The sequence below is a fragment of the Bacteroidota bacterium genome, assembly GCA_016183775.1.
Classification (GTDB): Bacteria; Bacteroidota; Bacteroidia; order JABDFU01; family JABDFU01; genus JABDFU01.
In genome coordinates this window covers 1-57,671 of the sequence record JACPDY010000001.1, presented here as the reverse complement: position 1 = coordinate 57,671, position 57,671 = coordinate 1, and the positions used below count along the sequence as shown (strand labels likewise).

Sequence of the window (57,671 nt, the reverse complement as noted above, 5' to 3'; positions counted from 1 at the left end):
AATGACAATTAATTCATCTGTAACACCTGATGTCGCTGCTTCTTTAACAACAGGTACTAATCCGACCTGTGCAGGCACTTCGCTAACATTTACCGCTGCGCCAACCAATGGCGGAACCACACCTGCTTACCAGTGGAAAATAAATGGAGTTAATGCGGGCACCAATAGCGCAACATTTACAACAAGTACGTTGACCAATGGACAGGTTGTTACCTGTGTGCTCACATCGAATGCTGCTTGCGCGAGCCCGGTAACAGCCACAAGTACAGGTGTTACAATGACCATCAACGCGATCCCTGCCACACCGGTGATCTCGCAGGCGGGAAGTGTGTTGACATCAAGTTCCGCTACCGGAAATCAATGGTATTTAAATGGAAATTCTATACCGGGGGCTACCAACCAAACGCATACTGTGGCGCAGAACGGAAGTTATACGGTTGTTGTGACTACAAATGGCTGCTCTTCCGCACCATCATCACCCGTAATAATGTCAACTGTAGGGATTGATTCCTTTTCTGACATACCTCTTCTGAACATTTATCCAAACCCTACAGATGGTAATTTTGCGATATACGTTCATGCTACGGCTCTATCAAACTATACCATTGAAATAAAAAACATGCTTGGACAATTAGTTTACTGCGAATTATTACCTGACTTCAGCGGCATTTATTCCAAACAAATAAATATTGCAACATCCGGCAGTGGGATTTATCAGGTTAGATTAAAAAATACAAAAAATGAAATCGTAAAAAAGGTTATAATATATTAGCCAGATATAAATGGATTTAACCATTTGTATATAATATCAGTCATGCAAGAAAACCATAACTTTATTCGTAAAACAACAAATGTGCAAATGAAAAAAGAAAAAAAATTAAATGGAAGAAAAGTTAAGCCCCGGACTTCATCGAAAACATTATCCGCCTTTAAGAAATCAAAAATGAAAGTGCCGGAAGATATTTATAACCGGCCACATTCAATGATGTACGAAGATTTGTTTAGGATGTGGTAAAATATACTATGAAATTTACGAAGTAAAATCAAAAGGGCATGAACCATAGATTTTTAAATATTTCCTGCAAATATGGAATATTAATGCTCTCCACTATTATGACAGATATGAATGGCAAACCTGTACCATTTGTTCTTTTCCAGGTCGGAGCACCGGGCGTGAATCTTTTTATTACTGAAAAGGGACTTACGTATTGCTTTATGGAAGAAGTAAAAGATGCTTCGACGGCGCTCAGCATGGAAAACGAACGCGAAGAAAAAACGGGATTACCCGTACCTACGGAGGAGGAAGGCGAATTTAAACCATTTAACTGGAGCCGCATTGACATGGGCCTTGCAGGAGCTTCTATTAAAAAATCGAATATTATAACCGAAGGCAGATCAAATTCTTTTAACCAGTACTACCTGGGTCACCTGCCTGCCGGCAAGGCAGGTTGTCCAGATGGGGTATTGGATGTGCATAGTTATACAAAAATTACTATTAAAGAAATCTATCCCGGTATTGACTGGGTATTTTACAACAGCGGCGAAAAAGGATTTAAATATGATTTTGCTGTACATCCCGGGGCTGATCCCGGTAGTATTAAATTACTTTACCGGTCCGGCAAGCGCCTTCATTTTGACCAAGAAGGCAATATACAAATACAAACACCATACGGCACATTAACCGAAAACGCGCCGATAAGTTACATTAAAGAAACCGGTGAGAACATCAGAACTAAATTTGTAAAAACAAAAGTAACTACTTGCCGCCCCACACAGGTTGATGAAGGGTACGAAACACAAGTTGTATTTAATTTAGAACACGGAACCCGGAACCTTGAACCCGGAACCCTAATCATCGACCCTCAACTTGTTTGGTCAACATTTTACGATGGCGCAAGTTCTCCCAGTTGGACCAGTCAGGATGGAGGTTTCATGGATATTGCTACTGATGCAGCTGGCAATCTATTTATTTGTGGTTATACAGGTGGCAACGTGACTCAGAATACTTTTCCTACAATAAATCCCGGAAACGGCGCTTATTTTCAGGGAGTGTACGGAGGGGGGGCTTTTTTCGCATATTTAGATGCAGTGATTTTAAAATTTAATCCATCAGGTGTTTGCCTTTGGTCAACTTATTATGGTGGCGGCGAAAAAGATCTCGCCAATTCCATAACTGTTGACAATGCCGGAAATGTTTTTGTAACGGGGTATACGGGATCCGGATATGACCCCATTTATAATTCATCAACAGCGAATTTTCCCACTCAAAATCCAGGTGCGGGAGCATACTTCCAGGGGGCATTTGCAGGAGGTTCCGGGACTATGAATGGTTCCGACGTCTTTATTCTGAAATTCAATAATGCCGGAGTTCGTCTGTGGGCCACCTATTACGGAGGTGGTGGAGATGACCGAGGAAATTCTATAATTACGGATAATGCGGGAAATGTGTTTGTGACAGGGTACACAATCTCTCATTATAATACCCCTCCCCAAACTACTTTCCCAACTCAAAACGCCTTGGGAGGAGCATACTTCCAGGGAGCAAACGCAGCCAATGGAACAGATGCGTTTATTCTGAAATTCACAAATTCGGGAATAAGGCAATGGGCAACCTTTTATGGCGGTTCTGCGGAAGATACCGGCAACTCCATAGCTGTGGATGGAATTGGAAATGTATTTGTAACAGGAAAAACAGGTGCAACTAAAACGCCATCAAATAATTTCCCCACCAATCCGGGCCCGGCAGGGGCATACTTTCAGGCTTATGGCGGGGGCCCATTCTCAACTGTTTGCATGTGTTATGGATTGTATGGTGGAGACGCTTTTATTTTAAAATTCAGCAGCAGTGGCGTTCAGCTTTGGGCAACTTTTTATGGCGGTTCTGATTCTGATGTTGGCAATTCCATAGCCACCGATTGCAGCGGTAATGTTTTTGTAACAGGTTCAACTAAATCAACCGATCTACCTACCCTTAATACCGGCGGAAATTCCTACTATAAATCAATATTAAGTGGCAGCAACGATGCGTTTATCCTTAAATTCGACAACGCCGGAAAAAGGCTTTGGGCAACTTATTATGGGGGTGCTATGAATGAATACGATGATGGTGTTGTACCGGCTATACCAACCTGGAGCAATATACAAACGGATGAATGCGGGCATCTCTTTGTGTCGTTTGAAACAGGGTCATCCGACATTCCTGTGCAATTTCTTTCAGGAGCCTATTTTGACGGAACTTTTAACGGGTATAACGATATTTACCTGGCCCGTTTTTCCAATACAGGAGTTTTACAATGGGGTACCTATTTCGGCGGCGATGGGAATGATTTTCGAAGCCCAATAGCGTTAGATGATTTCGGAAATTTGTTCGTTGCCGGAGAGTGGACTATTAATAATATCCCATCAATAAACAATGCTACCTATCCGCTTACAACTCCGGGTGGAGGGGCTTATTATGATAATTCATTCAATGGCGGCAGGGATGACATGTATATTGCCAAACTTGGTTTTGAGCCGGAAATAAATAAGCTGGAAAGCCGGCAGGATAATCCTGTGGGATGCAGCGCCTGCAACGGAAAAGCAAAAGTAACCGCCAAATGCGATATGGCCGGCTTAAGTTATGTATGGAGTACCGGACGAACTGTTTTGAACATCACGGCGGCATCCGATAGTATATCCGGTTTATGCGCGGGTAATTACTGGGTTGAAGTAACTTCCGCCTGCGGGGAAAAAGACACAGCCTGGTTTTCACTTAGCAATGTTAATTGCGGATGCAGTATGTCTGCCTCCATTATTGAAAGCCCCGGTATCAAATGTATAGGCACAACAGGAGGCGCGATAGTAACAGTAAGCAACGGGCCCGGCGGCCCTTATACCTATAATTGGAGTAATGGCACTAACGCCATTACTTCTTCGACCTTAAATCAGGCAACAAACTTGCCAGCCGGAACATATACTGTAAGAGTAATTACCGGTTCCTGTGTCTCCGTATCCTCCGTAACGCTAAGTCAACCACTTCCTGTTATCCCTAAAATTACCCAGCCGGTTTGCGCGGCAAATTTAGGTACAGCCACAGCAAGCGCCACAGGTGGATCCCCTCCTTATTTGTACTCATGGAGTACCGGCTCCACATCACCAGCAGCAACTGGATTAAATCTGGGAACATATACAGTTACCATTACCGACTCCAAAGGATGCACTTCATCTGAACTCACATCAATTAAGGAACCAATGCTTGTGGGTCCTAGCAGCGGAAATATTACCTGTAGCGGGTACAGTTATGCAGGCATAACCACTAATTTTGGCACATCCCCTTATACTTACAGCTGGAGTAATGGCTCTACAGTAGGAGGAAATTGTGGCAACCCCTGCCTGAATAAAAACCTCGCGGCGGGAACATATACAGTTACAGTAACCGATGGTAATGAATGTACAGTTACCCGTTCGGTTACCATTACAGGATCAAGTGCAGCTTCAGCAACTTTTACTGCCCCGCCAGCCTGCATAAATCAGGCCACTTGTTTTACACATACGGGTTCTGCAGGCACACATACGTGGTCCATTGGACCACCTGTGAGTGTAAGCGGCTCAACAACAAATTTTTGTTATACCTTTTTAACCGCAGGTACCTATAGTGTTACCCATACAGTTTCAAACGCAGGATGCACCAATACAGTAACCCAATATATAAATGGAACTAATTGTAATGGCCCAACGGTTACAGCTACCGGCACCTCTGTATGTCCGGGCTCCTGTGCAGCAATAACATCAAGTAGTACAGGCGGCACCGGCCCTTATACCTATTTGTGGAATAACGGCGCAACTACACAAAATATAAACCCCTGCCCTGCTGCAACTACAATATATACTGTAACCGTAACCGACTCCGGCGGAAATACATCTACTACAACCGCAGTAGTCAATGTTAATCCTTCTGTTAGCTTAAGCACAACTGTAACCAACATAAACTGCAACGGTAGCACAAACGGCAGCGCGAATGCAAATCCAAACAATGGTACGCCAGGATTTATTTACACCTGGAGTAATGGCGGAACAACATCTCAGATCTCAAATCTCACATCTCAGATCTACACAGTTACAGTAACAGATAGCAAAGGTTGTACAGCAACATCAACAGCCACTATAACTTCTCCTCCACCCTTGTCAGGACAATTTACAAAAGGAACAGCAAGCTGCAGTGGTTGTGGATGCAAAGAATGGATAATTATTAACGCTGCAGGAGGTACAAATCCATACAGCTACACATGGCCGGATGGATATGTGAACAGGTATAAAAATCAGCTTTGTCCGGGAACATATACAATTAACATTAAGGATAAGAATGGATGCAGTGTGAATGTTAATCTTACAGCACCCTGATTAATAAGACAATGCTATACCCATGAAAAAACTTTTCACATACCTACTTTTTTTTCTCGCAGGCCTTTCATTGTTTGCAGCAAAAACAGAGAACGAAGCTGAACTCAAAAAGCAGGCACAGCAATGGCTGAAAGAACAACCCGTACAATTTACAGAGAACAAAGGACAGATGACAGACATGCAGGGAAAACCTGTACCCTTTGTTTTATACCAGGTAACCGCACCAGGCATGAACCTCTTTGTTACAGAAAAAGGACTTACTTATTGTTTCATGGAAGATATAAAAGACGCTTCGACGGGGCTCAGTGTGACAAAAGATGAGGAAGAAAAAGAACCGGAAGGATTACACCGAGGCAATAATAAAGAAAAAAATAAACAAGGCGAACCGTACGGATCAATAGAAGAAGATGCTTTGACTACGCTCAGTACAGGGGAAGAAGAATTTAAATCATTTAACTGGAGCCGGATTGACATGGACCTGGAGGGTGCCAGCATTAAAAAAGAAAACATTGTTACGGAAGGCAAGTCTTTAATGTTTAACCAATATTTTCTGGGACATTGTCCCAATGGAGTGACAGATGTACACACATACTCCAAAATAATTATTAAAAATGTATATCCAGGCATCGACTGGATATTTTATAACAGCAATAACAAAGGATTTAAATATGATTTTGAAGTACATCCCGGTGCTGTTCCAGCGAACATTAAATTGCTTTACCGCTCAGGAAAAAAACTTCGGTTTGATGAACAGGGAAACATTGAAATAAAAACGCCTTACGGCACATTAACAGAAAACGCGCCGGTTAGTTACATTAAAGAAACAGGGGAGAGCATCAGAACTAAATTTGTAAAAACAAATGTAAACTCTTGCCGACCAACGCAGGTTGATGAAGGGTACGAAACTTCTGTTTCGTTTCATCTCTTATCTCACATCTCATATCTCACATCTACTTTAATCATCGACCCACAGCTTATTTGGAGTACTCTTCTAGATGGCGCAGGTGCTCAAGATGGAGGTATCATGGATGTTGCCACTGATGCAGCCGGCAATCTATTTATTTGTGCTTACACGGCTAGCGGACCGAATGCCGGACAAAATAGTTTCCCCACATTAAACCCCGGCGGCGGAGCCTATTTTGACGGAGTGTATGCGGGAGGATTTCAAGGATTTGACTTAGTTATAATGAAATTTACTTCTGGAAGTGTTCTTCTTTGGTCTACTTTTTATGGAGGAAACGGGTTTGAAATGCCACAGTCTATGGCAACGGACAATATGGGAAATATTTTTGTAACAGGGCGCTCAGAACGGGTTGACAATGTCGCTCCATTCCCCACGTACAATCCCGCTGGTGGTGCATATTTCAGCAATGGTTTTTCTAATAAAACCGATGTTTTTATCCTTAAATTCAGTAATTCCGGAATTCGCCTTTGGGCCACTTTATATGGTGGTGGGAATACTGACTGGGGAAATTCTATCGTAACAGACAACATGGGAAATGTATTTGTAACGGGATGGACAAACTCAATGATGACAGTAGGAAATCCCCCACAATTTCCAACTTATAATCCGGGAGGAGGGGCCTATTTTCAGGTACCAAACAGTTCTGGTATGATGGATTTATTCATTCTAAAATTTAACAACACAGGTATACTCCTATGGGCAACTTGTTATGGCGGAAATGAAGATGAGGCAGGGCATTCAATTGTTGTTGATAATTTTGGAAATGTATTTATAACAGGAGTAAGCGGAGTTTTTGAAAACCCCTCCCTAAATTCATCGTCTTTCCCTATATACACCCCGGCAGGAACATATTCCCAAAGTTATGGAGGAGGATCTAATTACGCCGGTGTATTTAATGGAGATGTTATCATTTTAAAATTCAGTAATAATGGGGTGCGCTTGTGGGCGACTTTTTATGGCGGAAAGGGAAATGATTATGGCTATTCTATTGCCACCGATTGTAGCGGTAATGTTTTTATAACAGGTTCAACCAAATCAACCGATCTGCCTACCCTTAGTCCAGGCGGAAACTCCTACTATAAATCAACATTAAGTGGCTACTCCGATGCATTTATCCTTAAATTCGACAACAACGGAATGCGTCTTTGGGCAACTTATTACGGGGGAAGTTCGGCAGAATACTCACTTGGCCTACTGCCTTCAATTCTTGCGCGGGGGCCCGCAGAACTCTTAACTCATAACAATATACAAACAGATGAATGCGGGCACCTCTTTGTGTCGTTTGAAACAGGGTCATCCGACATTCCTGTGCAATTTCTTTCAGGCGCTTATTTTGACGGCACTTCTAACGGGAGTAATGATATTTACTTAGCTCGTTTTTCCAATACAGGAGTTTTACAATGGGGTACCTATTTTGGCGGCAATGGAAATGATTTTCGAAGTCCGATAACGTTAGACAATGTCGGAAATTTGTTTGTGGGCGGAGAGTGGACTGAATTCAATTCCGCAGCAGTAAGCAACACTACTTATCCGCTTGCAAATGCCGGTGTCGGAACCTATTTCAATAATTCATTCAATGGTGGCAGGGATGATATGTATATTGCCAAACTTGGTTTTAAACCGGAATCTTCCACGACGCTGGAAAGCGAACAACATAATCCTATTGGATGCAATGCTTGTAACGGAAAAGTAAAGGTAACCGCCCAATGCGATATGCCAGGAATAAGCTATATATGGAGTACCGGACGCACAGTTTTAAATACCGCAGTTACCTCCGACAGCATATCCGGCTTGTGTGCGGGTAATTACTGGGTTGAAGTAACTTCCGCCTGCGGAAATAAGGATACGGCCAGGTTTTCTCTCAGCGATATTAATTGCGGATGCAGTATGTCTGCCTCCATTGTTGAAAACCCAAGTATCAAATGTTTCGGCGCAACAGGAGGCGCAATAGTAACAGTCAGCAACGGGCCCGCCGGACCTTATACGTATAGCTGGAGCAATGGCACTAAGGCCATTACTTCATCGGTCTCAAATCAGGCAACAAACTTACAAGCCGGAACATATACTGTAACAGTAAATACGGGTTCCTGTGTCTCAGTATCCACCATTGTACTAAGTCAGCCCACTCCGCTTCTTCCGAAAATTACCCAACCGGTTTGTGCGGCAAATTTGGGTACAGCCACAGCAAGCGCATCAGGTGGATTTCCTCCTTATTTGTACACATGGAGTACCGGCTCCACATCACCAACGGCAACCGGTTTAGGTTTGGGAGCCTATTCTGTTACCATTACCGACTCCAAAGGATGTGCCTCATCTGAACTCACATCAATTTATGAACCAATGTCTGTTAGTACCAGTAGCGAAAACATTGCCTGTACCGGATACAGTTACGCAGGGGTAACTGCTTCAGGTCCCACATTATACTCTTATACTTACAGTTGGAGCAACGGTTCAACAGTAGGAGGAAATTGTGGCAACCCCTGCCTGAATAAAAACCTTGCGGCGGGAACATATACAGTTACAGTAACCGATGGGAATGGCTGTACTGTTACCCGTTCCGTTACCATAACAGGATCAAGCGCGGCTTCTGCAACCTTTACCAGCCCACCTGTTTGTTTAAATCAACCATCCTGTTTTACCCATACCGGTTCTGCAGGCACTCATTCATGGACTATCGAAGCTCCTGTGAATGTTAGCGGAACAACAACAAACTTCTGCACCACTTTTTTAACCGCCGGAACTTACAGCGTTACTCATACTGTAACTAATGCCGGCTGCACAAACGCAGTTACCCAATATATAAATGTTACAAACTGCAATAGCCCAGCTATAACTACCACAGGCGCATCTGTTTGTCCGGGCGTGTGCGCAACAATAACAGCGAGTGCTGTAGGAGGAGCCCCTCCATATACCTACCTATGGAGCAACGGTGTGACCACACAAAACAATACACCGGCACCATGCCCTTTAGTTACTACTACCTACACGGTAACAATAAAAGATACCGGTGGAAATACATCCACTTCAACAGCAGTAGTAACAGTTAACCCTGCAGTAACTGTTAACACAACTGCAACCAACATAAGCTGCAATGGTGGTACAAACGGCAACGCGAATGCAAATCCAACCAGTGGTACGCCCGGGTTTACATACAGCTGGAGTAATTTAGTTTCAGGTTCAACTGTTTCAGGTTTGAGTGCTGGAAATTATACCATCACGTTGACAGACAGCAAAGGTTGCACCGCAACTTCAACTACAGCGATAACTTCTCCTCCTCCCCTTTCAGTATTATTTACCAAAGGCACGGCCAACTGTATTGGTTGTGGTTGTAAAGAATGGATAATGATAAATGCAACAGGGGGTATAGAGCCCTATAGCTACACCTGGCCGGATGGATATGTGAACCGGTATAAAAATCAACTTTGCCCTGGGACATATTCTATAAATGTAAAAGATAAAAATGGCTGCAGTGTTAACGTTAATCTTACAGCACCGTGATTAAGGACAATACTATACCCATGAAAAAAAATTTCACATACCTCTCTTTTTTTCTCACAGGCCTATCCTTGTTTGCGGCAAAAACAGAGAACGAAACTGAACTCAAAAAGCAGGCGCAGCAATGGCTCCACAACCAACCTGTAAAATTCCTGGAAAACAAAGGGCAGATGACTGACATCAACGGCAAGTCGATACCTTTTGTATTGTTTAAAGCCGAAGCCCCTAATATTGACCTATATGTTACCGAAAAAGGATTAACATTTATGTTATTTGAGAAAGAAGAAGCTGAAGGAGAAAGGGAAACGAATAGAGCCGCAAGTGATCTCTTGACCTTAAATACAAACAGAGTCCGCGTGGATATGGATCTTAAGGGAGGAATTATTAAAAGTGAGAAGATAATAAAAGACGGGGCTTCGGCTTATTTTAAACAGTTTTACTCCGGTAATGTTTATGGTGGAGTTACTGTCAGGGAATACGACAAAATAATCATTCAGGATGTTTATCCCGGAGTTGACTGGGTGCTGTATAATACAAATGAATCGGGATTTAAATATGATTTTGTAGTACATCCGGGTGCTGACCGCAATCAAATCCGACTGCTTTATCGTTCAAAAAACAAATTGGAAATTGATGAACAAGGCAATATAAAAATTGAAACTCCTTTAGGACTATTGACAGAAAAAAATCCTGTGAGCTATGTAAAGGAAACGGGGAAGATAATTGCAACACGGTTTAATAAAACAAAAGTTAACAGATGCAGCCCTAACAATACCGACGAAGGGTTTGAAACAGAAATTTCGTATCAAATTGATCCGGGATGTATTAATATGCAGCATCAGACTTTGATCATTGATCCACAGCTTTCATGGGCAACATTTTATGGTTCAAATCAAAATGAGGGAGCTATTGATATTTCAGCAGATGTAAATGGAAATATATATGTTGCGGCTTACACCTTAAGTCCCGGCCTTACTTTACTTGATCAGGGTGGCGGCGCATATTTTCAAAATGTAGGCCCTGTCGGATATAATTATCATGGCCTTATTCTCAAATTTAGCAATAATGGGGTGATGCAATGGGCTACTTATTACGGCGGAAGCTGTCATACAGAGCTATATGGTATTGCCTTTGATGCCACAGGAAATGTATTCGTTGTAGGATGGACTTGTGCAGGAGATTTAAATACACTGGGGCGCATGGTAAATCCAGGCGGCGGTGCATATTTTCAACCCGGCATACGTGGATATGATCCATTGATCCTGAAATTTAATTCCGGCGGAACATTAATATGGAGTACCTCTTATGGGGATACCAATGTCAATGCCCTCGGATGGGAAAAGGCTACTTCGGTTGCAGTAGATAATAGTGGCAATGTATATGTAGTTGGAGGAGCTGATGGCCCTAATTTAAATTTACTAAATGCCGGAACATACTTCCAGGGGAGTGGCGGAGGCAGGGATGCATTTATAGTTAAGTTTTCAAATGCGGGAGTTTTATTATGGGGTACTTATTATGGCGGTACGGGAGGAGACTTGGCGAGTTCTGTTGCTGTTGACAACATGGGTAACATTGTAGTTATTGGAAGGACCAGCTCAACGGATCTGAATGTATTGGGCCGCCTGGTCAATCCCGGAGGTGGCGCGTATTTTCAAAATACCAATGCGGGCCTGGATGATGCATTTATTTTAAAATTCAGTAATAGCGGAGTATTGCTTTGGGCAACTTACTATGGAGGAAACAACAATGAAGTTTCTGCCTTTGGGATAAACTTTAGTATAAGTTTTTCATTAGCTATTGATAGAGCGGGTAACATTTTTGCTTCAGGGGGTACCACTTCAACAAACTTAAATGCATTAGGCCGCCTTGTCAATCCAGGTGGTGGTACATATTTTCAAAACACCAATGCTGGCCAATCTGACGCTTTTATTTTGAAATTCAACAATAGCGGAGTATTGCTTTGGGCAACTTATTATGGCGGCACAGGAATTGAATCAATGTTAGCCAATCAATATTCTGGCTCAACAAATTCCAATATTGCAATAGACAATTGCAATAGGGTATATGTTACTTTTGAAACCTCGTCGACTAATATCCCGGTTAAATCTCTTTCTTGTTCATATAGTGCATCATACAAAGGTGGCTTCAATATGTCAAGCGGAAATACGAGTCCTTTTATGTCATACGATATTTTCATAACGCGCTTCTCTAATTCCGGGGTATTGGATTGGACTACACATTTTGGAGGCAACGGAAGTGACTTTCGCTGTCCATTGGCAACAGACAACAATGGAAATTTATTTATTGCCGGAGAGTGGAGTTCCGTGGGACATGAGTCGGATGCAACTTCGGGAGGAGTTGTAAACAATGCAACTTATCCCACAACTAACCCGGGTGGCGGAGCTTATTTTGATAATTCACATAACGGAGATGATGATGTATATATCGCAAAATTCATTCCGGAAAAACCTGCTTATATACAAAGCCAGGTTAATGTTACTGGTTGTGGCTGTAATGGCAGTGCCACCGTGGTTGTAAATTGCGCTATTCCAAATTACAGTTATGCCTGGAGCAATGGCAGCAGCACGATAAACGCAAGTACCAACAGTAATACTGTTACGGGACTTTGCCCGGGTAATTATTGGACGGAAGTAAAAGATGCTTCATGTATAATTAATCGTGATACTGTTTATTACACTATAACCGGAGCAGGAAGTGTATTAACACTGGTTACTACACCCACTTCCAATACCTGCTCTTTCTCCAACGGAACAGCAACAGTAGGTACAACGGGCGGCACAGCACCGTATACTTATATATGGAGTAACGGGCAAACTACCAGTACATCCAGCGGCCTGGGAGCAGGTTCCTATACAGTAACTGTTACAGACAATGGCGGTTGTGGCGGCTCACAATCAGTAACTATAGTTCCATCGGGCGGAATAACATTAACAACAACTGCAAGTAATACACTTTGCTATGGAAGCATGACCGGAACTGCATCAGCAAACCCTTCAGGAGGTACTACTCCGTATACTTTTTTGTGGAGTAACTCACAAACTACATCTGTAGCAAACAACATTGGAGCGGGGACCTATACAGTAACAGTAACTGATAAAAACGGCTGCACAGCCAAACAAACTGTAACTATCACCCAGCCTCTGCAACTGGTTGCGGGTTTTACAACGCAATGGTCATGCGGGAATAATAGTGGTACTGCAACTGTATACCCTACAAACGGAACACCATCTTACTCCTATTTATGGAGCAATGGCCAGGCATCAGCAACAGCCAACGGATTAAATATCAATCCATATACGGTTACTGTAACAGATGCTAACGGATGTAGTGTTACAGGAACAGTTACTCCGGTATTTCCACTGTCACTTACAGGATCAAGCACAAATATCACTTGTACCACAAGTGGCAGCGCATCAGTAACGGTAAATGGAAATGCAGGAGTACCTTATACCTATAATTGGAGCAATGGCTTTACTACACAAAATGCTTCCGGCCTTGCTACCGGCAACTATACGGTAACAGTAGCGGATGTCAATGGGTGTACTGCGACCAGATCATATTCCATTACAGGCACAAGTCCTGTTTCTGCTGCATTTACAAATTCTCCTGCTTGCCTGGGCGCCGCGGTAACCTTTACCAATATAGGATCAATAGGCACGTATAGCTGGGTAATTTCTCCATTAACACCTGCAAATGTAAGCGGTACAACCGCAAATTTCTCTTATACTTTTTTAACTGCCGGGGTATATAGTGTTACCCATACAGTAACGAATGCAGGCTGCAGCAGCACAATAACACTGAACATTACTATCACCAATTGTAATGGCCCAACAGTTACAGCTACCGGCAGCTCGGTATGTCCGGGTTCCTGCGCAGCAATTACATCAAGTAGCACAGGCGGCACAGGTCCTTATACCTATTTGTGGAACAATGGCGCCACTACACAAAATATAAATCCATGTCCTGTTACAACCACAATTTACACCATAACTGTAACTGACTCCGGGGGTAATACGTCCTCCTCAACAGCAGTAGTTACAGTTAATCCTGCTGTTACTGTAACCATAACACCAACCAACATAACTTGTAATGGTGGTACAAACGGTAGCTCATTCGCAAATCCAGGAGGAGGGACTTCACCCTTTGCTTATAACTGGAGTAATGGATTGGGTTCCGGGTTCCAGGTTTCAGGTTTGAGCGCGGGAAATTATACCGTTACAGTAACTGATAGTAAAGGCTGCAGTGCAATATCAATAGCTACGATACTTTCTCCACCTCCTTTAGCCGGACAATTTACAAAGGGTACGGCAAGCTGTAGTGGTTGTGGCTGTAAAGAATGGATAATGGTAAATGCTGCAGGAGGTACTAACCCATACAGCTACACATGGCCGGATGGCTATGCGAACCGGTATAAAAATCAACTTTGCCCGGGAATATATTCCATAAACGTGAAGGATAAAAACGGATGCAGTGTTAACATCAGCCTGACAGCTCCATAATAATCAGGGATGACATCGCTTGGAAGCGATGTCATCCCTGAAATCATTGCAGTGTGAGTATTAAACTGGCAGCCCTGATCAAAAGATGTAACGAAATTAATAAACCGTTAGAAATTGGGTTTAAGCAAATATTGCGCATAAAAATCAACAATTACTTTCACCGCTTCATCAGCCGAATCAACTACTTTAAACAGATCAAGATCTTCAGCACTGATGTTATGTTCTTCCAGAAGCATGGTGGTTTTAATCCAATCCAATAATCCTGTCCAGTATTTTTTTCCGGCAAGTACAATTGGGAAGTGAGCTATTTTAGTGGTTTGTATCAATGTAAGGGCTTCGAATAATTCATCCAGCGTACCAAAGCCTCCCGGCAACGCGATAAAACCCTGTGAATACATAAGGAAGATAGTTTTGCGCACAAAAAAATAATCGAAATCGATTATTTTATCTTTATCAATAAACGGATTTGAAGACTGTTCAAAAGGCAGAACAATATTTAAACCAACTGATTTTCCGCCGCCGGCTTTTGCACCCCGATTGGCGGCTTCCATAATTCCGGGACCTCCGCCTGTTATAACACCGTATCCTTCGCGTGTAAGTTTAAAAGCGATCTCTTCGGCAAGTTTATAATACTCACTTTCAGGTTTGGTACGCGCGGATCCGAATACGGAAACACAGGGCCCGATCTTTCCCATCTTCTCAAACCCATTAACAAACTCCGACATTATTTTAAATATTTTCCAGGAGTCGGTAGCTTTAACTTCCTGCCAGGTTTTATCGGCAAACGCTTTACGGATCTTTTCTTCGTTTTGATTTATGCTCATGGTATAGTCTATTTATATCAACTTGTTAATTCAGGAAACCATTACAAATTCTTTTTTCAGGTATTGAGCTGTGTAACTCTGTTTATTCTTTATTACTTGCTCAGGAGTTCCTTCACATATAATTGTTCCACCCCCACTCCCACCCTCCGGACCAAGATCAATAATATGATCAGCAACTTTAATAATGTCCATATTGTGTTCGATCACTAAAACTGTATTACCATGATCCGCCAATTTATTCAGCACGTCCAGCAATATACGAATATCTTCAAAATGAAGTCCCGTAGTAGGTTCATCCAGGATATAAAAGGTATTTCCTGTATCACGTTTTGATAATTCTGTGGCCAGTTTTACACGTTGGGCCTCGCCGCCTGATAAGGTTGTACTTTGCTGACCAAGAGTAATATAACCAAGCCCGACTTCTTTCAAAGTTCGTATTTTCTGGATGATCGACGGAATACTTTCAAAAAACTCCACCGCCTGATCAATCGTCATATTAAGTACGTCGCTTATTGACTTCCCTTTATATCGTATTTCAATGGTCTCACGATTATAGCGTTTGCCATTACACGTTTCACAATTCACATATACATCAGGTAAAAAATTCATTTCGATGGTCCGTAAACCAGCGCCCTGGCAGGTTTCACAGCGGCCACCCTTTACATTAAAGGAAAACCGTCCCGGCTTATAGCCACGGATCTTTGCTTCCTGGGTTTCAGCAAACAGATTACGTATATCGGAAAAAATAGTGGTATAGGTTGCCGGATTTGAGCGCGGAGTACGTCCTATTGGAGACTGATCAATATCAATCACTTTATCAAGATACTCCAAACCTCTTATATTCTTGTATGGCAGAACCCTCCTGCTTGAGCGATAGAAATAATTATTTAAAAGCGGATACAATGTTTCATTTATGAGCGATGATTTCCCGCTTCCCGACACACCTGTAACACAAATAAATTTTCCCAGGGGTAATTCAATGGTGACATTTTTTAAATTATGCCCGGTTGCACCTTGCAATAAAAGCGACTTTCCTGAACCCGGTCGCCGCGAAGATGGTATAGCAATAGTCTTTCTTTCAGTAATATACTCAGAAGTAAGGGTATTATATTTAAGTAATTCCTCCGGCGACCCCTGGGCAACAATATGCCCGCCATGGATACCGGCTTTGGGACCAATATCAATAACATGATCAGCGGCAAGGATCATCTCTTTATCGTGCTCAACTACGATAACGGAATTGCCAATGTCGCGTAAATTTTTCAATGCCTGTATCAAACGGTAATTGTCACGTTGATGCAGCCCAATACTGGGTTCATCCAAAATGTATAATACACCAACAAGCTGTGAGCCGATCTGCGTTGCCAGGCGAATCCGCTGTGCTTCACCACCTGACAAACTGCGTGAAGTGCGATTGACGGAAAGATAATCCAAACCAACATCAAGCAAAAAGGAGAGCCGCGAACGTATCTCTTTCAGAATTTCATGAGCTATCTTCCTGTTTTTTTCACTGATACGGTTCTCAATGTTGGCAAACCATTTTTGCAATTCCGAAATACTCATCTCCGATAGCTCAGCAATATTCTTATCAGCCACCTTAAAATAAAGCGCTTCTTTCTTTAAGCGCGCTCCATTACATTTCGGACAAACTACAATATCCATAAAACCCTGCAGCCATTTCTCCATGGAAGGCGACAACTGTTCGTCTTCCTGCTGACGGGTAAGAAAGTTCACAATACCTTCAAAGTTCAGTGAATAGCTTGTAGAATTCCCTTCCGAATAAATTTTTACCTTAAACACCTCCTCCGAGCCAAATAAAATAATGTTGAATGCATCCTCTGTAATATCCTCCACCGGCGTATCAAGTGTAAAACCATATTTATCACCAATAGCTTCCAACTGACGAAATATCCAACTGTTTTTATACATTCCGACAGGAAGTATAGCCCCTTTTCTAATGCTGAGTTTCTTGTTCGGAATTATTTTATTCAGATCAATTTGCGATATAACACCAAGCCCGTTACACTTTGGACAGGCACCATAGGGTGAATTAAAAGAGAACAGGTTGGGTTGAGGTTCATCATACGATATGCCTGATGCAGGGCACATTAAAAACCGGCTGAAATGCTGCGCTTTACCATACTCATTATTGATCTTATTGGAATCGTAAGGCAATATCATTATTATTCCCTTCCCATGCTTCATGGCCAATTGAACCGATTCAGATATCCGTTGACGACCATCGGGTTTGACATCAATCCGGTCAATCACAATATCAATATCATGGATCTTGTACCGATCCAACTGCATCCGCGCTGTCATTTCCATGACTTCACCGTCGACCCGCACACGCAAAAAACCCTGTTTGCGTATTTGTTCAAACAATTCGCGGTAGTGTCCCTTCCGTCCCTTAACAATTGGTGCTAAAACAAGTATTTTTTGCCCGACATATTTTTTCGAAATCAGATTAATGATCTGGTCATCGGAATAACGTATCATTCTTTCGCCGGTAATATATGAATAAGCGTCCGAGGTCCTCGCATAAAGCAATCGCAGGAAATCATATATTTCAGTAATAGTACCAACGGTTGACCGGGGATTTTTATTTACAGTTTTTTGCTCAATGGAAATAACAGGACTTAGTCCCGTAATCTTATCTACATCCGGGCGTTCCATATTACCCAAAAACTGGCGCGCGTAAGAAGCAAATGTTTCGATATACCTGCGCTGCCCTTCGGCATAAATAGTATCAAAGGCCAATGATGATTTTCCGCTTCCGCTTAAGCCGGTAATGACAACTAATTTATTGCGGGGTATGGTTATATCAATATTTTTAAGATTATGCACGCGCGCACCGAAAATCTGCAGTACTTCGTTTTCATTATGGGACGGCGCTTTAGAGTCCATTGTCAGATGCAGAACCTTTTATTGTTGAATCACGAACAGAATCGATTTTCGAAAATATTTCTGCGCTATCTGCCTGTGTTGATGCTAGCCCCTGGTCAGCGAACTCATCCCACTCAAAAATATTGACGCCTTTACCGGGAAGTTCAACCTGATACACTTTTCTTCCTTCATTAATTAATGATGAAGATCTGAGCCAGGGATTAAGCAGTTTAAGTAATTTGTAATTGATCCCCTGGCTCAGGGCAAAATCAGCGAGGTCAGTTACCGATGAATCAACCGCCACATTCCTTGTAGGAATAGGCCGGTAAAGATCCTGTTTGCGAAGCATAAAACCATAAGCCTTTGGACGCGATAAAATATCTTTTACGGCAAGTACACGGAACATATAACGCGCCGTTTCGTCATTTAAATACAGATCATAATAATTATTCACCTTTTGCTTCTCCAGTTGAACGGCAACACCACTAATACCCATATTGTATGAAGCAGCAGCAAGTGTCCAATTGTTAAACTTTTTATATGCTTCCCTGAAGTATTTACAGGCGGCCTCAGTAGATTTCTCCATACTGTAACGTTCATCAACCATATCATTTATCTCAAGACCGTATGTTTTACCTGTCTCTTCCACAATTTGCCAGTAACCTGTTGCCTTAGCGGGAGAAATAATATTAAGGAGACCACTTTCAACAACCGCAATATATTTAAAATCATCGGGGATCCCGTTACGCTTAAGTATTGGTTCAATGATCGGGAACCAGCGGTTTGCACGTTTGAATAACAGAAGTGTTTGTGATTGCCAATAGGTATTGACAAGGAGCTCCCTGTCAAGCGATTCAACGATCGCAAAATCGTTCAGCGGAACTTTTTCACCCGAAAAACTCAAGTCCTTTGGAATATTTATTCCAACTGTTTTAAAATGTGAATTGAAATAATCCTTGCTTCCTGTATCCGAATTACCCGCGCCGGTTGAAAAATTAAACACCTTTACAACTACAAAAAGCAGCAGGAAACAACAAAAAGCGAGAAGTGATCTTTTTGACCGGTTCCAAAATATTTTAACCGCATCTATGATCTTACCTGGTATCAAAGGTTTTAGGTTTTGATATTTTTGAAATATAGAACAGCAGCCCAAAAACGAAAAGAAAATATACTCCGAAAATGGCAATGTGAATATACCCCCAATCAGCTATATAATAGATGATAAAAATCGTGCATAGCATGGAAATAAATGAAAGGCCTGCAAATACAAGAGAAACCTGCGTATCAGAGAGGCCCATATAAGACAGATGATGTGTGGTATGATCTTTCCCGCCGATAAAAGGTGATTGCTTACGCATCAACCGATTGATGACAACAGTTGTAGTATCACAAATGGGAATAATGAACGACAGGATGCTCACAAAGAATTGCTTCGATTGAACCAGGTGGCCGGTTGAATCAGATGAATTCCAGAAATAAAGGATCCCGATAGCAGCGAGAAATACGCCAAGAAACTGGCTGCCGGTATCTCCCATAAATAATTTGGAGGGATACCAGTTATAATACAGGAAACCGATCAGTGCGCCCATAATACCAAAAAGCAGGAGTACGTGGATATTCGTTGAAAAGTCATGATTCATGGCAATGATCAATAGTGCAGCAATAATAATAGTTACAGATACGGTTGCAGTAATGGCGTCCATATTGTCGAGCATATTGATTGAATTCATCATACCCACCACCCAGAATATGGTGAACAGGTAATTCGCCCATACATTCGGAAAAATATGTATGCCTATTCCTGAAATTATTAAGATCAATGCGCACAGAACCTGTGCCAGGAATTTCAATAACGGCTTGGTATTATACGCATCATCGGCTAAACCCATCAGGAATGCGACCGTGCATGATGCTACTATGCCAAGGAACTGATCATTGCCTATGATGGAAACATTTCCGTAAAAAAAAGAAAAGCCGGAAATACTTAAGAGGAATGCAACGTAAAATGAAATTCCGCCAACAGAAGGCTTTGACTGGGTATTCCAGCGGATGATGGTATCCTTTTCGTTCCGTATCCCGAGTGTTTTTGAGAATTTCAACAATAATCCATTCAGCAATATCGAAAATACTGTAATGATCACGAAAAACAATATGTAGGACAATAGCCTGGTATTTTCCATCGAAAAAATAATCCCATCAAGGGCTGCAAAGGTAGTCAAATAGGGGCTTAAAACAAACCCTGATACTCCTTAAAGGATATACCCTGCTGATCCTTTTCAGAAATTAAGGGTTGGTCGATTTCCCAGTCAATACCCAGATCCGGGTCATTCCACACAATACATACCTCGCTTGATTTACTATACAGGTTAGAACATTTATACACAAAAACAGTGTCATCAGCCAATGCGGCAAAACCATGCGCAAAACCCTCCGGGATCCAGATCATAGTTTGGTCGTGTTCATTCAGCTCGACTTTAAAATGCTTTCCGTAAGTTGATGAGTTTTTGCGGATATCCACAGCAATGTCAATTACGGCACCTTTCACAACGCGCACAAGTTTAACCTGTGCAAAGGGCGGAGACTGAAAATGCAAACCCCGCACGACATTTTTTTTTGAATGAGACTGATTGTCCTGAAGAAAAGTAACCGGAGGTAACTTTTCGTCAAAAACAACTTTATTATACGACTCATAAAAACACCCCCTTGTGTCCTCAAAAACCTTAGGTTTTAAGACCAACAATCCTTCAAGCGGAGTTTTAATGATATCCATCTATCCTCGTTTGAACCAATTCAGGAATCGCTTTAAAAAAGACCTGCCGGCCTTTGTATGCTGCTCGTCATAGTAGCCATAGCCATAACCGTAACCATAGCCGTAACCGTAACCGTAACCATAGTTATAGTACCCATAGCGGTTACCCTCAACATCAACACCATTAAGAATAATAGAAAGGCGCTTGATATGATTTTCGTTATATAGCCGATCAAGGTTTTGAATAAAATTTCTTTTTGAATATTCTGCACGAAATATGTATATCGGGTAATCTGCCCGCTGTATCATGGATATGCCATCCGTAACAAGGCCGATCGGAGGGTTATCAATAATGATCATGTCATACAATTCTTTCAGGTAAGTAAGTAATTCATCCATACGTTTACTGAGGATGAGTTCTGACGGATTTGGCGGAATAGGGCCTGCGGTAATGAAATCAAGATTCTCAAGAGAACTGTGCTGGATACATTCAAGAGGGCTGTCTTTTCCGATCAGCATGGTACTCATTCCTTTGATATTTTGCACATTGAACCCAAGGTGGATCTTTGGTTTACGCATATCAAGGTCAAGGATAATAACTTTTTTGCCTGAGTAGGCTATGATACCTGCAAGGTTGATCGCCACAAATGTTTTTCCCTCACCGGAGATCGTGGATGTCACAGCCATGATCTTGGGTCCGGTTTCAGTGGAAATGAATTGCAAATTAGCTCTGACTGAACGAAAAGCTTCAGCAATAAGAGACTTGGGATTCTTATCAACCAGTAACTGGGATACCGGAATATCCTTTTTATACCTGGGAATGATACCCAGTGCGGAGATAGAACTATTTGTTTGTTTGGATATCTGGTGCAAGGAGTTGATATCGTTATGCAGCAGGTAACGGATAAAAACAAGCAATAAACTGCAAAAAAACCCGAGCGAAATAGATATACTAAGCGCGACAGTCCTGTTCGGAGAAACAGGAGCCTTTGGAACTACGGGTTTTTCAAGGAATATATTCTTAGAAACATTACCTTCTTTGGATATGGAGTATTCTGTTTTCTTCTCCAGCAAAAGGATGTAATACTTTTCATTGATATTATATAAGCGCTGAAGTTTAGCATATTCCAGTTCATTTTCGGGAACCGCATAAAAATTAGCCCTCAACTCATCCGACTTGGTCTGAAGATTGCCAACCTTATCCTTTATGCGCTGTTCAAGCGAACGGATTGGTTCTATCAGCAGCTTTTTCTGAATTTCTATCTGGAAATTTATGGTCTTTATCGTTTCACTGTTCGGTGTAACCTCATAAAGCAGCTCCTCCTTCTTCACCAACAACTTCTGGAGGTTATCAACCGGAATGCGAATCGCAAGTTCATACTCAGTACCTGCCAGGATCGACAAAAGGTTATATGCATCAATTGATTGCGACATCTCTACCTTTTTGACCACATTTTCCAGGAGCTCAACCTGTATCTGGTTGGACACAATTTTATCTTCAAGTTCACTAACCCTGGATGCTTTGGCAGTAGCAACAACCTCATTTTCCTGAGAGGGATTTGCCTTTTTAAACTCCTGCAAGGAAGCCTCCGCATCGTGCAGTTTTTTACCCGAAATCTCAAGCTGTGCATCAATGAAACTGAGTATTTTTTCAGCACTTTCACTTTTACGTTCAATATCTGAAAGAATAAATTCATCGGCAATTGATTCAATAATGTCTGTTGCTTTTACCGGATTAGCTCCCTTGTACGCTATTCTAATAGTCTTTGCCGCATCACTCAATAACTTTACTTCCAACTTGGGAAAACACTGGTTTACCACACTCTCCATGGAGTTAATAGTAAAAAAGAAAGATGTTTTCTTTACAATACTTTGCTGATCAGCAATAGAATTATAATCACGGATGGTGACCTTAAAAGAAAAAAACGGCGTAGTCAGCCAAAGGTTCTCTTTAAAAGCAAAACTATGGTTTACTTCATTTGTAGTGAATGATATTTGTCCGGATGTTTTGTCATGGAACTCGATATGTATTTTAACACCCTGGACCGAAGGAACACTATTCGATATTTCAACAGTATAGGGTGTTGATGTATATGATTCCATACTTTTGAAAGTGCCTTCACTGAAATAGCCCACCTGCAATGGAAGTTTGGAAAGGGCCCGCTTCATGAAATCGCGCGAACGCAAAAATTCTATGGCCTGAGGAATAGGATTACTTTCTTCTGCTCCTATAGATTGAAAATTGAGTAACTTATTCGGAGTGTTATCTGATCGCAACTGTAAAATAGTGGAGGATTCATATATAGGCTGTGCATATCGCAAATACAGGAAACAGGAAAATATTGAGATCACCAAAAAAAGCAGTATCCATATAATACTTTTGGTAAGTATATGAACGAACAATCCCAATTCAAATTCGGAGCCTATTTTCTCTAATCGCTCTTTATACTGATCGAGATTTTGCTGCGAACTGGTGACGTCCTGAAACATGTTGGATCAGATAATTTGAATTATTTTCTCAGGTTTATTACTGTGTACACCAAAAGAAAAGAAGATATGATACTGATGATCGGACTGAGTTCAGTAACAATTCCCTGACTGATCCTGATACGTTGCTGAACATAAATAATATCATTTGATTGCAAAACGATATTCCCTTGTTTTAGTCCATCAATCGTAGAAAGATCTATATGATATACTTCGGACGGCTTACCGGGAGTCCTCCTGATCAGTTTTATCTGATACGCTTTTCCGTCGTATGATAATCCCCCGGCCATAGCCAGGCCTTCCAATAATGTAATATTATTATGATCAAGGATGATGACCTTGCTTGTACCGCCGGTGCCCGGGAATATAATTACCCTGCGGCTTGTGACCTTCAACAAAATAAAAGGCCTGATATAGTATAAACTATACTTCTCTTCGAGCATCAGTTGAGCCTCACGTATTGTAAGTCCCTTCAGTGAAATATTTCCAAGCACAGGGAGCTTTGCATTCCCCTCGACGTCAACTGTATAAGGAAGAGTTCCCTGATTTACATTAATAAAGCCCGGAGTATTTGTACTTGTAACATCGGTAAGTTTAAACCCGTCATTTGAAAATACCCTTAATTCAATAACATCATTCGGGGATATCCTATACTCCAGGTTAGCAACAGTATCTTTCATTTGAGAATATTGATAGCCTTTGGGGGTTTTCAGCATCAAACTGGGATTCATGATTCTGCAGCCGGTGAACACAATTGCGACAAGAAGAAAGGGTACTATTTTTTTCATAGCTATAGTGAAATACTAGTATGACATCAGGTTAAATTATTGATGTAGGCTAAAACGGACCCAAAAGTACTCAAAAATTATTAATTTGCTCATTTACAGCCTGTAATAAATTACCTTCAATGGAGTAAAGTATGGTAAAGTGTCTGCATTTCGGAAATAAGCCGGGTATAATGAAATTTTTCTTTTACAAAATTCCAGCCTTTTAAGCTGAATTGTTGACGAAGATTGTCATTTTCGACCAATTTTAACAACTGGTCGCAGTACTTTTCAGGTTCTTCTACGCCGGCAAGAAGCGCTGTCTGACCCTCCAGCACAATATTTTCAATACCACCAACATTGGTTGAAACAATAGGTTTACCTGCTGCCTGAGCTTCAATCAGGCTTACCGGAGTTCCCTCGTTAAATGAGGTTAAACATAAAATATCCAAGCCGGCAAGTGCCCAATCAACATCCATTATCCACGAGGTAAAAGTCAAGGCTGCCTTAGAAGAACTTTGGCTACCTTCAAAATACTTCAGTTTAAGAGTTTTCGCCTGTTCAATAATAGCGGGCTTCTCTTCTCCGTCGCCAATAATGAAAGCTCTTACTTTTTTTGTTGTATTATTTAAAACATATTGAATGGCCTGTAGGAATAATTTATGATTCTTCACAGGAACAAGTCGTCCGATAATTCCAACGGCGATCTCATCATCATCAATATTATACTGTTTTCTGAATGAAGTACGCTTTTGCTCCCCATTCTCCCGAAAACGGTCCAGATCAAAACCCAGAGGAATGACTTTTATTTTTTCAGCAGGTGCAATTTTATGGAGGTTGGCCAATTCATCTTTCTGTTTATCACTAATAGCAATAATAGCTGTGGTACATCTGGCTAACTGACGCTCAATAGCTTTAAAGATGGTTGTTCTGAAAGAACCGAAATAACTATGAAACACATGCCCGTGAAAAGTATGAACCACGACAGGAACATTACACGAAAATGCCGCCAACCTTCCCAGGGTTCCGGCTTTTGCCGCATGAGTATGTACAATATCAGGTTTAAAGTCTTTGATGATTTTTTTCAGCTCTCTGTACGCCACAAAATCATTGAAAGGATTGATCGAACGCTTCATTGAAGGAATGATGACCGGATCAATACCCAGTTTTTTCACAATGTAATCTGAGCTTGCTTCTGATTCATCTTTCATGCCGCCAATTAGCAATGTCTCAAATTCGGGTGCCAGATATTTAGTCAGGTATGCGACATTATATGTCGGGCCTCCAAGATTGAAACGGTTGATGATACGTAATACTTTTGGCATAAGGTTGCGAACTACTTAATGTTATTTCTCAATATTTGCTGGCAATTGCAATAAAATTGAATAACGAATATCGAACAAGGAATTTCGAATAATGAAAAAACAAAAAAGTGCGGGTGAACCCCGAAATTCATTATTCCTTGTTCGATATTCATTATTCAAAATACTTTTTACCTCCCAATATTAAATTTACTTTAACACATATATTTTTTCCACCAATATTGAAAAACGATCAATCCCCAAACCCTTGCTGTTGAATCACCGGGGCTGGAAGAAAAAAGTTGACGAAGCAATAATTTTACACTTACATAATCAAACAAACCTTGTTCGCGTATAAAACCTTCGCTTAAAAGATCGTCTGTTATCATCGATTTAAGATCTGTTCTGAACCATTTTAACAAAGGCACTTCAAAGCCATGTTTTCCTCTTTTGAATATTTCAGCAGGTAATTGTGATCGAAATGCGTCTTTAAGTATACGCTTCCTGCTGTTATTATTTATCTTATAATTTGCCGGCAAACCAAAAGCGAAGTTTACAACATTATAATCCAGGAAAGGAGTACGTACCTCGAGGCTATTCGCCATTGACATCGAATCAACCTTTGTAAGCATATCATTTTGCAGTACCAGGTTCATATCGGTCAGTAAAACAGAATTAAAATCATTATTAATGTTTTTTAACAACCCCCGTTTGCGGTCGTTATACAGATCGTTACTGAATTTTGTTTTAAAAATTTTGCAAACAGTGCTTTCATCCGCATAACCGGCCCAACTCCAGTATCTTTCCTTTTCCGACAATCGTGCACCCATGCTGAACTTCTCAAGCTGCCTCACTTTATTGCCAAGTGACGAGCCACGGGATCCAGGTAAAATACCCCACAAAGGTTTGGTTAAACCTGCAAACGATGCAAGTGATCTGTTATTCCGCATTTTAAATTCTGCAGCATGTTTATTGTAACCGGCAAAGAGTTCGTCCGCCCCATCACCAGAAAGTGCAACGGTAACATGTTTCCGGGTATGCATACTTAAAATATGTACCGCGAGCGCTGATGAATCAGCAAAGGGTTCATCCAGGTAATCAAGTACCTGGTAAAGATTCCCAAAGAGATCATCATTGCTGAGCAAAAAAACAGTGTGATCAGTCTTATGCCTTTTTGCGACAAGTTGTGCATAATGTGTTTCATCAAACAAAGCTTCCTCTTTATAGCCGATCGAAAATGTTTTTAAATGAGTCGTATGCCTCGCCGCCAATACTGCAATGACTGAGGAATCAATACCACCACTTAAAAAGCAGCCCAACGGCACATCCGAGATCAAACGCTTTTGTACGGATTCTTCAAGAAGACCGGCTAATTGTTTTTGAGCGGTATCATAATCAGCTGCTACAGTAATGTTCTCACAATAAGGGATTTTATAATAGCAATTCTTCTGCACTTGTCCGTTCTTTATTGTCATATAATGGCCGGGCTCCAACTTTGAAACACCTGTAAATATTGAATTCGGAGAAGGAATATAATTCAGCTGCAAATAAGTGAAAAGAGAAACAGGATCAAGCTCGCGGGGAATACCATAGGTGAGCAGAGCTTTCATTTCGGAAGCAAAAGCAAAAATATTTTCATTTTGGTAAACCAGCAGCGGCTTTACTCCATACCTGTCGCGCGCAATAAATACACTTTGCTCCTGCTTATCATATATGGCTAATGAAAAAAAGCCATTTATCTTTTCCAGACAAGCTGCTCCATATTCAATGAACGAATAGAGTAATACCTCTGTATCACTTGATGATCGGAGCGGAATACCTTTTTGAAGAAGCTTATCCCTGTATTCTTTATAATTAAAGAATTCTCCGTTATAAATAATTGTATACCTGCCTGAATGATCGGTGAAAGGTTGTGAAGCAGCATTCGTTGTATCAATTATGGAAAGGCGGCGATGACCAAGGGCGACATTACTATGTGTATATATACCTTCCCCATCAGGTCCACGTCGTATCAAGGTATTTACCGACGCATTGATGAGACGCATCTGTTGTTTGCCTTTTTCAGTAAAGGCTATTATACCGGTGATACCGCACATGTGAATTGATAGTAAAAGTAAACAAATTCAACTTGTTGTTGATTCTGTTTGCGGTTTACGGATAAGCAAAAGTCCTGCAAATACTATAAGTCCATTTAACAATAATAGCTCAAAACCGAATTTATAACCATTAAAAAGTTGTTCCGAATGCTCGCTAAGAAAATAACACACTATCGGAGATGCAACACATATATATGGAACCAACTTATCCTTTACAGATGTTTTAACAAACAAACCAAAGGCAAAAAGCCCAAGTAAAGGCCCATAGGTGTAACCCGCAACCGTAAATAACTTTCCGATCACCGCCTCATTATTGATAGCACGGAACAAAACAACAACTGCAAGTAATAGCATAGCGAAAGCCAAATGGACCAGATGTCTTGTTTTCTTTTTTTTCTGTTCATCATCACGCTTCTGAAAATCAAGGAAGTCGATGCAGGCAGAGGTTGTGAGAGATGTAAGCGCTCCGTCAGCGCTCGGATAAGCCGCGGAAATAATACCGATTACAAACACAATACCTGCAAATGTTCCGAAATGCTGCAAAGCCATAGTGGGGAAAATATCATCCGTTTTCGTTGGCAGCGCAATTCCCTTAGCTTCGGCATAAAAATACAAGGTGGCCCCAAGCAATAAAAAGAGCAGGTTAACAAACACCATTATCGCACTGAAACTGAACATATTCTTCTGAGCATCTTTCAGATTTTTGCAGCTCAGGTTTTTCTGCATCATTTCCTGGTCGAGGCCGGTCATAGCAATACAAATAAAAATACCGCTTAAAAATTGTTTAATGAAAAACCGCTTGTCGTGCCAATCGGTAAAAATTACTTTGGAATAATCGCTGGCATTTACACTTCTTAGTACATCTATAAACGGGATGTTCAACTCTTTTACGATAAGTGTGACTGAGATTACCACAGCAAGTAACATAAACGTGGTTTGCAATGTATCAGTCCATACAATTGTTTTTATGCCGCCTTCGTAGGTATACAACAAAATAAGCACGATGAAAGTGCCTACAGTTACAATAAAGGGAACACCCATTGCATCGAAAACAAATGTTTGCAATACATTAATAACAAGAAACATCCTGAAAGATGCGCCAATAGTTCGTGACAGGATAAAAAAGAACGCACCTGTTTTATACGACCAAAAACCGAAACGCTGCTCCAGGAATCCGTAAATAGAAGTGAGGTTAAGTCGGTAGTACATCGGCATCAATACAGTCGCAATGATTATATATCCCACAAAATAACCAAACACTACAACCAGGTAAGAAAACTGTGTCGTGCCTACCCAGCCCGGAACCGACATAAAAGTAACGCCCGATAACGAAGCACCGATCATTCCATAAGCAACCACATACCACCTGGAGGCCTTATTACCGATAAAATAACTTGCATTATTGGCCTTGCGTGTGGTGAGCCAGGTTATAAAAAAGAGCAAGGCGGAGTAAACTGCAACACATCCAATAATGAGGGTTGGGGTCATACTTCAAAGAAAAGATAAAAATGGAGTGTAATATGCAGGGAAATTATTAGTCTATCAACATAGTTTTTCACATATACTCCAACTATTTTGATCAGGAAATCAAATAGCTATTATAGGAGGTAGCTATCAGGATCGGATCAAGGCGCGCTGAGATTAACATTGATACTACATCCATTTTTGTCTTTAATATTTACCGAGTAAGTTCCGGGGCAAAGTTGATTTTTATATCTGTTCACATATCCATCAGGCCATGAATAGCTGTATGGGCTTGTACCTCCTGTGGCGCTAACCAATATCCATTCTTTGCAACCACAACCCGTGCAAGCAGAAGTACCTTTGGCAAATTGACCCGTAATAACGGGGGGTGAAATTATGATTGTTGCAGCAGTTGCTTTGCATCCCTTATTGTCGGTTACCGTTACTGTATAATTTCCCTGAGACAAACCTGAGACAGCTTGAGTGGCTTGGCCATTGCTCCAGTTATAAGTATAAGGTGACGTACCACTCCCGGGATTTGCCAGAACACTGCCATTGGCAGTACCGCTACAGCTGATATTTGTTGGTGTAGCAGTTACACTTACAACCGGGTTAACCGTAACTACAGCTGTTGAAGTAGCTGTTATTCCTCCTGCGTCAGTTATTGTTACCGTATATGTGGTTGTTGAAACAGGACAAGGATTTATGTTCTGAGCAGTAGATCCTGTATTCCAGAGATAGGTGTAAGGAACTGCGCCTCCGGCAGCGCTTGATGTTACAGCTGCACAAGACCCGGAGCAGACGTTTGCAGTTGTTGCTGTAACCGTCATACCGCAAACTCCTGTGACAGTAATAGTTTTAATAATGCTATCCATTGGACACCCAACTATTAATTTTACAGTATACGTTCCTGTCGTGGTATAAATGTGTGAGGGATTCTGTTGAGTAGATGCTCCTCCATCTCCAAAACTCCATTGCCAGGTGGTTGGTAACCATGCGCCTGCTTTCCATATACAATTACCCGCAGACAGATCAGTAAACAGAATTGGTGAATTGCATTGAGTACCGGCAGAATTTGTAAAGTTTGGTGTTATTACCGGCTTGAATTTATACACCACAGGTTTGTCCAATAACCCGGTTGGATCATTATGTACAGGTTGAACCACGCCTGCAGTAACAGGAAAATCAAATGAATGGCTAGCCCCAGCTATATAAACTTCTTGTGAACAGTCGCCGCTATAAAAGAGTCCGGAAGCGTGGTAATCAGCTCTGCCACCGCCAATATATGTTGCATATAGTAAATTACTTCCCGAAGCATTAAATTTTGCTAAGAATTGGTCAGAGCTCCCAGCTAAGGAATTATCATATGCGCAAGGGGTTGTAGGTATATTACAACCTCCCGAACCGTCTCCTACTTCACCCGAAAGGAAAACTTCACCTGACTCTGTTACCCATATCCCATTACCGGCTGACCATGCCCCGTCACCAAAGAAGGTGCCAAATACAACATTTCCTATTGGATTAAACTTAACCATAAAAATGTTGGAGTTTCCCGAAACAACACAAGTGTTGAAAGAAGGATCATAGGAGCCGGCTGTAATAGCCGAAAAATTGTTTGAGTTAGTAAAACCCGAAATTGCAGATTCTCCAATCGAATTTACATGTATGGTCTGTGAATAATCATTATCACTCCCGCCGACATATGTCGAATAGATCAAATCACCTGCACCACTACCGGCAGGATTTAATATAAACATAAAGGCATCCTGCAACCCACCCTGAAATGTATTTTTGTGAGCATTGACAGTTACCGGATAATCTGTAGAACGAGTAATCCCTGTGACAGCCATTTTACCATAATTTTGATGGTATCCTATGCTAAATGGACGGTCCAGCCCTGTACCTCCCAGGTATGACGCATATTTAAGATCAGCATTCCCATTGCCACCCGGATTTAAAACAAAAACTACAGCATCCCCTCCTCCATTGTAAGTCGGATCATAACAACCCGGAGTCATTGGAAAATCAGTTGATAGTGTATAATCTACCACATATACATTTTTAGTACTTTGGTTATACCCGATATCATTAATATTAAATCCGATCGTTTCATCTGCATCAGTTCCTCCAATGTATGTTGAATAGATCAATGTGTTCCCCGCAGTTGCATTTAATTTACAAACTACTGCATCTGTAACCCCGTTAAAACTATTATCATAAGCTCCTGCGGTAGTAGGAAAATTGCTTGATGATGTCATTCCTCTTATGATCACTTCATTTGTGGCTTCATCAACAGCAATACCCACTCCCCACTCGTCTTTAGAACCTCCTATATAAGTTGCCCACACGAGAGCACTTGCATCGGGCTTAAGCTTATAAACTATAATATCACCTAAATAATAATCCTGACCAGTAGGGCAGGCCCCACAAGAAGCCCCATTATAAGTTTGATCATAAACACCTGCGGTAGTTGGGAATGAAAGATTGTAAAAACTTGTTCCATATACATAACCCTTGCTGTCCACTGTTATATCTCTCGAGTAACCAAAACCTACATTAGTTGTGGTACTTCCAAGATAGGTTCCCCATTTATAAATAATGGGGTCAATAATAACCGGAAACGATCTGTTATATTCTTCAGTTGCGTTAAAACCAAATGTGGTATCATTCAACACCCGATAAATTATTTTTATATTTTTCTTCCCCCCATTAATAATTTGATACGATTCGGGCATTTCCTCAACCAATGTTCCCCAAGTTGTTTTAATTTCTAATTGTCCTTCTCCATTAATGTGTACATTTTTAATACCCTCACATGTCATTTGTATCTTACTTATATCCGATCCCGGTTTTAAAATATAATCGTACTTGAAATTTTTACCTGTGCTGTAATAACGCAGATCAATATTCTCATACAAATCATTGTATTTTATCATTCTGTAGTCGGAAACATTAGTGACGTGTTTACTAAAATCATTCCCAATTAAATAATTGGTACGACTGCCTTCCTTCCCTTCAGCAGTTATATTTACTTCTGGATTAGCCCCTTTAAAGTGCAGATTCCATATTAAGTATTCATAGCTCTCTTTACGCATTTGGCCGGTAATACTGTCAATACCATGTTCTTCTTTTTCTCTCATGAAACCAAAACTGAGTTTATGCTTCATGAAATAAATATTCGCATTCCATCCGGGAGAAGATCCCTGATACAATATCCGCTCCTCATTTGAAGAAGTTCTATTATCCCATTGGCCTTCATTTTTTCTGAATGCAATGGGTGTTGCTGCAATATTATTATAAATTCCGGCTTTCTCTGATTCGCTTAATTCATTAAACATATCGTCTTGTCGATAAGACGCCTGACCTATCATGAAAAGATCGTCCATATTTTGAGCACATGCCGATGTGACAATCAGCTTTTCCACTAATAAGAAGGCGAAGGCTAATTTTGTTTTCATCCGGATATGTTTTTAAAATTTAATTGTCCGACGGAGTTATCCAAAGCTAAACTTACAGGCTTTAATTCCACATTTTTAATTTTCTATTTCTGAAAGTTAAGAAACATATATGCGAGAGTCAATTAAATTTTTCAATTAAACTTCTTTTCTAATTCAGAATTATTAATTTAATTATGTAAATAAACTCATTTTTTAAGCTATTAATGCTTATTTTTAAACGAATTTACTTCATTTCCAAATCGTGTCAAAAGAACTTTTCGCCCTTATTAAGTCATTAAGCAAGTCGGAAAAAAGACATTTTAAATTATTTACATCAATGCATGGTAAAGGCGACGAAAACAATTATGTGCGTTTTTTTGACGTAATTGAACAACAAAAGGAATATGATGAGGAAAAATTAATAAAAACCGAAAAATACATTTCGGATCTCTCGGTAATAAAAGTCAGACTGTATAATGCGATACTAAGAAGCCTCAGGACGTATAATGCCAATATTTCATTTACAAATAAGTTAAAAGCGGAAATTGATTACATAGAAATATTACGCGATAAAGGTTTGCTGGAGCAGGCTGAGAAAATGGTGGCGAAGGCGAAAAAGAAAGCTGAGAAATATGGGCAGCTGTTATCATTACTTCAGATCATGGAGTTGGAAGACCGGCTAATGCGAAGAAAGAATTACTACAATGTCCCCTTTGTACAAGTCGAACAGGTCATCAAAACAATGCTTAGCACAGTCGAAAAATATAAAAACCAAACCGAATACCTGCTATTGGATCATCAATTATACCTGGGTCCGGACAGCACTAAAAAAAGAGCGATGAAAGATCGTTTACTGAGCGATGAAAAAGAAGCTCAAACCTACCAGGCACTTTTCAGCTTTTACTTATGTTATTGCCAGTATTATGAATATACAGGGGATCGTATTCAGATATATAATTTCAGAAAGAAGCTGGTATCCTTGATGGAAAAACATCCTCACAATATTGAGCTTATACCGGAAAGATATATAGCCTGTCTGGGAAATCTGATCAATAGCCAAAATCAACTCAAAAAATTTGATGAGGCATTTCAGACCATACAAAAGTTAAAAGCGCTACCTGAAAATTTCCCTTCATTAAATGAAAATGCCAGGAACAGGTTATTTATTATTACTAACTCTGTCGAATTAGTGCATTATAATAATCAGGGGAAATTCGAAAAAGGGATAGAGGTAGTGAAACAAATAAAATCAAAGTTTCACATTTATGAAGGCACCCGATACACCCTGTCCGATTTTATACATATTAATTATTCCATTTCGATCGTTTATTTCGGATCAGAGGAGTACAATATGGCCATCAAACATATAAACAACATAATAAACCGGCAGAACATAGATTACAGAAGCGATGTTTATTCCATGGCAAAAGTGCTCAGCATAATTATTTATTATGAGCTCGGACATGCGGAATTACTTCAATATGCAGTTAGATCGACTTTCCGGTATTTACAGAAAAGAAATATTTTATACAAAACGGATCATGCTATCCTGAATTTTATCAGGAAAAAGATCCCGAAGATCAATAGCAAAAAAGAACTTATAGCCGAACTGATCATATTCAGAGATGAAGTAGAAAAGATCAGAAAAAAAGAATCCGAAGAGAAAAGATCACAGACTGATTTTATATTATGTTGGGCGGAAAGTAAAATAACAGGAAAACATTTTGCCAAAGTGGTGAAAGAAAAAGCCTTGGAAAAAAATTCGTGATCACACTCCTTTTACTACCCCAAACTATGCATTAGAAAATCTCTAATGCATAGCGATTAAGAAAATCAGGCTTTCAGGCTTCATTTCATTCAACCTTCAAGGTGATTTTCTACCCATGGGCACAAGTAAATCGGGATAAACCCAACTAATGCAGATACCCGAAAAGGGCATAAATAGTTCAGTCGCTTTACTCCCTTCTACTGCATAAGTTGGGTTAAAGGATTTTAATGTTCGGCATAAACGGTTCTAAACCAACCTGCCTGCCGGTCAGGCAGGTTTGGCGGATGAAAAATCCTTAAATTGACTAAGAACCGGTATATCAAAGCACTATAATAAGCCCGATGATCGTGATAATAATGAAAATTAAAAAGGCCCACAAGTCAGCGGGAACATAATCTTTATACTTGTGGTAGATTTCCAAAATAAATTTCTTCATTTTTTGAAATATTGCTGCAAACTGTTTATAAACTCATTGTGAATACCCGGAGTACATGCAATCAGCTCCCTGCCAAAAATATAATTGTCGCCTCCGCCAAAGTCCGTTATCTTCCCGCCCGCCTGTTGAACAATGAACGCTCCGCCTGCCACATCCCAGGGACGAAGCCCGTATTCATAAAAAGCGTCGAACCGCCCACAGGCCACATAAGCTAGGTCAACGGCGGCAGAACCCAACCTGCGCAAGCCATGTGTTTCCCTCATCAGGTGCTTGAAAAACTCCATGTATTCATCCAGACGATCGTAATTATAGTAAGGAAAACCCGTAGCGACCAATGTGTCTTTTAATAGAGCTGCCTGCGTTACCTTAATTTCAGTTTTATTGCAATAAGCTTTGCTGTTTCCCCAGGCGTAAAAACATTCACTGAGGTTAAGTTCGTGGACGACTCCCATTACAGGTGTATTATCCCTCAGAAGACCTATGCTTATTGAATAGCAAGGCAAACCATGAATAAAATTGGTTGTGCCGTCAAGTGGATCAATGACCCAATTATATGTTTCTCCTTTGGCTGACGATGTGTTTTCTTCCGCAATAAAACCTGCCTTGGGAATAAGTTTACCAAGGCCGGCTACTAATAATTGTTCGGCACCTTTATCAACATAGGTAACAAAATCATTTTTCCCTTTTACTTCCACATGCTGCGATCGCACTTTAGTTAACTCCTGCTTAATATAGCCACCAACCTGTTCGGTTAGTTCACAAACTTTGAAGCAAATTGATTCGAGTTTCATTTTAATAAAGGAATGATATTGCGCTTAAAGCGATGTCATCCCTTGCTTTACGTGTTTTCTAAACCACCAAATACCTGTTATGCCAACAATAACTAACAATGCGGAAATGATCTCAGCCTGTGTTATCCCGAATCCAAAAATATGATATTCGGTATTGATACGGATCTTTTCGATGAAGAACCGTTCAACACCATTAAGAATAAGATAAATACAGAACATCACACCGGGTACTTTTATCTTTTTGCGCAAGCTCCATAGCACAAAGAAAAGTGAAATACATACGATAGATTCGTATAATGGTGTGGGAAAAACCGGGTTAAGCAACATTTCGCAATATTTGCCTTCACAACCGGGGATAGGCACCCCTACTCCATTCACATTATGCGGGTAATTGTAACTCCAGAACCAATCCGGTAAAAAATTTAACCAACCGGGTTTTGCCGCAAGATTGTCTATCCCCCAGTCACCATCACCTGCCACCTGGCAGCCAATTCGACCAACACCATAGGCAAGCATAAGACCTGGTGCACAGGCATCAATAAGCGGCCTTATAGCTATATTATTTTTGTAGGCATAATAAATAACTGCGGCTGCACCACAGATCAAGCCACCATACATGGTTAAACCACTGAAGGACATCAATTCTCCCAAAGGATCTGCCGCAAATTGGTCCCAGTTCTCGAGGTTATGAAATATTTTTGCGCCGATGATCCCGGCGATAGCGGCTATCGTTGTCATATTGCCCACATGCTCGTAAGGATGAATGACGCTATCCTCCAATTGTGGCTCCTTATCATCCAGCATCCGGGCTTCGCGGTATTTCAGAAACCAGAATACTGCTGCAACTATCAATCCTCCGATAAGATTTCCCTGCAATGAAAGTATGAATCCCTGTGTATCTTCCAGGAAATCGCCAAAATGAAGAATGATAAAGAACAGCTTATATCCCAATACGAAACCCAGCAGGAGGGAAACTATATAGTCGGCCGTGGTTGGCTTCTTGCCTTTTAATATCTGTGTTGGCCTGGAACTGAGTAAACCTTCATTCTCCTTTCGTTTCAATTCAATTGAAAAGAAATAAGCAGCCAATAAAAAAGAAACTGCTACAAAAAAACCGAAACTCTGAAACATTTTTAGAAAATCCAGTTCAATGCCGAAGATGTCTTTGAAAGCGAAATATAGGTTGGGGTACATAGTGGTTCAAGGTTCAGGGTTCAGGGTTCAAGGTTCAAGGTTCAGTTTGTAGTTATTAAACAACCTGAAACTTGAAACCTGAAACCATTTTTTTAAGTGTTTACAATACTTTCTTCAAACAGTTCAATAATTATATTTCCGTCGGAGCCAATATCCGTCAGCTTAACGGGAACCAATTGATTTACTAATTGCTCATTAAATGGTGTTGTAACTTTTACATAATTTTTTGTAAAACCATGCATGAAGCCATTTTTACTTTCTCTTTCAAATAATACAATTTGTGTTGCATTCAAATTCTCTTCATAAAACTGCCGGAGTTTTTTCGCGGATAAAATACGCAGCATTTTATTACGTTTTTTACGTTCAGCAACAGGTACAACTCCATCCAGTTTTACCGCATCAGTATTATCACGCTCAGAATAAGTAAAAACGTGCAGGTAAGAAACATTCAACTCATTCAGGAAATTATATGTTTCAAGGAAATCAGTTTCAGTTTCGCCGGGAAAACCAACGATCACATCAACGCCAATACAGCAATCGGGCATTATTGACTTTATTTTATTCACTCGCTCTGCATACAATTCGCGCATGTAACGCCTGCGCATAAGCTTCAGTAATTTATTTGAACCCGATTGAAGTGGAATGTGGAAGTGCGGCACAAAACGTTTTGAAGAAGCTACAAATTCAATGATCTCATCCTTCAACAGATTGGGCTCAATGGATGAAATACGGAAGCGTTCAATTCCCTCCACCTTATCCAGTTCTTTGATCAGTTCAAGGAAGTTTTCTTTCCGATCCGCATGCCCATTATTAAGATGAATTCCAAAATCACCTATGTTTACTCCTGTCAAAACAATTTCTTTGGCACCTTCGGCGGCTATTTTCTTCGCGTTGCCAACCACACTAGCGACACTAGCGCTCCTGCTGGCACCACGCGCCAATGGAATGGTACAATACGAACACGTATAATCACAACCATCCTGCACTTTGAGAAAAGCGCGTGTGCGGCCACTGCCTAATGAATAAGAGTCGACAAAGAGATCGGCATCGCTAACTTCACATGAATGAATTTCGGCATATTGCTTCTTTTGCAAATCATCCAGGTAATTAATTAGTTTAAATTTTTCAGTAGCACCAAGGACCAGATCCACCCCTTCAATATTTGCTATTTCATTGGGTTTTAGCTGAGCATAGCAACCAATAATTGCGATGAATGCATCAGGAGAATTCCTGAGAGCAGTATTTACAATATAACGGCATTCTTTATCGGCATTCTCAGTAACAGAACAGGTATTTATTACATAAACATCAGCATGATCTTTAAAATCAACTTCAGCATACCCCTTACTTTTAAAAGTACGCGCAATGGCCGAAGTTTCGGAATAATTTAACTTGCAGCCAAGCGTATGAAAAGCAACTGTTTTATTGGGATTCATGAGGAGCAAATGTACTAAAAATCGGGCTTGGTGATTTACGCAAGCGGGATTGGGTACTCAAACGGAAGTATTTCCATTTTTCACTATCTTTATATACTTAAAAAGTACTGCCAATGACAACAATGATCGTAAACATACCCGAAAAGGAAAAATCATTTTTCCTGGCCTTGTTTAAAAAATTCCACTTGAAATCTAAGGTTTTATCGACTGACGATAAAGAAGATATATGGTTCGCAAAAATGATAGATGAAGCCGAACGCGAAGGCGGTGAAGTTTCGGAACAGGAAATTTTAAAACTGTTGAAACGAAATGGAGCTAAGATTTAGGCCGAAATTCAAACGTGACTTGGTTAAATTAAAAGGGAAGCCAAAGTTGAATGAAAAGATTTATACCATCATCAAACAGATCAGGTCTGCTCGCACCATTTCAGATATCCCGGGTCACAAAGCACTTGACGAATACAAAATCCGTTTCAGAATAAAAATAAAGATCAGCGAAAAGGAGAACTACAGGCTGGGATTTATTTTAAAAAATAATACCATTTGGGCAGAGAGAATATTATCACGTGCCGACTTTTATAAATTTTACAGGAGGTAAATATTTTACTAAAGGTCAAAACAAAATGTCCGGAAATTTTTTATTCCAATGCATAAGCCAATAAATTACAAATACTATGTTCATAAAAAACAGGAATAGGATAAGCCAAGCCCAAAAATGCGATGATGTAAAATCTCAGAACCGATGGAGGGAGCGAAATAGGAAATTAACAGGCAAATTATAAATGTATAGTTGAGAATTAAAATTATACGATCAATTAGTTTCAAGTTCGAGGTTTCAGGTTGGCTTTAACTTGAAACCTGAAACTTGAAACTATCTTTTACCACTTTGCTTAAACAAAAATTCCTTTTCTTCCTTGCTAAGGCTATCGTACCCGGATTTGGAGATCTTATCCAGTATGGCATTCATATACCTTTCGGCGGCGAGCTTATTCGTGTTATATACTTCATCGCTGGCGGGCTTTTTGTACGCCACTTTCATCCTGGTGCGGGGTTTAAATAAATTTCCGGCCCAACCAATAATTGAACTGACGTGTTTACCTATATCACTTCCTTTGCGATATTGAACAATAAAAATATAGCCATACAATGCACCCCCAATATGCGCCACCTTTCCACCAGTATTATTGTAAAAATCAATCAATGTAGAGAGAATAAAAGAAATCAAAGCCAGGTATTTAAGTTTTACCGAACCAAATAAAAGTAATTGAATAGTATAGTTAGGAATTAAAAAAGCAATTGCCACCACAATAGCCATAACAGCGGCAGACGCTCCAATTAATACAGCTCCGGATAATGCTTCAGGAAATAAAAAACTGGTTGCGATAAATAAAATACCGCCGCTTATACCGCCCAATAAATAGGTACTGATCAGCTGCTTGCTTCCAATGAATTCCACAAATAGTTGTCCCATCCAGTATAACCAAAGCATATTAAAAAGAATGTGAAACACATCATTATGAAAGAACATATAGGTAACAGGGGTCCAAAAGTGCGAAAGAAGAAAAGAAAGATCAGGTGTCAATCCGAATAACTGATATACCTCACTTCCTGCGCCCCCGGAAAGCCTTGTGATACCTATAAAAAGGTTCGATACGACAAATAAAATAACGTTAATGACTATCAATTTCATTAATCCGTTATTCTTTCCCCTGAACGTATTTTTCAAATCTTCAACGATGGACATATCTTTTAATAGAATTGACTGTGATTTTTACCCCAATATTTTATAAGTATAAAGCCAAAAAGCATTCCACCCAGATGCGCAAAGTGAGCCACATTGTCGCCAACTGCACCCTGTATACCCGAAAACAATTCAATGGCACCATAAATAATAACAAAATATTTTGCTTTAATAGGTATGGCAAAATACACATACAACATTGTGTTCGGGAACAACATACCAAAAGCCAGCAGCACACCAAATACAGAACCGGAAGCCCCAACCACCACGGGAGCATTCAACAATTCATCTTTGTAATTATTCATAAATTCAAGCGAAGCACTCAGCATTCCCGCCTGGTTACCGGCAGCTTCCATACCATTGTATTGAGCAATGAGGGCTTCCACCTGGCTTTTCATTTCAATTGAAACTATTTTAAAATGACCCGATTGAAAGAACTCCTCAAATTGCCTGAGGTCGGGACTGGCTATGTATTGATTAACAAAATCAACAGTGGGTGTTATTTGAAAATAAAAAATAATGTAATGAGTAAGCGCGGCGCCCAGGCCGGTTACTAAATAAAAAGTCAGGAATCGTTTGGGGCCCCAGAAATTTTCCAATACGGAGCCAAACATCCATAAAGCAAACATGTTTGATAACAGGTGAAAAAAATCACCATGCATGAACATATAAGTTATAAACTGATAAACCCTGAATTTATCTGCAAAAAAGTAATGCAAACCAAGAAATTCACTTAATTCGATATTATATGCATTCCGAAGAACAGATTGAGCAAACAGAAATATAACATTGATAATAAGTATATTCTTAATTACCGGGGGTAATATCTGAAAACTGGACGGACGGTATTCCTGGTAGCTCATACTTACACAATTATTTTTTAAACAACTTTTCTATATCAGCAACAGCCATTGTTGTAACAACCGGCTTGCCCGAAGGTGACGTATATGGCATTGCACATGCGAACAGCCGATCAATAAGCCCCTGCATTTCACCCTGGGTAAGTAACCTTCCCACCTTAACAGCAGCGTTCCTGGCCATTGATCTGGCTATATTCTCGCGCTTGTCTATTTTAACTTCTATAAGATTCTGTTTGTAGGTTTCAAGCAAACCTTCGAGCAATTGTATGCTATCGGCACTTGTAACATCGGCGGGAATCCCATTAATCACAAATGTATTCTTACCAAACTCACTGATATCGAAACCAACTCCATGAATTTCCGCTGACAATTCCTTCACCAACTCCGCATCACCTGTACTTAACTCAATTGTTTTAGGGAACAATTCCTGCTGCGATGAGGCTTTGTGATTCGCTATCGAATTCACGTATTGCTCATATAAAATACGCTCGTGCGCACCTTGCTGATCAACGATCATGATCCCGGACTTAATCGGAGATAAAATATATTTACCATGCAACTGGAAAACCTGACTGCCTTCTTCAATATGTATCATCTCCGGAGCTTTCTCCGCCGGCTTTTGCTGCTGTTCAGTTTCGGTCTTTATTGACTCGTACAACTTTTCCCAGTTGGCTTTATTTGATAAGTTAAGAACAGATTCGCTTTTCTTATAAGATGATGTCGCTTTACCACTTGCTTTAAAAGGATTATAATCCGGATCAACCTTTATAGTTGGCTCGGGAATAAAATCCTTATCCGACTTTAAGGGGATATTGGCAAAACTCATTTCCTGGTTAAAATCTATAGTTGGTGTTATATTATGCTTTCCCAATGAAAGCTTAACACTTGAACGTAAAATAGCGTAGATCGACTTCTCGTCCTCAAACTTTATTTCCGTTTTGGTGGGATGAATATTAATATCAATTGTTTTCGGATCAACCTCCATTAATATGAAGTACGATGGGAAACTATCCCTCGCCAATAATTCATCGTAAGCCCCTTGCACGGCGTGATTCAGGTAGGCACTCTTTATAAAACGCCTGTTGATGAAAAAGAACTGTTCTCCCCTCGTCTTTTTAGCGAACTCCGGTTTGCCGATGTATCCGATAAGGTTCAAAATGTTTGTTTCCTGCTCAATAGGCGCCAAGCGTTCGTTATAGTTTCCGCCAAACAAAGCAACGATACGCTGCTTCAAAGATCCCTTTTCCAGTTGGAAAACGATCTGGTTATTATGATGCAATGAGAAAGCTATTTCAGGATGAGGTATGGCCACCCGCTCAAATTCTTCCAGTATATGACGAAACTCTACCTGGTCGGATTTCAAAAAATTCCGGCGGGCCGGGACATTATAAAATAAATTTTTAACTGAAAATGCTGTTCCAACAGGGCTATTAAAAGGATTTTGACTTTTCACTTCACTTCCTTCCATTTCAATACGCGTACCAATTTCATCATTAGGCCGCCGTGTTTTTAGTTCAACATGCGCGATAGCCGCGATCGACGCCAATGCCTCTCCCCTAAAACCTTTGGTACGTATATTAAACAGATCATCAGCCTTTTTAATTTTAGATGTGGCGTGGCGCTCAAAACTCATACGTGCATCAGTTTCACTCATACCGCAACCATTGTCAATTACCTGTATCAGTGTTTTACCGGAATCCTTTACGATCAATTTGATATCAGCAGCACCTGAATCGATGGCATTTTCCAACAATTCCTTTACAGCAGAAGCGGGTCGTTGAATAACCTCACCTGCCGCTATCTGGTTGGCTACTGAATCGGGTAAAAGCTGAATTATATCGGACATTGTTGGTTTTAAAAATGAGGTTAAATATACTACTTATGAAGGAGAAATTCCGGTGTAATGAGCACCGAAAACTGCAATGTTGAAAATTAATATTTGCGTAGATCAGGATTTTGGCAAGAAAAACATAAAGTATTTTGCCACTAAGACCACAAAGGCACCAGGAAGCACAAAGAAATCTTCGTAAAACTTTGTGTCTTGGTATCTTTGTGGCAATTTATTCAACCCTTACTTTGCTTCATTTGATTAACTAAACCACTAGAACTGAAAGTCCATAGGTTGAGATAAAGAAAGGATGAAATTCTTTCCGCAATACTAAATAAAAAATGCTCTGTGATTCTCTGTGTCTCCTCTGTGAAACTCTGTGTAAAAAAAATTACACAGAGAAAAAGGAGTTTCACAGAGAGCCACAGAGAAAATAATGTTTTTAGAAACTGAAAGTCGTGCACTGAAAGTGCATAGTTTCAACTAACGAATGAGACCAATGAAAGAGGACATTCCCTCAATTCACAAATTGGCGTTAATAAGTTGGATTCACCAACGTAATTGTCAAGTATCCATTTGGATAACTTTATCCCTTATGCGAAAAATTGTATACCAGCGGGTTTCAATATTCATTCTGTCTGCAGCTGCGCTGCTGTTTGCCGGCTTTAAGCAAGCCCCCGATAACTCCGTTCCGTTTTACGCCTTAACCAATACCCACTGGGCAGATTCCGTTTATCTAACATTAAGTCCGGATGAACGCATTGCCCAGCTTTTTATGGTGGCGGCCTATTCAAACAAGGACAAAAACCATGTAGATGATATAAAAGAACTGGTTTCCAAATACCATATAGGCGGGCTTATTTTTTTCCAGGGAGGCCCGGTACGCGAAGCCATACTGACCAATGAATACCAAAGCTTGTCCAAAGTTCCGTTGATGATCTCAATTGATGGCGAATGGGGTTTGGCTATGCGATTGGACAGCACAACTCAGTTTCCGCGGCAAATGTCGCTCGGTGCCATACAAAATGATACATTGATCTACCAAATGGGTGCCGAAATAGCACGACAATGCAAACGCTTAGGAATACATGTTAATCTCGCGCCCGTTGTTGATATTAACAGCAATCCGCTCAATCCGGTTATCAGCAACCGCTCATTCGGTGAAAATAAATACCTGGTGGCCCGAAAAGCCACAATGTACATGAAAGGGATGCAGGACAATGGAGTAATGGCAAATGCCAAACATTTTCCAGGACATGGTGATACGGACAGCGATTCACATAAAACATTACCAACTATCAAACACTCCAAAGAACTGCTTGATTCACTGGATCTGTATCCATTTAAACAACTAATGGAAAAAGGACTTGGCAGCTTAATGGTAGCTCATTTATTTATTCCTTCACTTGACTCCACAAAAAACACTGCCTCTACCCTATCCAAAACTATTGTTACAGGTCTACTTAAAGATGAATTAAAATTCAGCGGCCTTGTTTTTACAGATGCGCTTAACATGAAGGGGGTAAGCAAATTTTATCCTCCCGGAGTTGTAAATGTGAAAGCGCTCCTGGCAGGAAATGATGTGTTATTATTTGCGGAAGACGTACCAACAGCGATCATTGAAATTAAAAAAGCGATCGCTAAAGGAGATATCACACAGGAAGAAATTGACAAACGCTGCAAAAAAATACTGCTTGCCAAGCAATGGTGCGGCCTTGATCATTACTCTCCAATTGAACTCAAAAATCTCACAAAGGATCTGAATACACCTCAAGCAGACCTTATCAACCGCAAGCTGGTTGAAGCTTCACTTACATTACTACAAAATAAAAACAACGTGATTCCATTACAAAAATTGGACACCCTTAAGATCGCGTCATTATCGCTTGGATATAAAACCACGAATCAATTCCAGGAAATGCTTGGGTACTACGCACCGGTTAAACATTTTGGCCTTGACAGAACCGCAAAACCATCGGAATGCGATTCGGTGGTAAAATGGCTAAAAGCATACAATCTCGTTGTCGTTCACGTAAATAACACAAATAATTCGCCCGTTAAAAATTTTGGATTCACTGATCAATCCTCAAAGGTATTGCAAGAAGTAATGAGGCAAAACAAAACTATTGTCAATGTAAGCGCCAATCCATATATTCTTCTACGCATTGATAGTCTTCAAAATGCGGATGGAGTTATTTTATCTTATGAAGATAATGAGCTGACTCAAAGCCTTTCCGCACAACTTATTTTTGGCGCAATCGGTGTAAATGGAAAACTGCCGGTTACCGCTTCTGCAAATTTTAAATTTGGTTCCGGCATTGAAACAACCGGCCTGGGACGCTTTAAGTATACCATACCTGAAGAACTCGGTCTTTCAAGTTCTGATTTCGACAGGATAGACACCATTGCATTGTATGGTATAAAAGAAAAAGCTTACCCCGGCTGTGAAATTCTTGTCGCAAAAGAGGGTAAAGTAATCTACCTGAAATCATTCGGCTATCATACTTATGAGAACAAGCGCGCTGTGACCAATACCGATATATATGATCTGGCTTCGGTAACCAAGATTGCAGCTTCAGCACCTTCACTAATGAAAATGGTTGAAGAACATAAAATAAAATTAGACGATCGGTTGTGCTATCATCTTCCGGAACTCGAAGGAACCAATAAGGCTAATATTATTATCCGGGAAATGATGGCACACCAGGCCGGACTGCGCGACTGGATCCCTTTCTGGCTACATACCGTGAAAAAAGGACAATACAAACCTGGCATCTACAGTAAAACGCAAAGCGATTCTTTCCCTGTACGTGTGGCGAACGATATGTATATTCGAAAAAATTACACGGATACTATTTACAAAGAAATCGCCAACTCCGAAGTAAAAGAAGCCGGCCGGTACAAATACAGCGACCTGGGATATTACTATCTCAAAAAAATCATTGAACAAAAAACAGGAATGCCATTGAATGAATATGTGTCAAAAAATTTTTACACTCCTCTCGGACTTTCAACCATGAGTTATCTTCCACGTGCGCGATTTGAGTTAACCAGAATACCACCAACCGAATATGATGTGAAATTCCGCAAGCAATTGGTCCATGGTGATGTTCATGATCAGGGCGCGGCAATGATGGGAGGTGTTGGAGGACATGCAGGCCTATTTGCCAACGCGAACGACCTGGCCATACTTACGCAAATGTTCATGCAAAAAGGAGAATACGGAGGTGTCAGATACCTTGATACGGCAATAGTAAGTGAGTTCACCCGTTGCCAGTATTGCACCGACAACAGGAGAGCCGTTGGATTTGACAAACCGGAGACTAATTCAACCAAAGAAAGCCCGGTATGTGATTGTGTGTCGTATCTCAGCTATGGTCATTCCGGATTTACAGGTACAATTACATGGGCCGACCCCGCAAAGAATCTTGTGTATGTTTTTCTTTCCAACCGTGTTTATCCTGATGCAGAAATAAACAAACTTTCCAAAATGGGAATACGCAGTAAAATTCAAAAGGAGATCTACAACGCGATCAAATAAAAATTGTATCAGGGCGTAGCGACATTAACATTTACACTACACCCGTTCTTATCTTTAACATTTACCAAATAAGCTCCCGGGCAAAGGTTATTTTTATATCTGTTGATATATCCATCCGGCCAGGTATAACTATACGGGCTTGTTCCGCCCGTGGCAGTTACCATAATCCATTCTTTACAGCCACAACCCATGCAAGCTGCAGTACCCTTTGTAATTTGTCCGACCAATGGCGGCGGCGAAACTATTGTGGCCGTTGAAACACCCGTACAACCTTTACCATCAGTTACAGTTATGGTATAACCGGCTCCAGCCAATCCAGAAACCACCGCCCCAGTTGAACCATTACTCCATACGTATGTATACGGTGAAGTTCCATTACTGCCTGAAGCAGAAACAGATCCTGTACTGCCATTACAATTTATAGTTGTGGCAACCGTTGTTACGGTAATTCCGGGGTTGACGGTTACAACTGCACTTGATGTAGATGTATTTCCACCCGCATCTTTTATTATTACTGTGTAAGTTGTGGTTGTTGCCGGGCATGAATTTATATTTTGTGTAGTGGCACCATTGCTCCATGAATAAGTATACGGAACAGTACCACCGGTGCCAATAGAAGTAACAGAAGCACAAAAACCAGGGCAAACCGAACTGCCCGTTGCTGTTACGATGGGGCCTGTACAACTAATTACTGTCACTGTGTTTGTAGTTGAAGCACTACAGCCGATGTAATTTGGATTTTGGTTAGAAACAGAATAAGTAATACTATATGAGCCTGCAGTTAAAAACGTATATGAGAAACTCGAAGTAGTGCCACTTACATTAACCGGAGCTCCGACAGTCCAGCTATACCTCATATCTACACCTGTTGTTCCCGTGAAAGTAAATATGGAACCTGATCCAACACAAATCGTAGCTGGTTTGGTAAAAGATGCAACCGGATTTGGATCAACAATTGTAACCACTTTGGTTATTTTACATCCATCCCCATCTGTAACCGTAACCGTATGATTGCCCGCAGTAAGCCCTGTAGCCCACTGTGTAGTGAAACCATTACTCCAACTGTATGAATATGACCAGACACCTGTGGTAACCTGTACAAATGCATCACCTGTCTTTACAACATTATTGCATTTAATATTTGAACTTGAAGTGGTAGCAATGACCGAGAATCTTACATTTACCAATGCCGCCACCGTAGCAGAGTTTCCTGAGGCATCAGTTACTGTGACTGTGTAAGCTGTTGTAGCAGCGGGGCAAACATTAATTACAGAAGTATTAGCTCCTGTGCTCCATTTGTAAGTATACGGATTTGTTCCGCTAAGGCCGGCAGCTGTTATATTGGCGCAACTATTCGGACAAACTGTAGCGCCCGTTGCTGAAGCACTTATTGCGCATGGCTGAACAAGGATATAATTTGTTTTTATCACAGAATCTGTTTGACAAAGATTATTTACAACCAACTTTACCGTATAGAGTCCGGGAGTGCTATATGTAATTGTCGGATTTTGAACAATTGAAGTGTTCGGTGTGCCGCCGGTAAAAGTCCATTTAAATTTTAATGTGGTATCACTGCAGGTTGTTTTATTTACGGCTGATGTAAAAGCGATTGGAACATTAGGACAAACTATTGTTTGACTCGCTGCCACATTATCAATGCCAATGAATTTAGGCTGACAAATATTAATACACAATTGAGCAATGAATGCATTTCCACCATTGGGCCTCGGTACCGATGTGGTTTGAAATGCCCCGGAAGTAACGGGGAAATTATCGGAGACCCAACCCGTAGCATAAATATATTTGCCAAATATTGCAATATCCGTATGCGGATTCTGATCACCATCCTCTTCATTGGGCCCGCCAAAGGTAGTTGTACAAAGAAGTGTTCCATTCGGATCAAATTTTGAAATATAAAAATCCTCGTCATCCGGACCGGCAATTTGCGGTTGATGTTGATACCTATATGGTTGATACGCACATTGGCTGACAAAAAAACTGCGGGGTGGACTGTCCTCAATTTCTCCATACCAATAAATATTGTTGTTCGCATCAATAGCGCATCCCGCTGAAACTTCCCAATCACTTCCGCCATGATATGTTCCCCATAAACGATTACCAGAAGTATTAAACTTTGCTATAAAAGCATCGCCCATACCTCCTCCTATAATAGTTTGATTTGCCCCGGAACTTTGAATAAAACCAGTAGACCTCATGTTTCCAACAAAAACAACATCACCTGCACCATCCACTGCTATAGAAAAACTATGATCAATATCAGAACCTCCATAATAAGTAGACCAAACCGGAAAACCATTTGCTCCTGATAACTTCAATGCAAATGCATCTGTAGATCCACCGGAAGTCATTTGATAACCCGACATTACAGGAAAATTAGTTGAGCTTGTATAACCGGTAACAAAAATATCTCCTACCGCATTGCAGGCAACCCCAACTGCACCGTCACGACTTGATCCTCCGTAATAGGTTGCCCATTGTCTTACACAATTACTGTTAAATTTTACCACAAATGCGTTTTGTGTTGCACCAGCACCAATTACCGCCTGATAAGGTGCCTGTACGGGAAAGCTAACAGACTGCGTTGTTCCAACAAGCACTACATTGTTTGCACCATCGGTTTTCACATCTATTCCTTCATCAGCTAATGAGCCGCCATATAGTGTAGACCATGTGAGGACCCCGGCAGGAGTGAATTTGGCAATGAAAGCGTCAAATCCTCCTGCACTGGCAGCCTGAAAATAAGCACCTCCGCCGGCATTCATGGTTGGAAAATTACCGGATTGAGTTTTTCCAGAAACCAAAATATCATTATTGCCATCAATTGTCAAACCAAAACCATAATCATTTGACGACCCGCCAAAGTATGTACCAAAAATACGTGCCCCTGAAATGGAAAATTTGGTCACAAAACAATCACCTGAACCCCTGTAACTTGCCTGGAATGAACCTGCACTAACCGGCAAACTACCTGAAGCTGTCCAGCCTGTTGAGGCTACATTCCCAAATCCATCCGTAGCAATATCGCTGCCTGAACAGGATTGGATTGCACCCGATGTCCCTGAAAAATAGGTTGCCCAGGGATCAATAATCAAAGGAAACTCCGGGTTCCAGGTTCCAAGTTCAAAGGTCACAACGGTTCCATTAAGAATATACCTGGCATCAACATCAACAATTTGCCCATTTATATTCTGATAAACCCTGGGTATTGATTCATAAAATTCATTTACACTTGTTTTGATCACCAGGCCACCTTGTCGGTCAATATATATATGCTCGGCGCCTTTCCAGTTGAGCTGTATCTGATTCGGATCAGCATGTGGTTGTACAACCAGATCATATTTAATACCATTTTGTCGGTCACCGCAATAAACCACATCAATATTTTTATAAATATTTTTATAAGTGACCCTGTTATACTGCTTTACATTGGTTACTCCAAGCGGGCAATGTGCATAATAATAATTCTCGCAACCTTCCAGTTCATCTTCGTTAACACAACTTATGCTTGTCATGCAATTCAGGAAATCCATATCCACCCTATGCATCTTTACATTTTGCGTACGCAAAAAATCTTCCTTCTTCTCATTTTCATCCGACTCGGTTATTATACCTGACTCAATTAAATTCTCCACATACTCATCCGCCTCATTAATTACTTCACCCATATTAGTATAAACGTATGACATCCCTGTTAGACGCAGGTATACATCAGCTCCACCCCCACCCCCGTGGTATAATACATCCGGCCTGAGTTTGCCATCCATATCAACAATCTGTCCCTTATTTGGAGCGAAACTCATCCCATTTCCTCTCGCAACACTTTTAACTCCTGTATCAGATCCTCCTTTTCCGGTGCCAATTGCATTGGCGAAGCGTTGACCATATACGGGACATATACCAATAATTAAACTAAACAATACAAGGATGAGTATATTGATAAAAATAGCTGATTGTAAATTACAGCACTTTGTATTTAACGAGGTCGCTATATTTGATGTTATATTCATTTTGTCTCCGGTTAAATCTGAGATATCAGTTAAAAATTCCATCCCATAAATCTAAGTTAAACCTTTCTACATCCTGATTCCAAAACAAGTTACGCAATATTATATTATGTCTATAATAACTAATATATATATAATAGCTATTTTTAATAGTTTTTAGTATATATTTATATTATGTCTAAACTAAACCATGATCCACTATTCCGACTTATAAAGTCCCTGACAAAGTCTGAAAAGCGTTATTTTAAGCTTTATGTGTCAAGACACCTCATCAAAGACTTCAGTCATTACATAACGCTTTTCGATGCCATTGAAAACCAGGAGAACTATTCCGAAAAAGATATTTATAAAGATTTGTCGGGTGTCATTAAAAATATTCCCAGCACCAAGTATCATCTATACCAAAAGATATTAGAAAGTCTGGAGCTATTTGACAAGGGGAAGCAGATCGATTCAGTAATTATGCAAGGAATAGGTCATATTACAATCCTCATAAATAAGTCCATGTATGAAGATGCATACAGTAGGCTTCTTAGAATAAAAAAAACAGCATACACTTCTGAAAGATTTGAACTTATATTATACATTGCTCAGCTGGAAAGAAGAATACTATTGAGGTATTTTATAAACAGAAAACAGGTAAATAGCAGAATATTCAAACTACTCGAAGAAGAAAAAAATATTCACAGGCTTCTTTCAACAGAAAATGAATACAAACAACTTGCCCATAAAGTTGAAATGCACATGAAAGAAAAGGGAAACGAATTAAGATCAGGGAAAGAAAAAAAACTATTTGACGATATCATCCGACATCCGCTTATGAATGATGAAACAATTACAACAACAAGCTTTTCTAAAAAATTAAAGTATTTCATTTTTCAAAATTACTATTTCCTGATTGGAGATCATGCAAAAGCAGGAACATATGCACTTAAAGGCTTAGCCTTAATAGAAACAAAACTTAATAAAAACAACAAACAGGAAGTGGCTGCTTATATCGACTCGATCGGCAATTTATTACTTGATCAGATATTGACTAAAAACCATATCGAAGCACTGAATACCATAAAAAAAATAAAGTCGATCCCATCAGCCTTTAACCTTAAAGAAACTGACGATGCATATATAAAAGTTATTCAATATGGTTACATAGAAGAGCTTTCTCTTCTAAATCACATGGGGCAATTGGCTAATGGAATGACAGCGGGAAATCAGTTTCTTCCCACATTTTTGAAATTTAAAAATAAAATGGCCAAGGAATATCTTCTTGTTTTCATTGGTAACTATGCCTATACCTGTTTTGGTGTAGGGTACTACAAAGAAAGTTTACATTGGATAAATGAGTTATTCAACCTGCCGAAGGAAATGTTCAGAGAAGATATTATGATTTCAATGAAGATTTTAAACCTCATCAATAATTTCGAATTAAAAAACTATGATCATCTGGAATATATGAATCTCGCTGCACAACGCTATTTCAAAAAACAAAAAAAGGTTTATAAAGTAGAATCTATAATTGTTTCTTTTATTCAAAACTATGCGAAGATCAATACAAATGAGGAGTTAAGTGAATTTAAAAAACTCAAGGTCAAAATAACAAAAGCTTTAAAATCCCCTTATGAATCCTCCGCTCTTGATCCTTTTGATATTATTTCCTGGATAGATAGCAAAATAAAAAATAAAACATTTGCTGAAATGGTGAAAGAGAAAATGAGATCAGTTGGCAGTTAAAGGCTCCCGGTAAGCTTAATATATTTATGGCCAAATGCCAGACACAGCAAGCTATCCCAATGGTCGTATCATGGTGAAGTAAGGCTGACATTTACACTGCACCCGTTCTTATCTTTAACATTTACCAAATAAACTCCCGGACAAAGGTTGTTTTTATACCTGTTAACATATCCATCCGGCCAGGTATAACTATAAGGGCTTGTGCCGCCAGCGGCAGTTACCAATAACCATTCTTTACAACCGCAACCCGGGCAGTTAGCTGTGCCTTTTGTAAATTGAGCTGTGAGGGGTGGGGGTGAAGAAATTGTGACTGTTGAGGTGGAGGTGCAGCCATTTATGTCGGAAACCGTAACTGTGTATGTTCCGGGAGATAGCCCTGTTGAGGTTTGTGTGGTTTGTCCACCTGATGCCCAGCTATATGTGTAAGGTGCAGTTCCATTTGCGGAAACGGATACCGTTGCTGTACCTGCGCTGCTGCAAGTTGCGTTATTTTGAGAGGTAGTTAAAGTTAAGCTGCTTCCGTTAATTGTAAAGTGAAGCGTGTCACGGTTACACGCACCGTCTTTTACCTCCACCCAATAAGCACCCGCACAAATATTTGTTATGAAATTGCTTGTTGAATTACTACCAATGGTTTGAGTGGCATTGCTCCATACGTAATTGTAAGGTGCAGTGCCGCATGTTATATTTAGTGCCGCAGTTCCGTTGCAGGCGCATGTGTTGACCTGAGATTGTGTATAGGTTGGTAATATCGGGATTAACTTGAGGATAAAACTGTCATCACCGGCAACAGGTGAGTTTTTATAATACGCTCCTCCACCCGGATTTAAAACAGGAAGGCCGGAACTTGATGTATAATTTGGCCATTCTCCTCCAATAAACAGGTTGTTGTAAATGTCTGTAGCAACAGGTGTTCTGAAATCTTCTTCAGTACCACCAACATAGCTTGCCCAAAGTAATTTACATGAAGCAGAGAACTCCGTAATATAACAATCTCCAAAGCTGTTACAGCAACCACCGCCACCGTAAGTGCCATCAAAAAAAGTACCACATTGTTGATCAAGTGAATTAATATCAGTAGATGTAGTAGAAAAGTAATAATATATATTGTTACACTGATCAACAGCAAGGTTATCATAGGTTTTTGAAAGAGAATGGCCATCTCTTCCATTCCCACCATAAAAAGTGGACCAAGTTAGAATACCGATGCTGGAAAATTTTGCTAAATAGACATCCTGTACACCTCCATTATAGGTATTGTCGAAATATGAGGATCCTCCCGGGTTTAAAAGTGGAAAATCCGATGAACTTGTATTTCCTTCAATAATAATGTTTCCGGTTCTATCAATTATAATACAGATGCCTTCATCAATGCCGCTCGTTCCTCCAAAATATGTTGACCAGGTATGAATCCCGGTATTTGTAAATTTTGAAACAAATGCATCCATGCCAGCTGCAGCATTATCAAAATAAGCTGCCCCCGATGTTTTTACAGGAAAATTTCCGGAAAGAGTTGTTCCAATTATGCAAATATCCCCTAATGCATCGGTTGCAATTGAATTTATCTCATCATTATTAGTGCCTCCGTAGTAGGTTCCCCACAAACACATTCCTGTACTGCTAAACTTTACAATAAAACCATCGCTGCTTCCTTTTAACAGACCAGAAAAATACGTGCCCGAATTCTGGACAGGAAAATTTGTCGACCGTGTACTTCCGACAATAAAAACATTGCCCACATTATCTGTTGTTATTCCTCCCGCAATATTATTGTGCCTGTTTTCATCATTCGAACCTCCGTAATATGTTGCCCATTGCAAGGCTCCGGAACTATTAAATTTTATTGCGAAAGCGTCATAACTGCCTCCAATTGTTGGTTGGAAAGGATTTAGAACCGGGAAGTCGGTACTATTTGTATTGCCGGTAACTAATATATTATTATTCGCATCAATTTTTATTATACTGCCTGCATCATTCTGACTTCCTCCAAAATAGGTTGCCCAAAGCAGTACACCTGAGTTTGAAAATTTCAGAACTACCGCATCATTTGCGGGCCAATTGCCGCCAAAAGTGCCGCTAAAATATGTACCGGAGTTTAATACCGGGAAATTATCTGAATTGGAATATCCTGTCACATATAAATTTCCGCTTGCGTCAGTGTCAAAACTCATAAACCCTTCGTGAGCAAAGCCTCCATAAAATGTACCCCAAACAAGTTGAGGGTCAATTCTAAGTAGTCTGTTGTAATCATAATTGCCAATAGAAAATTTAAGATACGTGTTATAAATGCCCGCTTCATTTTTCACAACTCTGCTTTTTATAAACCGGCTTTGTATCTCCGTTTTATCTTGAAAGCTAACCGGGGCGTTTTCAGTTAAGGTTCCTAATTCAGTTTCTGATCTTACATTTCCACTTGAGTCGATTGTTATTGGATTTAATGATGAGTATATAAGTTCTATCGCATCGGGGTTAGCACCGGGATTAACGATGAGATCATATTTAAATCCATTCTCTCCGGAATTATACAATACCCAATCTATTCCGGGGTAAATATTTTTAATGGTTATTTTTTCATACTGCTTTACCCCATAAATGCCTTCGGGGCAATGTCCATAGAAATAATTGTAATTTGACGAAGACTGTTTTTCTTTTATAGTATTTTCCTTTTTGATGGATGCTCCTGAAAAAGTCATGTCAATACGGCTCCACCTCTTTTCAATTTTTTTTTCATCATGTTTTTTTTCGTCGACTTCTTCGTTTTCTTTTTCGCCCAGGGAGTCAATGAAAATGTAGGTCAATCCTTTGTCTGTTAAATACATGTCCATACCCGGGACTTGTGTTTTAAACAATACAGATGGAACAGGTTGTCCGTTAACATCAGTCATTTGGCCTTTGTTTTCAAGAAATTGAACAGCGTGATTCCGGATCCGTCCGCATGCATTGGAATTTAACTTCAAATCAATTGTTTTTGAAGTATTGCCCGCAGCAGAGATTACTGGAGAAGCAATTAAAACAGATAAATATATTATGAATGAAGTAAGTTTAGTGGGCCGGCTATGTAAAGTCATAAAGTAAATATACTGTAACCACTTGTTTTATGTGATTGAAAATAGTTTAAATATTGGAAATCAAAAAGTGGGGAGCTTTTCAAACCCTCTTTTAACTGTAGCCTTTTGATTAATTAAATTCAAGTTCATGTTCTGTGCCGTCAATTTTTATCACGGTTTTTATTTTCCACCTTTCTGCCAATTGTTCTGTTGGATACCATTTTCTGTTTGGATTTGATATTACAAATAGTCCTATTTCATCTCCTACTGCGGCAAAGTCATCTCGTTTTGGTCCTTTGGCAAAAAAATCTGTTGCAACTTTTCTGTTTATATCTTCTCCAATTTTTATTGGACGATCAACTACAAGACCAACTTCATTAATGTTTAATACAGTTTCAATTGAAAATTCTTTGTCAGTTGGATTATTTAAATCTGTTCTGCTTATGAATTCTAAAATATTTTGATTGTTATCGAAAAAATAAATAGCCTTTGCATTCCAATTTTCAAAATCAGTAATAATGCTTTCATTTTTTGTATGAATTAGCTTTGCTCGTTGTGAAGTCCATTCAATTGCTTCTTCTATTTTATTTGTTGGAATGTTAAACGCAAAATGATATTTAGGATTTAAATTATTGTTTATTGATTTAAATATTAATTTTGAATAACCGATTCTAAATGAAATGAGATTTTCTGTTTCGTCAACAATTTTAAATCCAATTGTCTGTTGGTTGAATGTTTTTGTTCCCATCAAATTATTCGTTTGTAATGCTAGTTCTAAAATTTCCATTCTTTATATACCCTATCTCTGACTGTTACAGCTAACAGCCAGATTAATTACCATTGTAGCTGAGGTGGATGTGTTCGATAACATACAACAGTTAATGGTATATAATAATTTTTCTATGAAAACTTCCACCACTATTTGAAGAAATATTAAATAGATATGCTCCATTTGGCAGGTTTTTTATGTCAATATGATCTGTAAGCCGGCCTGTTAATAAAATTTCTCCTTTAATTGTTGTTATTTCGAATTCACCATTAATTGAAGGGTCAATTGATAAACTTAATATATCACTTGCCGGAATAGGGAATAATGATACGCCTTGTATTTGGTAATATGTGTCAATTCCGGTTATGCCTGAGAATAGCCATAGGTCATTTTCCCAACCAGTTCCGTTATTTCCCATACTTATCCAGCCATTAATGCCATCTGATGCACATACGGTTGAATTTCTTGCTCCACCCGGGAAATCTGCAGCACCCGTCCATATATTTGTTGAAGGATTGTATTTATAAACATCTTTATAATTTACCATTGAAATGGATAGCCCTGTTCCAACATATCCCATGTTGTTAATTCCCAATCCAAATGGAGAAACACGTGGGGCACCCGGAAAGTCAGCAATTTTCAACCAATTATCATTCATGAAATCGTACTTCCAAAAGCTGGAATAAGTGGTTGAGGTGTTAGCGCCACATCCCGCATAAACGGTATCCATTAAAGCAAAAGTCGCCATCCTCCAACGGGCTCCACCGGAAAAATTATTTTTCTTTGTCCATTTATTTGTTGTGTCATTATACATCCATATGTCCTGTTGCGGTGTAAAGGATGAATTTACCCCTGTTCCTACAAATCCTTTATTGTGTGATGAAAAATGAATTGTACCTCCGCGAACATCGCCGCCAAAATCAGCTACGGTAGTCCATTTGTCGGTTGAGGGGTCATAGCAAAAGAAATCTTTTAGGGGAGAAAAAGACTGGTCAAAACCACACCCAATGTATATTTTTCCATTGATAGTAAAAAAAGCGGGTGCAAATCTGCCAACACCTGGAAAGTTTTTCTTAGCAGACCATGAATTTAAAGAAATATCATACTCATACCAGTCGCTATAGAATGTATTGTCGCCTCCAAGCCCAACATAAATTTTATTTTTAATAAGGCACATAACACCTGCTTCTCTCACTGTGCCGCTAAAATCAGCCTTCTTCGTCCAGGTTTGGGCGTTACTTAAGATTACCAAAAGTGTAAGTATTAATGTTATTGCTTTTGTTTTCATTGTTTGTTTAATTTATGGTTGGTTAAAAAATAAATATTCTTTCAGGAAGACAAGCATCCTTTCATTAGTATTGCAGCAGCAATAATTATTTTTAACCAAAACATATCACGATTATTTGAAATAAGGAAAAATCTCTTTAAAGAATAAAGGCCCCCGTCTTTTTTATTCCAAAATTGGCTAAGTATAGTGCTTTTGATGTTTTCTATCATTGGAATTAATTTACCTAAGCAAAAGTAGGTCATACCTGATTAATTAAGCTTTACAATTGCTTAAAAACCCTGAATAAAACCTTAATCATGCTATACACATCTCAATTTTTCATAGATTTAGAATATATGAAGCAGGTTCTCACAAAGTATTCAAATGTAATCCTTTTGATTATTATGGTTGGTCTGATTGCCCTGCAAATGTTTGGGTTGATCACATCTTTCAAAGTATATGATAAAACATTTGATTATACAGCGGTAAACACAGTGAAGGATGCAGGCAGAAATTACACCTATTTTCTAGCTGCTGATTTTATACATAAGATCGATTCAGTCTTGTCCCGAAAGCCGATTGGAATAAAGAATAAATGCAATGTGGACGACTTATATTCTATGGAAGGGAAGCAGCTGATTTTTAGCACTTTTAACCATGAGGATAGTATTTATTTTATGAAGTTAAGTAAAGAAATATCAAAAATAGATACAGTTAGTTTAATAAATATTTTAAAGGAATTGGTTCTCAAAAACGGAATTGATTCGAAATTCAAATGAATAACCCCGAGGCAGAGCCTCGAGGTATCGCGTTACTCGAACAAGCTTAATTGATTTTTATGAAACCTTTTATAAACATTTTTTTCATTGCCT

Annotated in this window: 32 protein-coding genes (1 of these 32 running past the window's edge); 11 read left to right on the top strand and 21 right to left on the bottom strand. The window is 39.9% G+C overall.

Features of this window, described 5'->3' with window-relative positions:
- The 5 genes from HYU69_00160 to HYU69_00140 form a co-directional block, all read left to right on the top strand.
- Window positions 1-772: the end of a S8 family serine peptidase gene (locus tag HYU69_00160; protein MBI2268751.1), read on the top strand. Its footprint begins 2,738 nt before the window's first position; only the last 772 of its 3,510 coding nucleotides appear in the window; the start codon falls outside the window, past its left edge; the stop codon is at window positions 770-772.
- Between the two features lie 87 nt (window positions 773-859).
- Window positions 860-1,015: a hypothetical protein gene (locus HYU69_00155; GenBank protein ID MBI2268750.1), complete on the top strand. Its 156-nt coding sequence runs from the start codon at window positions 860-862 to the stop codon at window positions 1,013-1,015.
- A gap of 38 nt (window positions 1,016-1,053) precedes the next feature.
- The gene (locus HYU69_00150) at window positions 1,054-5,379 is read left to right on the top strand and encodes an SBBP repeat-containing protein (protein ID MBI2268749.1); all 4,326 of its coding nucleotides are present in this window, start codon (window positions 1,054-1,056) and stop codon (window positions 5,377-5,379) included.
- 22 nt (window positions 5,380-5,401) lie between these two features.
- Window positions 5,402-9,841, top strand: coding sequence for an SBBP repeat-containing protein (locus tag HYU69_00145; protein MBI2268748.1), 4,440 nt, complete (start codon window positions 5,402-5,404; stop codon window positions 9,839-9,841).
- 20 nt (window positions 9,842-9,861) lie between these two features.
- Entirely contained in the window at window positions 9,862-14,358 is a 4,497-nt protein-coding gene (locus HYU69_00140; GenBank protein ID MBI2268747.1) for an SBBP repeat-containing protein, read from the top strand.
- A gap of 107 nt (window positions 14,359-14,465) precedes the next feature.
- On the opposite strand, the gene HYU69_00135 is transcribed toward HYU69_00140, so the two are convergent.
- The 11 genes from HYU69_00135 to HYU69_00085 all read right to left on the bottom strand — a co-directional run bounded on the left by HYU69_00135 (window position 14,466) and on the right by HYU69_00085 (window position 32,387).
- Window positions 14,466-15,182 carry a TIGR00730 family Rossman fold protein gene (locus HYU69_00135; protein MBI2268746.1) on the bottom strand — a complete coding sequence of 239 codons (717 nt, stop codon included), beginning with the start codon at window positions 15,180-15,182 and terminating at the stop codon, window positions 14,466-14,468.
- Window positions 15,183-15,212: 30 nt separating this feature from the next.
- Entirely contained in the window at window positions 15,213-18,089 is a 2,877-nt protein-coding gene (uvrA, locus tag HYU69_00130) for an excinuclease ABC subunit UvrA (GenBank protein MBI2268745.1), read from the bottom strand.
- Window positions 18,079-19,143 carry a transglycosylase SLT domain-containing protein gene (locus tag HYU69_00125; protein ID MBI2268744.1) on the bottom strand — a complete coding sequence of 355 codons (1,065 nt, stop codon included), beginning with the start codon at window positions 19,141-19,143 and terminating at the stop codon, window positions 18,079-18,081. Before HYU69_00125 ends, uvrA begins: the two co-directional genes overlap by 11 nt.
- Window positions 19,144-19,162: 19 nt before the next feature.
- Window positions 19,163-20,230 carry an undecaprenyl/decaprenyl-phosphate alpha-N-acetylglucosaminyl 1-phosphate transferase gene (locus HYU69_00120; GenBank protein ID MBI2268743.1) on the bottom strand — a complete coding sequence of 356 codons (1,068 nt, stop codon included), beginning with the start codon at window positions 20,228-20,230 and terminating at the stop codon, window positions 19,163-19,165.
- 65 nt (window positions 20,231-20,295) lie between these two features.
- Window positions 20,296-20,838, bottom strand: a complete 543-nt coding sequence (gene rfbC, locus HYU69_00115; protein ID MBI2268742.1) for a dTDP-4-dehydrorhamnose 3,5-epimerase — start codon at window positions 20,836-20,838, stop codon at window positions 20,296-20,298.
- A complete protein-coding gene (locus HYU69_00110; protein ID MBI2268741.1) occupies window positions 20,839-23,307 on the bottom strand; it encodes a polysaccharide biosynthesis tyrosine autokinase in 2,469 nt (822 codons plus the stop codon).
- 20 nt (window positions 23,308-23,327) lie between these two features.
- On the bottom strand, window positions 23,328-24,092 hold the full coding sequence (locus HYU69_00105) for a polysaccharide biosynthesis/export family protein (protein ID MBI2268740.1): 765 nt from the start codon (window positions 24,090-24,092) through the stop codon (window positions 23,328-23,330).
- 116 nt (window positions 24,093-24,208) lie between these two features.
- Entirely contained in the window at window positions 24,209-25,393 is a 1,185-nt protein-coding gene (locus tag HYU69_00100; protein MBI2268739.1) for a glycosyltransferase family 4 protein, read from the bottom strand.
- Between the two features lie 191 nt (window positions 25,394-25,584).
- On the bottom strand, window positions 25,585-27,465 hold the full coding sequence (asnB, locus tag HYU69_00095; GenBank protein MBI2268738.1) for an asparagine synthase (glutamine-hydrolyzing): 1,881 nt from the start codon (window positions 27,463-27,465) through the stop codon (window positions 25,585-25,587).
- A gap of 27 nt (window positions 27,466-27,492) precedes the next feature.
- Window positions 27,493-28,953, bottom strand: a complete 1,461-nt coding sequence (locus tag HYU69_00090; protein MBI2268737.1) for a sodium:solute symporter — start codon at window positions 28,951-28,953, stop codon at window positions 27,493-27,495.
- A gap of 137 nt (window positions 28,954-29,090) precedes the next feature.
- Window positions 29,091-32,387 carry a PKD domain-containing protein gene (locus HYU69_00085; protein MBI2268736.1) on the bottom strand — a complete coding sequence of 1,099 codons (3,297 nt, stop codon included), beginning with the start codon at window positions 32,385-32,387 and terminating at the stop codon, window positions 29,091-29,093.
- Window positions 32,388-32,628: 241 nt separating this feature from the next.
- On the opposite strand from HYU69_00085, the gene HYU69_00080 reads away from it, so the two are divergent.
- On the top strand, window positions 32,629-34,134 hold the full coding sequence (locus HYU69_00080) for a hypothetical protein (GenBank protein MBI2268735.1): 1,506 nt from the start codon (window positions 32,629-32,631) through the stop codon (window positions 34,132-34,134).
- Between the two features lie 432 nt (window positions 34,135-34,566).
- On the opposite strand, the gene HYU69_00075 is transcribed toward HYU69_00080, so the two are convergent.
- The 3 genes from HYU69_00075 to mtaB all read right to left on the bottom strand — a co-directional run bounded on the left by HYU69_00075 (window position 34,567) and on the right by mtaB (window position 37,991).
- Window positions 34,567-35,361, bottom strand: coding sequence for an inositol monophosphatase (locus HYU69_00075; GenBank protein ID MBI2268734.1), 795 nt, complete (start codon window positions 35,359-35,361; stop codon window positions 34,567-34,569).
- 24 nt (window positions 35,362-35,385) lie between these two features.
- On the bottom strand, window positions 35,386-36,555 hold the full coding sequence (locus HYU69_00070; GenBank protein ID MBI2268733.1) for a prolipoprotein diacylglyceryl transferase: 1,170 nt from the start codon (window positions 36,553-36,555) through the stop codon (window positions 35,386-35,388).
- Between the two features lie 92 nt (window positions 36,556-36,647).
- Window positions 36,648-37,991 (bottom strand): tRNA (N(6)-L-threonylcarbamoyladenosine(37)-C(2))-methylthiotransferase MtaB, encoded by a 1,344-nt coding sequence (mtaB, locus tag HYU69_00065; protein ID MBI2268732.1) that lies wholly within the window; start codon window positions 37,989-37,991, stop codon window positions 36,648-36,650.
- Between the two features lie 113 nt (window positions 37,992-38,104).
- Between mtaB and HYU69_00060 the strand changes: the two genes are divergently transcribed.
- Both HYU69_00060 and HYU69_00055 read left to right on the top strand, forming a co-directional pair.
- Window positions 38,105-38,317 (top strand): hypothetical protein, encoded by a 213-nt coding sequence (locus tag HYU69_00060; protein ID MBI2268731.1) that lies wholly within the window; start codon window positions 38,105-38,107, stop codon window positions 38,315-38,317.
- Window positions 38,301-38,588, top strand: a complete 288-nt coding sequence (locus HYU69_00055) for a hypothetical protein (protein MBI2268730.1) — start codon at window positions 38,301-38,303, stop codon at window positions 38,586-38,588. Before HYU69_00060 ends, HYU69_00055 begins: the two co-directional genes overlap by 17 nt.
- 273 nt (window positions 38,589-38,861) lie before the next feature.
- Here the strand turns inward: HYU69_00055 and HYU69_00050 are convergent, their stop codons facing one another.
- From HYU69_00050 to mutL, 3 genes are read right to left on the bottom strand one after another with little or no spacing between them, the layout of a single operon-like run.
- The gene (locus HYU69_00050) at window positions 38,862-39,734 is read right to left on the bottom strand and encodes a rhomboid family intramembrane serine protease (GenBank protein MBI2268729.1); all 873 of its coding nucleotides are present in this window, start codon (window positions 39,732-39,734) and stop codon (window positions 38,862-38,864) included.
- Window positions 39,735-39,739: 5 nt separating this feature from the next.
- Complete coding sequence (locus HYU69_00045; protein ID MBI2268728.1) at window positions 39,740-40,594, bottom strand: rhomboid family intramembrane serine protease; 855 nt, start codon at window positions 40,592-40,594, stop codon at window positions 39,740-39,742.
- Between the two features lie 10 nt (window positions 40,595-40,604).
- On the bottom strand, window positions 40,605-42,437 hold the full coding sequence (gene mutL, locus HYU69_00040; GenBank protein MBI2268727.1) for a DNA mismatch repair endonuclease MutL: 1,833 nt from the start codon (window positions 42,435-42,437) through the stop codon (window positions 40,605-40,607).
- A 577-nt stretch (window positions 42,438-43,014) separates the two neighbouring features.
- Here mutL and HYU69_00035 point away from each other — a divergent pair.
- Window positions 43,015-45,960 (top strand): serine hydrolase, encoded by a 2,946-nt coding sequence (locus HYU69_00035; protein ID MBI2268726.1) that lies wholly within the window; start codon window positions 43,015-43,017, stop codon window positions 45,958-45,960.
- Window positions 45,961-45,968: 8 nt separating this feature from the next.
- Here the strand turns inward: HYU69_00035 and HYU69_00030 are convergent, their stop codons facing one another.
- Window positions 45,969-49,988: a PKD domain-containing protein gene (locus HYU69_00030; GenBank protein MBI2268725.1), complete on the bottom strand. Its 4,020-nt coding sequence runs from the start codon at window positions 49,986-49,988 to the stop codon at window positions 45,969-45,971.
- A 171-nt stretch (window positions 49,989-50,159) separates the two neighbouring features.
- Between HYU69_00030 and HYU69_00025 the strand changes: the two genes are divergently transcribed.
- Window positions 50,160-51,716, top strand: a complete 1,557-nt coding sequence (locus HYU69_00025) for a hypothetical protein (protein MBI2268724.1) — start codon at window positions 50,160-50,162, stop codon at window positions 51,714-51,716.
- Window positions 51,717-51,784: 68 nt separating this feature from the next.
- On the opposite strand, the gene HYU69_00020 is transcribed toward HYU69_00025, so the two are convergent.
- From HYU69_00020 to HYU69_00010, 3 genes are all read right to left on the bottom strand, one after another.
- Complete coding sequence (locus HYU69_00020; GenBank protein MBI2268723.1) at window positions 51,785-54,673, bottom strand: SBBP repeat-containing protein; 2,889 nt, start codon at window positions 54,671-54,673, stop codon at window positions 51,785-51,787.
- A gap of 220 nt (window positions 54,674-54,893) precedes the next feature.
- Window positions 54,894-55,550, bottom strand: a complete 657-nt coding sequence (locus tag HYU69_00015; protein ID MBI2268722.1) for a VOC family protein — start codon at window positions 55,548-55,550, stop codon at window positions 54,894-54,896.
- Between the two features lie 91 nt (window positions 55,551-55,641).
- The gene (locus HYU69_00010) at window positions 55,642-56,820 is read right to left on the bottom strand and encodes a T9SS type A sorting domain-containing protein (GenBank protein MBI2268721.1); all 1,179 of its coding nucleotides are present in this window, start codon (window positions 56,818-56,820) and stop codon (window positions 55,642-55,644) included.
- Between the two features lie 335 nt (window positions 56,821-57,155).
- Between HYU69_00010 and HYU69_00005 the strand changes: the two genes are divergently transcribed.
- Window positions 57,156-57,578 (top strand): hypothetical protein, encoded by a 423-nt coding sequence (locus HYU69_00005; GenBank protein ID MBI2268720.1) that lies wholly within the window; start codon window positions 57,156-57,158, stop codon window positions 57,576-57,578.
- Window positions 57,579-57,671 lie beyond the last annotated feature (93 nt).

Excerpts from the sequence above, each read along its gene's own strand:
- HYU69_00050 (MBI2268729.1), bottom strand. The coding sequence starts at position 39,734 with ATGTCCATCGTTGAAGATTTGAAAAATACGTTCAGGGGAAAGAATAAC.
- HYU69_00030 (MBI2268725.1), bottom strand. The coding sequence starts at position 49,988 with ATGAATATAACATCAAATATAGCGACCTCGTTAAATACAAAGTGCTGT.
- HYU69_00070 (MBI2268733.1), bottom strand. The coding sequence starts at position 36,555 with ATGTACCCCAACCTATATTTCGCTTTCAAAGACATCTTCGGCATTGAA.
- HYU69_00155 (MBI2268750.1), top strand. The coding sequence starts at position 860 with ATGAAAAAAGAAAAAAAATTAAATGGAAGAAAAGTTAAGCCCCGGACT.
- mtaB (MBI2268732.1), bottom strand. The coding sequence starts at position 37,991 with ATGAATCCCAATAAAACAGTTGCTTTTCATACGCTTGGCTGCAAGTTA.
- HYU69_00105 (MBI2268740.1), bottom strand. The coding sequence starts at position 24,092 with ATGAAAAAAATAGTACCCTTTCTTCTTGTCGCAATTGTGTTCACCGGC.
- HYU69_00015 (MBI2268722.1), bottom strand. The coding sequence starts at position 55,550 with ATGGAAATTTTAGAACTAGCATTACAAACGAATAATTTGATGGGAACA.
- HYU69_00145 (MBI2268748.1), top strand. The coding sequence starts at position 5,402 with ATGAAAAAACTTTTCACATACCTACTTTTTTTTCTCGCAGGCCTTTCA.
- HYU69_00060 (MBI2268731.1), top strand. The coding sequence starts at position 38,105 with ATGACAACAATGATCGTAAACATACCCGAAAAGGAAAAATCATTTTTC.
- uvrA (MBI2268745.1), bottom strand. The coding sequence starts at position 18,089 with ATGGACTCTAAAGCGCCGTCCCATAATGAAAACGAAGTACTGCAGATT.
- HYU69_00085 (MBI2268736.1), bottom strand. The coding sequence starts at position 32,387 with ATGAAAACAAAATTAGCCTTCGCCTTCTTATTAGTGGAAAAGCTGATT.
- HYU69_00110 (MBI2268741.1), bottom strand. The coding sequence starts at position 23,307 with ATGTTTCAGGACGTCACCAGTTCGCAGCAAAATCTCGATCAGTATAAA.
- HYU69_00075 (MBI2268734.1), bottom strand. The coding sequence starts at position 35,361 with ATGAAACTCGAATCAATTTGCTTCAAAGTTTGTGAACTAACCGAACAG.
- HYU69_00035 (MBI2268726.1), top strand. The coding sequence starts at position 43,015 with ATGCGAAAAATTGTATACCAGCGGGTTTCAATATTCATTCTGTCTGCA.
- HYU69_00100 (MBI2268739.1), bottom strand. The coding sequence starts at position 25,393 with ATGCCAAAAGTATTACGTATCATCAACCGTTTCAATCTTGGAGGCCCG.
- HYU69_00005 (MBI2268720.1), top strand. The coding sequence starts at position 57,156 with ATGAAGCAGGTTCTCACAAAGTATTCAAATGTAATCCTTTTGATTATT.
- mutL (MBI2268727.1), bottom strand. The coding sequence starts at position 42,437 with ATGTCCGATATAATTCAGCTTTTACCCGATTCAGTAGCCAACCAGATA.
- HYU69_00010 (MBI2268721.1), bottom strand. The coding sequence starts at position 56,820 with ATGAAAACAAAAGCAATAACATTAATACTTACACTTTTGGTAATCTTA.
- rfbC (MBI2268742.1), bottom strand. The coding sequence starts at position 20,838 with ATGGATATCATTAAAACTCCGCTTGAAGGATTGTTGGTCTTAAAACCT.
- HYU69_00135 (MBI2268746.1), bottom strand. The coding sequence starts at position 15,182 with ATGAGCATAAATCAAAACGAAGAAAAGATCCGTAAAGCGTTTGCCGAT.
- asnB (MBI2268738.1), bottom strand. The coding sequence starts at position 27,465 with ATGTGCGGTATCACCGGTATAATAGCCTTTACTGAAAAAGGCAAACAA.
- HYU69_00140 (MBI2268747.1), top strand. The coding sequence starts at position 9,862 with ATGAAAAAAAATTTCACATACCTCTCTTTTTTTCTCACAGGCCTATCC.
- HYU69_00090 (MBI2268737.1), bottom strand. The coding sequence starts at position 28,953 with ATGACCCCAACCCTCATTATTGGATGTGTTGCAGTTTACTCCGCCTTG.
- HYU69_00045 (MBI2268728.1), bottom strand. The coding sequence starts at position 40,594 with ATGAGCTACCAGGAATACCGTCCGTCCAGTTTTCAGATATTACCCCCG.
- HYU69_00055 (MBI2268730.1), top strand. The coding sequence starts at position 38,301 with ATGGAGCTAAGATTTAGGCCGAAATTCAAACGTGACTTGGTTAAATTA.
- HYU69_00150 (MBI2268749.1), top strand. The coding sequence starts at position 1,054 with ATGAACCATAGATTTTTAAATATTTCCTGCAAATATGGAATATTAATG.
- HYU69_00025 (MBI2268724.1), top strand. The coding sequence starts at position 50,160 with ATGTCTAAACTAAACCATGATCCACTATTCCGACTTATAAAGTCCCTG.